The sequence below is a fragment of the Nonomuraea sp. NPDC004354 genome (assembly GCF_053602555.1).
Genome location: NZ_JBSGDV010000003.1, coordinates 1 through 55,536, shown reverse-complemented (window position 1 = coordinate 55,536; position 55,536 = coordinate 1). Strand labels below are relative to the sequence as shown.

The window sequence follows — 55,536 nt, the reverse complement described above, 5'->3', positions numbered from 1 at the left end:
GTGGCCGTGATCATCGCGCTCGGCCTGGCCGGGTGCGGTGGCGGTGGCGCGGTCAGCGACCTCGGCAAGGTCGTCGAGGGCGTCCCGGGCGCGACCACGCAGGTCCAGGTCGGCAAGGGGCAGCGCTTCTCGGTGGCGCTGCCGCACGGCGACTGGGAGCTGAAGCAGGTGCCCGACGCCAAGGTGGCCTCCTTCATCAGCGAGGAGCACGCCGACGACCGCTCCTACTTCGTCTTCAACGCCAAGCACCCCGGCAGCACGCGCGTCGAGATCACCGGCCAGGGAGCGGCGACGGTGGCGATCACCGTGCAGTAGGGTGCCGCGCATGAGCGATCTCCGGGAGTTCATGCGCGTACGGGCCAGCGCCGACGGGGCGGAGACGGTGACCTGGTGGACCGGCGACGTCTACGCCTATCTGCCCGACGACGGGCCCCGTCACCTGTTCGGCTTCGAGGGTGTCAACGTGGCGCGGGCGGTGGAGGGCGACGGCGGCTGGGAGCTGCTGACCAGGGAGGCGGCGGCCTACCTCGACCCCGTCTCGCGTGAGCCCCTCGACATCTGGGACAACCCCTTCACCGGCCGGTCCGTCGACGTCCAGCACGTCTACAACGATCCGGTCAACCAGCGGTTGCGCGGTTTCACCGTGCCCACCACCAGGCTCGGCGACACGGTCGTGTTCAACACCGACATCCTGCTGGCCTACCCGTCGCCGCTGAAGGTGGCCGACCATCCCGACAACTCCTTCAGCGACACCTACCGGGCCATGGAGCTGTTCCAGTTCTTCGCCCCCGCAGCCGATCTGGACGGCCAGGCCCCCTCGGTGCCGAGCACGCTGTCGTGGTGCCGGGTCTCGCCGTGGCTGCCGTGGATGGCGATGGCCCAGCGGCCGGGCGCGCTGGTCTACCACTGCAGGGGCGCCAAGGTCGACGAGGTGCCGGGCAACCTCGAGGCGTTCTTCGGCCCGATCAGCGCGCCCGTCGAGTGGAGCGCGCCCAACCAGACGAGCTGGACGACCTTCGTTGACCGAAGAAAGTTCTAGTCGTAGATTGCCCAGGTGACGGTGCACCAACCCGGCCTCGGCCGGTACTACGAGGACTTCGTCGTCGGCGACGTCTACCAGCATCCGCTGGGCCGCACGATCAGCGAGGCGGACAACACCTGGTTCACCCTGCTGACGATGAACACCAACCAGAACCACTTCAACGCGCACTTCGCCGCGGGCGCCCCGGCCGGGAAGATCATCGTGAACTCCGGCCTGTCCGTGGCGATCGTGCTCGGTCTGTCGGTGATCGACGTGAGCCAGAACGCCATGATGAACCTCGGCTGGGACGAGATCAGGCTCACCCATCCGGTGTTCGTCGGCGACACCCTGTACGCCGAGTCGAAGGTCCTCGACAAGCGCGAGTCGAGGTCGCGCCCCTACGCCGGCATCGTCACCTGCGCCACCCGCGGCCTCAACCAGGACGGCGACGAGGTCATGTCGTGGCGGCGGACCGTCATGGTCTACAAGCGGGACGCGCCGCACGACAAGGGCTACTTCCCGACCGCGAAGAACGGACCCATGTGATGGACTTCGAGCTCGACGAGGACCAGCAGCTGTTCCGCGCCACCCTGAGAGAGTTCGTCGACAAGGAGATCGTGCCCGTCGCCGGCGAATGGGAGCGGTCGGGCCGCTACCCGGCGGAGATCGTCGAGCGCTTCAAGGAGCTCGGCCTGTTCGGCATGACGATCCCGGCCCGCTACGGCGGCCTCGAGCTCGACCGCGTCTCCTACGCCCTGGTCTTCGAGGAGATCGCCCGCGGCTGGATGGGCGTGGCGGGCGTGCTCGGCTCCCACTCGCTGTCGGCGTGGATGATCGACCAGTACGGCACGCCCGAGCAGAAGGAGCGCTACCTGCCCGGCCTGGCCGCCGGCACCCGCCGTACCGGGATCGCGCTGACCGAGCCGGGGGCGGGCACCGACCTGCAGGGGATCACCACCCGCGCGGTCCGCGACGGCGACCACTACGTGATCAACGGCGCGAAGACCTGGATCACCAACGCCCGTCACGCCGACCCGATGCCCGTCCTGGTGAAGACCTCGATCGAGACGCCCGCCCACAAGGGCATGTCGATGCTGCTCGTCGAGGCCGGCACGCCCGGCTACACCATCAGCCGCGACCTGCCCAAGCTCGGCTACAAGGGCACCGAGACCTGCGAGATCACCCTCGAGGACGTGCGGGTGCACCGCGACCGGTTGCTCGGCGGCGTCGAGGGGCGGGGGATGCAGCAGGCGCTGTCGGCCCTCGAGCTCGGCAGGGTGAACATCGCCGCCCGCGCGGTCGGCGTCGCGCAGTGCGCCTTCGACGCCGCGCTCGCCTACGCGGGGCAGCGGGAGGCGTTCGGCAGGCCGATCGGCGACTTCCAGGCCATCCAGCTCAAGCTCGCCGACATGGCCACCGACATCCAGGCGGCCAGGCTGATGACCTACTGGGCGGCCTCCAGGTCGGCCAGGGCGGAGGCGGCCATGGCCAAGTACTTCGCCTCGGAGGTGGCCCTGCGCGTCACGATGGAGGCCATGCGCGTGCACGGCGGCTACGGCTACTCGCAGGAGTTCGTCCTCGAACGCCTCTACCGCGACGCGCCGCTGATGGCGATCGGCGAGGGCACCAACGACGTGCAGCGCCTGCTGATCGCCAGGGAACTGCTCAAGGGAACGGTGAGGGTCGGCTGGTGAGCTGTCCGTTCTGCGAGATCGTCGCGGGAGAGCGGGCCGCCTTCGTCGTCTCCTCCGACGAGGTGGCCGTCTCCTTCCTCGACGCCAGGCCCGTCTTCAAGGGGCACCTGCTGGTGGTGCCGCGGCAGCACGTCGAAACGCTGACCGACCTGCCCGAGGTGGGCCCCTTCTTCGAGCGGGTGCAGCAGCTGGCGGGCGCCGTGGAGAAGGGGCTGGAGGCGGCGGGCACGTTCGTGGCGATGAACAACCGCATCAGCCAGAGCGTCCCCCACCTGCACGTCCACATCGTGCCGCGCAACAGGAAGGACGGGCTGCGCGGCTTCTTCTGGCCGCGCGTGAAGTACGACTCCGACGAGGAGGCCGCGGCCTACGCCGCCGCCATCAGGGGGAGCGGCTGAGCGGGCGGCCCCCGCGCGCCCGCCGGGTCCGCCCTTCAGCACCGCGGGTCCGCCCTTCAGGACCGCGGGCCGCGCCCCGCGGCGGCGGGACGGCGGTAGGCTCCGGCCGTGGAACCCGTGGTCGTCGCCCTCCTCCTGGCTCTCCTCGTGGGCGGTCCCGCCCTCGTGCTGTGGCGGGTGCTGCGCGGGCGCCGCGAGCTCGGCTCGGGCCCGGCCGAGCGGGCCACGTTCGAGACCCTGCACACCGCCTCGCTGGCCGCGCCGCCGCTGCGCGCCGGCCTGTCGGAGGAGGGGGCGCAGCGGGCCTCCAAACACCTGCGCGAGCTGCTCGGCTCCCCGGCGATCGCCATCACCGACGGCGAGCGGCTGCTGGTCTACGACGGCGCGGGCGAGCACCACGCGGCCGAGGCGTTCGCCCACGCGGCGGGCACCCTGAAGGACGGCCGTACCCAGGTGCTCAACCTCGACTGCGAGCTGCTCGAGTGCCCGATCAGGCACGCCGTGGTGGTGCCGCTCACCACGGACGACAGGGTGGTCGGCTCGCTGGCCGCCTACGGCGAGCACAGCTCGGCCGGGCTGGTCCGCGCCGCCCAGGAGGTGGCCCGTTGGGTCGACTCGCAGCTCGAGCTGGCCGAGCTCGACCGCAGCCGCACCCTGCTGATGGAGGCCGAGGTGCGGGCGCTGCGCGCCCAGATCTCCCCGCACTTCATCTACAACTCCCTCACCACCATCGCCAGCTTCGTCCGCACCGACCCCGAGCGGGCCAGGGAGCTGCTGCTGGAGTTCGCCGACTTCACCCGCTACAGCTTCCGCAGGCACGGCGACTTCACCACGCTGGCCGAGGAGCTGCGCTCCATCGACCGTTACCTCATCCTCGAACGCGCCCGCTTCGGCGACCACCTGCGCGTCACGCTGCGGATCGCGCCCGAGGTGCTGCCCGTCGCCGTGCCGTTCCTGTGCCTGCAGCCCCTGGTCGAGAACGCCGTCCGGCACGGCCTGGAGTCCAAGGACGGCGTCGGCCGCATCACGATCATCGCCGAGGACGCGGGCGCCGAATGCCGCATCAGCGTCGAGGACGACGGCCTCGGCATGGATCCCGAACGTCTGCGCCGGATCCTGGCCGGCGACGTCCCGGCGGCCGGCGGCGTCGGCCTGGCCAACGTCGACGAGCGGCTGCGCCAGGTCTACGGCGACGAGTACGGCATCGTCGTCGAGACGGCGCAGGGGGCCGGCACGAAGGTCAACGTCAGGGTCCCCAAGTACCACCCCGGGGTGTCAGCCCGCTGATCTACTTTGTAAAGGCGCGGCCCTGGTAGCAGTGGCCGTACGGTCCTCCTCGCACACATGGCGGAGCCCGCGACGATTTCGCGAGCCTGTGATCGGGTCGTGACAGGCTTGACGCCTGATGTCTGTTTCATCACTCTCAAATGACCGGAGGGAGAGCCGTGAACGGGCTGCGGGTGCTGGCGGTGGACGATGAGCTCCCCGCGCTCGAGGACCTGGCGTACCTGCTGCGCGCCGATCCCCGGATCGGCGAGGTCGCCACGGCGCGCGACGGGGCGGCGGCGCTGCGGCTGCTCGACCGGGCCATGGCCGAGGGCAGGCCGATCGAGGCGGTCTTCCTCGACATCAGGATGCGCGGGCTGGACGGGGTGGTCCTGGGCAGGCTGCTGTCGCGCTTCGCCGACCCGCCCCGGGTGGTGTTCGTGACCGCCTACGAGGAGCACGCGGTCGACGCCTTCGAGATCAAGGCCGAGGACTACCTGCTCAAGCCGGTCCGCCCGGAACGGCTCGCCGAGGCGATCAGGCGGGTGTGCGTCTCGTCCGACGTTCCCGCCGAGAACGCCGAGTACGACACGATCCCCGTCGAGCTGGGCGGGGTGACCAGGTTCGTCTCCACCGCCGACGTGGTCTACGTGGAGGCGCACGGCGACTACGCCCGCCTGCACACCTCCGGCGGCAGCCATCTGGTGCGCATCCCGCTGGCCACGCTGGAGGAACGGTGGGCCTCCTCGGGCTTCGTCCGCGTGCACCGCAGCCACCTGGTCGCCGTCAAGCACATCGAGGAACTGCACATCGACTCGGGCCGGTGCACCGTCAGGGTGGGCGAGACCGAGATCCCCGTCAGCCGCCGCCACACGCGCGAGCTGCGCGACCTGCTGCTGCGGAAGGCGAAGCGATGAAGGGCCGCGTCACCGTCACCAGCCCGCGCACCGCCGCCGCCCGCCGTCCCCGCTACCCGGCCAGCAGGGAGATCGACGAGCAGACCCGCCTCGGCGAGGTCTACATGCGCTCGCTGCTGCGCACGCAGTTCAGGCTCGCCCTGTTCGTCTGCACGGTGCTGGCCTGCGTGGTGCTCGGCCTGCCGCTGCTGTTCCTGCTGGTGCCCGAGCTGCGCGCGGCCGAGCTGGCCGGCGTGCCGCTGCCGTGGGCGGTGCTGGCGGGGCTGATCTATCCGCTGTTCGTCGCGGGGGCCTGGCTCTACGTACGGCAGGCCGAACGCAACGAGCGCCACTTCGAAGACCTGGTCGAGCGGCAGTGAACGGCGCGTCCGCGGGGCGGGTGACGGTCGGGTGAGCCTCGCGGCCGTCGGCCTGGTGATGGCCGCGGCGATCCTCATCGGGGCGTTCGGGCTGCGGCTCTCGCGCACGACCTCCGACTTCTACGTCGCCTCCCGCACCGTGACCCCGCTGTGGAACGCCTCGGCCATCGGCGGGGAGTACCTGTCGGCCGCCTCCTTCCTCGGCATCGCGGGCCTCATCCTCACCCACGGCGCCGACATGCTGTGGCTGCCGGTCGGCTGGACCGGCGGATACCTGGTGCTGCTGGTCCTGGTCTCCGCGCCGCTGCGCCGCTCGGGCGCCTACACGCTGCCCGACTTCGCCGAGTCGAGGCTGGAGTCGATGGCCGTGCGCAGGACCGCCGGCGTGCTGGTGGTGCTGATCGGCTGGCTCTACCTGATGCCGCAGTTCCAGAGCGCGGGCATCGTGCTGCGGGCCATCACCGGCGCGCCGGGCTGGGTGGGCGGGCTGCTGGTCGCGGTGGTCGTGGCGGTGAACGTGCTGTCGGGCGGGATGCGGTCGATCACCTTCGTCCAGGCCTTCCAGTACTGGCTGAAGCTGACCGCGCTCGCGCTCCCGCTGGTGTTCCTGCTGCTGGCCTGGCGCTCGGGCGGCGCGCCAGGACTGCCGGCGCACGACGCGGCCCACTGGCAGCTGCCGCTGGCCGGCGCCAAGGAGTACGGGCTGTACTCCACCTACTCGCTGATCCTGGCGACGTTCCTCGGCACGATGGGGCTGCCGCACGTGCTGGTGCGCTTCTACACCAACCCTGACGGGCGGGCGGCGCGCCGTACGACGCTGGTGGTGCTGTCGCTGCTGGGCGCCTTCTACCTGCTGCCGGCGCTCTACGGGTGGCTGGGCCGGATCTACGCGCCCGACCTGGCCGGCACGGACGCGGTGGTGCTGACGCTGCCGTCGCGGATGATCGGCGGCACGCTCGGCGACCTGCTGACGGCGCTGGTCACCGCGGGCGCGTTCGCGGCGTTCCTGTCGACGTCGTCGGGGCTGACGGTGTCGGTGGCGGGCGTGATCGCGCAGGACCTGCTCGGCGGCGGCGCGGTGCGCGCCTTCCGCCTGGCGACGCTGCTGGCGGTGACGGTGCCGCTGGGCCTGGCGGTGTGGGCCAGGGCCCTGCCGGTGGCCGACGTGGTGGGGCTGGCCTTCGCCGTGGCGGCCTCCTCGTTCTGCCCCCTGCTGGTGCTGGGCATCTGGTGGCGCCGCCTGTCGTCGACGGGCGCGCTGGCGGGGCTGCTGGTGGGCGGCGGCCTGGCGTGCGCGGCGGTGATGGCGCAGATCACCGGCGGCCCCTTCGACGGTCTCGTGGGCGCGCTGCTGGCCCAGCCCGCGGCCTGGACGGTGCCGATCGCCTTCGTGGTGATGATCGCCGTGTCGTTCCTCACCCCGCACCACGTGCCCCCGGGCGTGGCCCGCACCATGGTGCGGCTGCACACGCCCGAGACCCTCAACCTGGACCGCGGTGACTGGCGTCCGCGCTCGTCCTGACGGGCAGCTCGCCCGAGCCGCGCACCACCAGCTCGACCGGCACCCGCACCTGCTGCGGTGGCCCGCCGCCCAGCAGCAGGTCCACGGCGGTACGGCCGAGCAGACCGGTGTCGTACCGCACCACGGTCACTCCGGGGTCGAAGACGTCGGCCAGGGCGAAGTCGTCGAACCCCACGAAGGCCGGCCTGTCGGGCCGCCGCCGCAGCGCCTGCAGGATGCCGATCGCCGCCCTGTTGTTGGTGGCGAAGAAGGCCGTGGGCGGGTCGGGCAGCGCCAGCAGCCGGTCCACCTCGCGCGCGGCCCGCCAGGGGTCGAACACGCCGCGCGTCACCAGCCGCTCGTCGAGCGTGCCGAGCGCCTCGCGGTAGCCGCGCGCCCGGTCGTGCACCGAGCTGACCGTCTCGTCGTCGGAGATGAGGGCGATCCTGCGGTGCCCGCGCGCCATCAAGTGCTCGGTGGCCAGGCGCCCGCCCGTGAAGTCGTCGAGCAGCACCGCGCCGGAGTGGGGGACGCCCGGCGGCAGCCGGTCGACGAACACCGCGCGCAGCCCGCCGGCGACCAGCTCGCCGAGCCAGTCGTGCCGGCCGGCCGACGGCACGAGGATGAGCGAGTCGACGCCGCGCGCGAACATCGACTCCACCAGCATCCGCTCGCGCTCGGGCCGTTCCTCGTAGGAGCCGAAGACCACCAGCGCCTCGTGCTCGGCCGCCGCGCTCTCCACCGCCGCGGCCAGGTGGGAGTAGAACTGGTTGGAGATGTTCTCCATCACCAGGCCGATCGTGAGCATCGCCGCGCCCCTGGCCAGGCGGCTGGCCGCCTCGTTACGGCGGAAGCCGAGCGCGTTGATGGCCTCCTGCACCCTGCGCTGGAGCGTGGCGCTGACGTGCGGCTCCTGGTTGACCACCCGGGAGACGGTCTTCAGGCTCACCCCCGCGTGCCGGGCCACGTCGGCCATGGTGGGCGGCTTGCGCCCCTCTGTCATAGTGTCCCCCATGAACGATGACTGGATCTGCGGCAGGCTGGGCGAGGACGCGCCGTGGACGCTCGGCGCCGTCAATCCCCCGATCTACGAGAACTCCCTGTTCACCTTCGAGACGGTCGGCGACCTGGCCGAGGCGATCAAGGACGAGGACGAGCGCTACGTCTACTGGCGGGGCACCAACCCGACCGTCGATCTCGCGCAGCGCAAGCTGGCCGCGCTGGAACGAGCCGAGCGGGCCAAGTGCTTCGGCTCGGGGATGGGCGCGATCTCGGCGACCATCTCGTCGCTGGTGTCGGCAGGCGACCACGTGCTGGTGCTCGGCGCGATCTACGGGCCGACCACGCAGTTCCTGCGCTACCTGGAGAAGTTCGGCGTCACGCACACACACGTCGGCGACCCCGCTGGTCTTGACAGCGCTATCAGAGAGAACACGCGAGTACTCTACTTCGAGTCGCCGTCCTACATGAGCTACCGGCTGGTGGACATCGCGGAGGTGACCCGGTGGGCCGCGGGCCACGGGCTGGTCTCCGTCATGGACAACACCTGGTCGACGCCGCTGTTCCAGAAGCCGCTGACCATGGGCGTCGACCTGGTGATCCACTCGTTGTCGAAGTACGTGGGCGGCCACAGCGACCTGGTCGGCGGGGTGGTGGCCGGCTCCGCCGAGCTGATCAGGCCGATCGCGCTGACGGAGTACCAGCTGTACGGCGCGGCCATGTCGCCGCACGACGCGGCCAAGGTGATCAAGGGGTTGCGCACGCTCCCCGTGCGGATGGCCGCCCACCAGGAGCGCGGCCTGGCCGTGGCGGCCTTCCTGGACAAGCACGAGGCGGTGCGGGCCGTCCACCATCCGGGCCTGCCCTCCCATCCCGACAACGAGCTGGCGGCGCGGCAGATGTCGGGCTTCTCCAGCGTCTTCGGCTTCGAGGTCGACAGCGACGACCGGCGGGCGGTGGCGGCCTTCCTGGACGGGCTCAGGGCCTTCAGGATCGGCGTGTCGTGGGGCGGGTTCGAGAGCCTGGTCATCGCGCCCGCGCTGACCATCGAGGAGTCGGTGCGCGCCACCATGGGCATCCCCGTCGGGCTGGTGCGCCTGTCGGTGGGTCTGGAGCCGGCCGACACACTCATCGAGGATCTGGCTCTAGCGCTGGAGGGGGTTGTGCCCCTAGCTTGAGTGACAGCGCTGTCACCCAGGAGGCACCCCATGAAATCCCCCCTCCTCGCGGCCCTGGCCGCCGCCACTCTGACGATCGCCGCGTGCGGTTCGGACTCCTCGTCCGATGGCGGCGGCACGGTCAGGCTCCGCATGATCGAGAGCCTGACCAGCCCCGACAGGACCAAGCTGATCAAGGGTCTGCTCGCCGAGTTCGAGAAGGCCAACCCCGGTGTGGAGGTGGAGCTTGTCTCGCCGCCCTTGGACAGTGCGGACCAGAAGATCACCCAGATCCTGCAGACCAAGAAGGACCTGGACGTGCTGGAAGTGCGCGACCACACGGTCAAGTCCTTCTCCAACAACGGCTGGCTGGCCGAACTGCCCACCACCCAGTGGGTGGGCTGGACCGACCTGACCGAGCTGGCCAGGAAGAAGGCCGTGGAGGTGGGCGGCAAGCCGTACCTCATCCCCTACGGCTTCTACCAGCGGGCGCTGTTCTACCGCACCGACTGGGGCATGACCAAGCCGCCGGCCACCTGGGAGGAGCTCTACCAGGAGGGCAGGAAGATGACCACCGGCGAGCGGTACGGCTACTCCTTCCGGGGCGGCAAGGGCGGCGCCGACTACGCCGTCCAGATGATCAGCGCCTATAACGGCGAGGCGCTGGACCCGCAGAAGTCCTTCTACCTGAAGGACAAGAAGACGATCTTCTCCACGCCCGAGGCCGCCCAGGCCATGGAACTGTTCGTGAAGATATTCAAGGAGGCCTCGCCGCCCGACTCGGTCGCCTGGGGCTACCCGGAGATGGTGCAGGGCTTCACCTCGGGCGTGACCGGCATGCTGATCCAGGACCCCGAGGTGATCAAGACGGTGGAGGAGAGCGGGCAGACGGCCTGGTCGACCGCGCCGATCCCCAAGGGCCCCACCGGCTACGCCTTCCAGCCCGTCGGCTACGCCGGATGGGGCGTCACCTCCTTCAGCGCCCATCGGGCCGAGGCGGTCAAGCTGGTGCAGTTCCTGTCGGAGGCCAAGCAGAGCATCGCCTTCGCCAAGGGCAACTCGCTGATCCCGATCTCGGTCTCCGCGCAGCAGGACCCGCAGTTCTCCCAGGGCGCCTGGAAGGCCTACCTGGAGGCGCAGCAGGACCCCAAGCAGGTGATCACGATCAGGCCGGTCGACTCGCCCGGATGGAGCCAGTTCCTCGTCGACTCCGACCGTGACGTGCAGGCGCTGCTGACCGGTAAGAAGAGCGTGGCCGACGTGCTGAAGGGCTGGGACGCGTTCTGGGCGGGTCAGGCTTCGTGAGCCGTCCCGCCTTCACCACCCGCAAGGCAGGGCTGATCGCGCTCTGCCTGCTGCCCGGAGTCGTCTTCGTCGCGCTCTTCACCTACTACCCGATGGTGCGCGGCAGCGTCATCGCCTTCCAGCGCTACAACCTGTTCGACCTGACCTCGACCCCGTTCGTCGGGCTGGACAACTTCAGGGCCGTGCTGGCCGAGGACAGGTTCTGGACGGCGCTGCGCAACACCGGCACGTGGGTCGCCGTCTCGCTGTTCTTCCAGTTCTTCCTCGGCTTCGCGCTGGCCCTCCTGCTGCGCCGCCAGTTCCGCGGCAGGGGGCTCTACCAGGCGTGGGTGTTCTTCCCCTGGGCGATGTCGGGGTTCCTGATCGGGCTGCTGTGGCGGTGGATGTTCAACGGCCAGTTCGGGGTGATCAACGACCTGCTGCTGCGGACCGGGATCATCGACACCCGCATCGGCTTCCTGTCCACGCCCGGCTGGGCCATGACGTCGGTGATCGTCGCCAACGTCTGGTACGGCGTGACGTTCTTCGCGATCATGATCATGGCGGCGCTCCAGTCGGTGCCGCGCGAGCTGTACGAGGCGGCCGCCGTGGACGGGGCCTCCAGGCTGCGGCAGTTCTGGCACGTGACGCTGACGCACATCCGCCCGACGCTGGCGCTGATCGTGCTGCTGCGGGTGATCTGGATCCTGAACTTCCCCGACCTCATCTACTCGATGACCGGCGGCGGCCCCGCGGGCTCGACGGACATCGTGACGACCTTCCTGATCCAGCAGGTCATGGGGGGCGACTACGGCAGGGCCGGCGCGGTCGGCTTCCTGGTCCTCGGCCTCCTGCTGGCTTTCAGCGTCTTCTACCTCAACGCCACCCGCTTCGAGAGGTCACGATGATCGCGCGGCGCGCCGCCAAGGCGATCGTGCTGGGAGCCTGGCTCCTGATCACGGTCTTCCCGCTCTACTGGGTCGTCGTCACCTCGCTCAAGCCCAAGAGCGAGATCTTCTCGATGCCGCTGCGGTACTGGCCGGGGGAGCCCACCCTGGAGCACTACGCCGAGCTGTTCTCCTTCGCCGACTTCGGCCGCTACCTGGCCAACAGCCTGGTGGTCGCGCTGGTGTCGGCGGCGGTGGTGACCGTCATCGGCGTGTTCGGCGGCTACGTGCTGGCCCGCTTCGACTTCCCCGGCAGGGGCGCGCTCATGCTGGCCTTCCTGGTCACGCAGATGATCCCGCTGTTCATCGCGCTGGGCCCGCTCTACCTCCTGATGTCGGACCTGGGGCTGCTCAACCGGCTGCCGGGGCTGATGGTCGTCTACGTCGCCATGCTGGTGCCGTTCTGCACGATCATCATGCGCGGCTTCCACGAGCGGGTGCCCGCGGCGCTGGAGGAGGCGGCGCAGGTGGACGGCGCGTCCAGGCTGCAGGCGATGGCGCGGGTGATCATCCCGGTGATACTGCCCGGCGTGGCGGCCACCTTCATCTTCGCCTTCGTCCAGGTGTGGAACGAGCTGTTCCTGGCGATCACGTTCATCGACAGCGAGGACGCCAAGACCGTCCCCGTCGCCATGAACTCCTTTATCACCCAGTACGACATCGACTGGGGTGCGATGGCGGCGGCCACCGTGGTGTCGGTGATCCCGACGCTGGTGCTGTTCGCCGCGATCCGCCGCTACATCGTCGAAGGGCTCACCGCGGGCGCGGTGAAGGGCTGACGGAGCGGGCACGCGACCGCTCAACCCGCAAATCAGACCTTTCACCGCAAGTGGCCGCCAGTTGGCCGCCGCGGCGGCGCGCCTCGCCGAACGGCCGGACTCGCCCCCTCCACGAACGGTAGCTTCCCCTCTTACCTTGTGCGTGATCCGCATCACACCCGGAGGGCGTCGAGCCGTGACTACCAGAGAACATGACACATCGGTCTACGAACAGATGCAGGCCAGCGGTGAGTTCCAGGAGCTGAGGCGGCGCTTCAGGGCGTGGACCTTCCCCATGACGGTGGCGTTCCTGGCGTGGTACCTGCTGTACGTGGTGCTGTCGGCCTGGGCGCGCGACTTCATGGGCATGAAGCTCTTCGGCAACGTCAACGTCGCGTTGATCTTCGGTCTGCTCCAGTTCGTCTCCACGTTCTGGATCGCGTGGGCCTACGCCAAGCATGCGGAGAGGAAGCTCGACCCCATCGCCGACAAGCTCCGCCACGAGGTCGAGGAGAAGATCCAGTGAACCTCTCCGCCATCCTGTTCCTCACCTTCGTCGTCGTCACGCTGGGCATCACCTTCTGGGCCAGCCGCCAGACCAAGACCGCCGCCGACTACTACGCCGGCGGCCGGTCCTTCAGCGGCTTCCAGAACGGCCTGGCCATCGGCGGCGACTACATGTCGGCCGCCTCCTTCCTCGGCATCGCGGGCATCATCGCCCTGTCGGGCTACGACGGCTTCCTCTACTCGATCGGCTTCCTGGTGGCGTGGCTGGTCGCGCTGCTGCTGGTGGCCGAGCTCATGCGCAACTCGGGCAAGTTCACCATGGCCGACGTGCTGGCCTTCAGGATGAGCCCTCGCCCGGTGCGCACCGCGGCGGGCGTGTCCACCATCGTGGTCAGCATCTTCTACCTGCTGGCCCAGATGGTGGGCGCGGGCGCGCTGGTCGGCCTGCTGCTCGACATCCACTCGCCCCAGGGCAAGGTCTGGACGATCATCGGCGTCGGCGTTCTGATGATCATCTACGTGGTGGTCGGCGGCATGAAGGGCACCACCTGGGTCCAGATCGTCAAGGCCGTCCTGCTCATGGGCGGCGCGGCCCTGGTCACGCTGCTGGTGCTCGGCAAGTTCGGCTTCAACCTGTCGGCGCTGCTCGGCGACGCGGCCGCGCAGAGCGGCAAGGGTGACGCCTTCCTGAACGGAGGTGGCAAGTACGCCACCGACGCCCAGGGCCTGGCCGGCAAGATCGACCTGATCAGCCTCGGCCTCGCACTCGTCCTGGGCACCGCGGGCCTGCCGCACATCCTCATCCGCTTCTACACCGTCCCGACCGCCAAGGACGCCCGCAAGTCGGTCCTGTGGGGCATCGGCATCATCGGCACCTTCTACCTGCTCACCCTCGTTCTCGGCTTCGGCGCCGCCGCCATCGTCGGCAGCAAGGCCATCGCGGCGGGCGACAAGGCGGGCAACACCGCCGCCCCGATGCTCGCCGAGCGGATCGGGCAGGCCATCTTCGGCCCCGTCGGCGGCACCATCCTGCTCGCCCTCATCGGCGCCGTGGCCTTCGCCACCATCCTCGCGGTGGTCGCGGGCCTGACGCTCGCCTCCTCCTCCAGCTTCGCCCACGACCTGTACGCCCACGTGTTCAAGCACGGCAAGGCGACCGAGCGTGAGGAGGTCGTGGTGGCCCGGCTGTCGGCGTTCGTCATCGGCGCCATCGCCATCGGCCTCGGCATCCTGGCCCAGGGACAGAACGTCGCCTTCCTGGTCGCCCTCGCCTTCGCGGTGGCCGCCTCGGGCAACCTGCCGGCGATCCTCTACAGCCTGTTCTGGAAGAGGTTCAACACGGCCGGCGCGGTCTCGGCCATCTACGGCGGCCTGATCTCCGCCCTCATCCTGGTGATCTTCTCGCCGGTGGTGTCGGGTTCGGCGACCGCGCTGTTCAAGGACGCGAACTTCGCCTGGTTCCCGCTGTCGAACCCGGGCATCATCTCGATCCCGCTCGGCTTCTTCTTCGGCTGGCTCGGCACCGTACTGAGCAAGGAGTACAACGCCGCCAAGTACGCCGAGATCGAGGTCCGCTCCCTGACCGGCGTCGGTGCCGAGAAGGCCGTCCAGCACTGACCCTCCCGCCGCCAGGGCCCGGCTCCTCAGGGAGCCGGGCCCTCCGTCATGCGGGCGGCCGCGGTACGGCCGGCGCGCTTCAGCGGGAGGCCGCGTCCAGCAGGGCCAGTTCCTCGCCGCTCAGCCGCAGTTCGACGGCGTCCAGCAGCGGCTTGAGCTGGGCCGCCTCCCGCACGCCTGCCAGCGGAGCGGCGACGGTCGGCTGCGCGAGCAGCCAGGCCAGCGCCACCGACGCCTGCTCGACGCCCCGGCCGGCGGCCACGGTGGCCAGCGCCTCCAGCACGCGCGGTCCCCGCTCGGTGTTCAGGTACTCCCCGGCCCTCTCGGCGCGCGGGCTGTCGACGACCGCCCCGGGCGTGTACTTGCCGGTCAGGAAGCCACGGGCCAGGCCCGCCCACGGCGTGCTCGACAGGCCCTCGCGCGCCACGACGTCGCGCAGCTCGCCCTCGTAGCCGCGCTCCACGAGGTTGTAGTGCTGCTGCAGCGCCACGTACCGGGCCAGCCCCTCCTCGTCGGAGACGCGCAGCGCCTCGGCCAGGCGGGGCGCCTCGTAGTTGGACGCGCCGAGGTAGCGCACCTTGCCCTCGCGCACCAGCGCGTCGAAGGCGGCCAGCGTGTCGGCCAGCGGGGTGTCACGGTCGTCGACGTGCGCCCAGTACAGGTCGATGCGGTCGGTGCGCAGGCGGCGCAGCGAGTTCTCGACGGCGGTGCGGACGGTGGCGGGCGACAGGCCCTGGAAACCGGCCAGCATGCCCACCTTCGTGGCCAGCACGATCGAGTCGCGGTTGCCGCGCTCGGCCATCCACTCGCCGATGATGATCTCCGACGTGGGCTCGCCCGTCGCCCAGCTCGGATACACGTCCGCGGTGTCGATGAAGTTGCCGCCCGCCGCCACGTAGGCGTCGAGGATCGCGAAGGACGCCTCCCGGTCGGCGGTCCAGCCGAAGGTGTTGGTGCCCAGGCAAAGAGGGAACACGGACAGGGCCGTGGTGCTGATCGTTCTCACCGGGCTATTATGCGCGGGTCTCATAAGGAGGCCGGATGGCGGGCCGGGTCATGGTGGCGGGCGGCCTGATCGTCCTTGCCGTCCTGACCGTCGTGGTCGCGGCGGGCGTGCTCCTCGGCGGTGCCCGGCGACCACCCGAACGGCCGCCGCCGAGAACGCCCGCCGTACCGGAGGCCTCCGCCGGGATCGGCAGGGTCACCGAGCAGCGGCTCGACGAGCGGCGCATGGAGCTGACGATCGAGTCCACGGCGCTGGAGGCCACCACCAGGGTCCGGCTGCTGCTGCCCGAGGGCTGGTCGCGCGACGCCGACCGCACCTGGCCGGCGCTGTGGCTGCTGCACGGCGGCCTCGACAGCTACACCTCGTGGACCGCCAGGACCGACGTCGACCGGCTGACCAGGGACACCGGCGTCATCGTGGTCATGCCCGACGGCGGCAGGTGCGGCAGCTACTCCGACTGGTGGAACGGCGGCGCGGGCGGCGCCCCCCGCTGGGCCACCTACCACCTGAAGGAGCTGCTGCCGTTGCTGGAGTCCCGCTACCGCGCGGGCAAGCAGCGCGCCATCGCCGGGTACTCGATGGGCGGGCAGGGCGCGATGCTGTACGCCGCCTCGGGCCACTTCCAGGCGGCGGCCTCCTTCAGCGGCGCCGTCCACATCCTGGAGCAGGGAGTGCCGCAGGCGGTGATGGCGGGCACCACGGTCGGCTGCTTCGGCACCGACTGGAAGCGGATCTGGGGCGACCCCGACGCCCAGCGCGACATCTGGCGCGCGCACAACCCCTACGACCAGGCCGGCAGGCTCAGGGGCGTGACGCTGTACGTCGCCTCGGGCACGGCGGAGTTCTGGCAGGACCCCGCCGAGCACCTGGCGGGCAAGGCGGCCAAGGCGTTCGCCGCCCGGCTCGACGAGCTCGGCATCCCCGCGCGGACGCACTTCTATCCGGGCAGGCACGATCACGCGCACTGGCAGCGGGAACTGCACCGTGCCTTCCCGCTGCTGATGCGCGCTATCGGCGCTCGCTGAGCCCCTGTCGCTCGCCGTGTCCCCGCCGGTCGCCGTGTCTGTGTCGCCTGCCGTGTCCCTGCCGCTCGGCGGGCCCCGGCTGCTCGCCGTCTCCTCACCGCTCGGCGGGCTCCTGCCGCCGGCCGGACTCCTGGGGACCCGGCTCGGCGTGGTCGGTGAGGGCGAGCGCGCGGGGCGTGAGCCACCACACCACGACCCCGGCCACCAGCATCAGCGCGGCTCCCGCGGCGCCCGTGACCGCGAGCGAGTCGGTGAAGGCGGCCTGCGCCTGGCGCGCCAGCGCCGCCCCCGCGGCGCCCGCCTCGCGCGCCACCTCCAGCGCGCCGCCCAGTGACTCCTGTACGGCATGCGCGGGCAGGCCGTCGGGCACCACCAGATGGGCCCGGTAGACGGCCGCCGCGACGCTGCCGAGCACGGCCACACCCAGCGCGGCGCCCAGCTCGTAGCTGGTCTCCTCGATCGCGGCGGCGCTGCCCGCCTTCTCCGGCGGCGCCCCCGCCATGATCACCGCCGAGGCGATGGCGAGCGACCCCATGCCCGCGCCCACCAGCAGCAGCGACAGCGCGACGGGGCCGTAGCCGAGCGGGCTCGGCGCCACGAAGAGAACCAGGAAGCCCACCCCGGCCACCAGCAGGCCGCCCGCCAGCACCGTCCGCGCGCCGATCCTGGCCGCCAGCGCGGGCGCCAGCGGCGACATCACGAACGCGCCGACGGCCGTCGGCAGCATGCGCACGCCGGTCTCCAACGGCGAGTAGCCCATGACGAGCTGCATCCACTGCGCGAGCAGCAGCATCATCGCGGCCATCGCGATCGAGGTGGTCAGCGCGGCCACCGTACCCGCGCCGAACGACGGGCTGCCGAACAACCGGATCTCCAGCAGCGGGTCCCTCCTGGTCAGGCAGCGTCGCACGAACCAGGCCAGCGTCACCGCGGACGCCGTGAGCGCGATCCATCCCACGGGCTGCCCGGCGTGCTTGATGCCGTAGACGAGCGCGACCATGCCGACGATCGACAGCAGCGTGCCCAGGGCGTCCCAGCGTCCGGGGCGCGGGTTGCGCGACTCGGGCAGCAGGATCAGCCCCGCCAGGATCGCCAGGGCCATCACCGGGACGTTCACCAGGAACGCCGCGTGCCAGCTGAACGCCTCCAGCAGCAGCCCGCCGAGGATGGGGCCGAGCGCGCCGCCCAGCGCCGCCATCGCCGACCAGACGCCGAGAGCGGTGGCCCGTTCCTTGGGGTCGGTGAAGACGGTGCGGATCATCGACAGCGTCGACGGCATGATCATCGCGCCGCCCACGCCGAGCAGGGCCCGGACCGCGATCAGCCCGGCGCCGCTGTCCACCAGCACCACCGCGACCGACGCCGTCCCGAACAGCGCGAACCCGCTGATCAGCATCCGCTTGCGGCCCCACCGGTCGCCGAGGGCGCTGACCGTGACCAGCAGCCCTGACACGGCCAGGGAGTAGGCGTCGACCATCCACAGCAGCTCGATCGCGCCGGGGCGCAGCTCCTCGGAGATGGCCGGCAGCGCCACGTTGAGGATCGTCAGGTCCATGACGACGAGCAACAGGCTCGCCGACAGGACGGCCAGCGCCGCCCAGCGGCGTTTGGTGGTCATCGGGCTGTTCCTTTCAGCCGGTCCGGTGGTCGCAGGGTCTCGCGTCGGCCGGGGGACAGGCCGTTGCCCGCCGGGGTCGTTGCCCGCCGGGGCGGTGGCCCGCCCGGGACCCGTTGCCCGCAGGTCCCGGGCGGAGCCGGTCCGCTGGCCGGCCGGTCCCGGGGAAGCCGGTCGCCCGACCCGGGGGAGCCGGTCCGCTGGCCGGCCGGTCCCGGGGAAGCCGGTCGCCCGACCCGGGGGAGCCGGTCAGCCGGCCCCGCGGAAGAAGGTCTCGACCAGCAGCGCCGGCATGTCCCTGCGGGCCACGTCGCCCCTGCGCAGGCTCTCCCGCGCGCCGACGAGCAGGCCGTACCAGGCGTTGCTGATCCAGCGCACCGGCAGCCCGGCGCGCAGGACGCCGGCCCGCTGGGCGGCGGCGAAGAGCGCGATCTCGCGATCCTCCAGCTCGTCGGCGCGGCGCAGCAGGCCGGGGTTGACGCTCATGGCGTGGTCGGTCAGCGCGAACCCGTGCTCGTCGGCCACGTCGACCAGCGCGGTGAGCAGGTCGCTCAGGGTGCCGCGCAGGCGGTCGGGGTCGCTCTCGGCCGCCGCGGCGGTGATGCCGACGGAGTCCTGCGCCGCCTCCCAGCACGCCAGTGCCCGGCTGCCCAGGGCGACCAGGAGGTCGTCACGGCTGGAGAAGTGCCGGTGCAGGGTCGCCCTGCTGACGCCCGCGGCCTCGGCCAGGTCGGCCATGGAGGCGGTGGGCCTGGTGTTGAGGTGGTGGATCGCCGCCGTGACGATCTGCTCCTCGGTCACCGCCATCGTACGCCTCCGTCTCGTTTGCGACACCAATGTCTCAAACGCTACACCATCTCGTCAAAAACGGTGATCTCCCCTTGGCGGCAGGGCTCGCGCGGCGGGGCCTTGGTTATGTTCGGGCTGTGCACGAGACCTCCTCGCCGCCTGACGCGGCACCCATCCACCAGGCCATCGACGCAAGCGACTCGAGGACGCGGATTCTGGACGCGGCGGAGGAACTGTTCGCGGGCGGCGGCTACGCGGCCACGCCGACCTCGTTGATCGCCAAGCTGGCGCAGGTGCCGAAGGGCCTGCTGTTCCACTACTTCCCGCGCAAGATCGACGTCCTGGTGGCGCTGGTGGACGAGCGGACGCTGGTGGAGGAGGTGAAGGAGGTCGACGCCGTCCCCGGCGATCCGGCCCGCACGCTGTCGAAGCTCGCCCGGCGGCTTCCGCTGCGCGCCTCACCGGCGATGCGCCGCATCCTGTTCAGGGAGGCAGACACGCACGGGTCGGTGCGCGAGCGGCTCGGGAGGCTGAACGGCGAGCTGATCGGCCGGGCCAGGTTCGCCCTGGAGCTGGCGCTTCCCGGCAGCCGAGGCGACAGGGCGCGGCTGGAGGTCGCGGCGGCGACGTTCGCGGCGGTGCTGCTCTACCAGGAGAACCTCTGCCAGCTGACCGGCCACCAGATCGATCCGGACGCCGTCGCCGAACTCATCGCCCACTCCCTGGTCTGAACCCCCGCCACCCCGTCCCTGCCCCGCCGTGCGGACACCGCCAGTGTGACTTTGTGGCGTTTTGTCCGAGATGATGGCGGTTCGGGCACGCGGACGCGCCCGGTCACACGAAACGGGGGCAGCACAGGTGGGACAGCGGATGACGCTGGTGGGCCGGCGGGCCGAGATCGCTCGGCTCGTCAACACGATCGACGCCGGGCGCAGCGCGGCCGCTGCCATGCTGCTGCTCGGCGAGGCAGGCACGGGCAAGACGGCGCTGCTGGAGGTAGCGGCCGAGCACGCGCGAGACGCCGGCACCCTCGTGCTCGCCGCACGGGGATGCGAGGCGGAGGCGGAGCAGTCGTTCGCCTCGCTGCACCAGCTGCTCGTGCCGCTGCTGCCCAGGGCAGGGGATCTGCCCGCGCACCAGCGGGAGGCGCTGGAGACCGCCTTCGGGATCGTCCCCGCCACCCGGCCGCACGACCCGATGGTGCTCAGGGTCGGCGTGCTGGGTCTCCTGGCCGGGGTGGCCCTAGAACGGCCGGTCCTGCTGGTCGTCGACGACGTCCAGCACTTCGACCGCGACTCCCTCGACGTCCTCGCCTTCGTGATGCGGCGGCTCGGTACCGAGCCCGTGACGGTGCTGCTCGGCGCGCGCGGGCACACCCGGCCGGACGGCCTGGCCGCCGACCTGCCCACTCTCGCGCTGGCGCCGCTGAGCCGCCAGGCGTCGGCGCGGCTGCTGGACGCCCAGCCGGAGCCGCCCACCGGACGGGGCCGCATCGACCTGCTCGACCAGGCCGCCGGCAACCCGCTGGCCATCATCGAGCTGTGCCACGCCGTACGGGCCGGGCACGCGTGGCCGGGCGGCGGGCTCCCGCAGTCGCAGCGCATCCAGGAGATGTTCGCCGCGCGGCTGCGCGCGCTGCCGGCGGCAACCCAGCGGCTCGTCCTCTACGCCGCCGCCTCCGAGCACGGCGACCTGGACACGATCATGGCGGCGGCCGGGTCCGGCCAGGACCTCGGACCGTGGGCGCCGGCCGAGGAGGCGGGGCTCATCGTCATCGCCGACGGCCGGGTCGCGTTCCGTCACCCGCTCGTGCGCGCGGGGTCCTACTACAGCGCCCCCGCGCATCAGCGGCAGCGGGTGCACACGGACCTCGCGGCCGTCCTGGGCGCCGATCCCGGGCGCCGCGCCTGGCACCTGGCCTTCGCGTGCCAGGGACACGACGAGTCCGTCGCGGCGGCGCTGGAGGACAGCGCGGAGCTCGCCGAGCGGCGCGGCGGCCTCTTCGCGGCCGCGCGGGCGCTGGAGCGCGCGGCCGAGTGCAGCCCAGCGACAGAGGACCGCGCGCGACGGTACGCCAAGGCGATCAGGGTCATGAACAACGCGGGCGACTCCTCGTGGGTCCGCGAGCTCTATGAGAAGGTCACGGCCCTGACGCGGGACCCCGACCTGCTCGGCATGGCCGCCGGTTGCGCCGGCATGGCGCTGTCGCTGCTGGGCCGCCAGCGGGAGGCGTTCCGGCTGCTGATGCAGCCGTTCGAGCGCGACCGGCCCACGGACGGCAGGACGGCGCTCGCCGTGGCGTCGGCGCTGGTGGCGGTCGCGTTCCAGTCCGGGCTGCCGGAGGTGCGGCGGGTGCTGGCGCACCTGCTCGACGGGGTCGAGGCCGGGCCGGACGAGTCGCCCTACGCGGAGCTGGCGGAGGCCGCGAGCTTCGACGCGGTGCGCGCCGTGGTCCAGGCCGCGGTCGACCCGGTCGCCATCGCCCCCGTCATGGCGCAGCGGCTCGGCCGGCGCAATCCGCCGCCGGCGTCGACGGGCGTGGTGGAGGCGACCCGGCTGCACGGGCTCGGGGGGATCAGCTACTGGGCCGACGAATCGGACATGTGCGTCGCGTCCTTCCGCCAGGCGTTCGCCATGTACCGCGCGTTCGGCGCCATGGGCGTGACCGCGCAGTCCCTCACGCCGATGGCCTCGGTACTGATCGACACCGGCCGCTGGGCGGAGGCCGACGAACTGCTCGCGGAGGCGGCGACGCTCGCGACCGTCCACAAGTGGCGGCACGTCGAGATCGACGTCGAGGCGCTGCGCGTCACGCTGCGCGCCCTGCGCGGCCGGCCCACCGGCGGCATGCCGGAGGACCCTGAGTGGACGGCCGTCGCCCTGGAGGAGAACCGCGCCACCCACGCCCGGCTGCTGCACGCCGCCGGGACGGCGGCCGCCGCGGCGGGCGACTTCGACGGCGCGTGCCGCCACTTCCGGCAGCTGTTCGGGACGGACGGCGCGCCGCTGCACTACTTCCTGTCGCCCCGCTCGATCACCGACCTCGCCGCCGCCGCCCAGCGGATCGGCCGCCAGGAGGAGGTGGCGCCGATCATCGACGTGGTGCGCGAGGCCGCCGGCCCCCAGCCGACCACCCGCATGACGCTGCTGCTGCACCACGCCGCGGCCCTCGCCGGTGACCCGGAGCAGGCCGAACGCGACTTCCGGCTGGCCGTCGTCAACCCCGCCGGTGACGAATGGCCGCTGGCCCGAGCCAGGGCCCGGCTGCACTACGCCCAGTGGCTGCGGCGCAAGCGGCGCCCCCTGGAGGCCCGCGGGCTGCTCACCGTGGCGCTGGAGGCGTTCACCCGGCTCGGCGCGTCCGGCCTCGCCGACGAGACGCGCGGAGAGCTGCGGGCCGCGGGCGCCGCCGCCACGCCCGCCGACCCCGATCCGCTGTCCGAGCTGACCGCCCAGCAGCAGCAGATCGTCCGGCTGGCCGCGCGCGGGCTGCGCAACCGGGAGATCGCCGAGCAGCTCATGCTGTCCCCGCGCACGATCAGCTCGCACCTGTACCAGGTGTATCCGAAACTGGGTGTGAGCAGCCGCCACCAGCTGCGCGACTTCTTCGACGACCTGTGATCGACCTTCGCAGCCGTGACGAACGAGAGGTGAGCCCGTGGGATCCGCTTCCGAGGATCGTCGCGTCGTCCTCGATCCGCTGGTGCAGCGGCTCGTGGACGCGTCGTCCGCGCCGCCGTACCTGCACCAGCTGGGGCCGGTGGACGGCCGGCAGGCGCTGCTGGAGAGCCAGGGACACCCGCGCGACGACTTCGGGGTGGAGGTCGAGTTCCGCGTCGCGCCGGTCGGGCCGTCCGGGCTCGTCGGCTTCTGGGTGTTCCGGCCGGTACGGCCGGCCGGGCACCTGCCGGCGGTCCTCTACGTCCACGGCGGCCGGTGGATGCTCGGTGACGCCCAGACGCACGCGCGGCTGATCTGCGAGCTGGCCGAGCGCAGCGAAGCGGCGTTCGTCGTGCCCGAGTACAGCCGCACCCCGGAGGCGCGATACCCGGTGGCCGTCGAGGAGTCCTACGCCCTGCTGACCTGGGTGGCCGAGCACGCCGGCGGCCTGGGGCTGGACGGGCGGAGGCTGGCGGTCGCCGGTGACTGCGCGGGCGCCACCATGGCGACGGCGCTGACGATGCTCGCCAAGCGACGCGGCGGGCCCCGGCTGCGGGCGCAGGTGCTGTACTACCCGCTCGTCGACCCGCGCGCGGACACCTCCTCGCGGCGGGTGTTCGCCTCCGGTTACCTGCTGACGCGGGAGGCGCTGGAGTGGTACTGGGAACAGTACCTGGACGATCCCCGGGACGCCGCCGAGCCCACCGCCTCGCCACTGCGGGCGAGCATCGAGGCGCTCGCGGGCCTGCCGCCGGCGTTGATCGTCACCGCCGAGGCCGACGTGGTGCGGGACGAGGGCGAGCTGTACGCGCGGCGGCTCCTGGCGGCCGGCGTACGGGTGACGGCGGTGCGCTACCAGGGAACGGTGCACGACTTCGTGTCGCTGAACGCCGTGCGGGACAGCCCGTCGGCGCGTACAGCGGTCCGGCAGGGCGGCACCTTCCTGCGGGAGGCCCTGGGGACGGGGCGCTGAGCCCTGGTGGAGCCGCTCGGCGGCCTCATCCGAAAAGGACAGTCAACATACTGATGCGTCCCGCATGAAGGATCGACAGGCTGAGCTTCATGCACGACATCAAGCCCGTCCTCGAGGACGCCGCGCAGGCGTTCGTCGAGGCGACCAAGAACCCGCCGTTCCTCTACGACCTCGGCCCGGTCGAGGGACGTAAGGCCGTGGACTCCGTCCAGGACGGCGACGTCCCCGTGCCGGACGCCGACATCGAGGACCTGACCATCCCCGGCGGGCCCTCGGGGGAGGTCTCGATCCGCGTTTTCCGCCCGGCCGGCGCCCAAGGCGTCCTCCCCGTGGTCCTCTACATCCACGGCGCGGGCTGGGTGTTCGGCAACGCCCACACCCACAACCGGCTCGTGCGGGAGCTCACCACCCGCGCGGGGGCCGCGACGGTGTTCGTCAACTACAGCCTCTCGCCCGAGGCGAAGTACCCCACCGCGATCGAGGAGATCTACGCCACGCTGGTGTGGATCGCCGAGCACGGCGCCGAGCACGACCTCGACCCCACCCGGATCGCGGTCGCGGGCGACTCGGTCGGTGGCAACATGACCGCGGCCACCACTCTCATGGCCAAGCGGCGCAACGGCCCCAGGTTGGCCGCGCAGCTGCTGTTCTACCCGGTCACCGACGCGAACTTCGACACCGGCTCCTACGAGCAGTTCCAGTCGGGATACTTCCTCAGCCGCGACGGCATGAAGTGGTTCTGGGACCAGTACACGACCTCGCCCGAGGAGCGCGCCGAGATCACCGCCTCGCCGCTGCGGGCCTCCCTGGAGGACCTGGCAGGGCTGCCGCCCGCGCTGGTGATCGTGGCCGAGGCCGACGTGCTGCGCGACGAGGGCGAGGCGTACGCCGCCAAGCTCCGCGCGGCGGGCGTGCCGGTGACGGCGGTGCGCTACCAGGGGATCATCCACGACTTCGTGATGGTCAACGCGATGCGCGACACGCACGCGGCGACGTCGGCGACCCGCCAGGCGGGCGAGTTCCTCCGCGACGCCCTGCACCCCTGACCTCTCCGCTTCGTACGGCTCGCGTCCGCGCGGGCCGTGCGCCCCTGACCTGTCCGCTTCGTACGGCTCGCGTCCGCGCGGGCCGTGCGCCCCTGAACGGCGTGCGACGCCGCACGCCGGCGCGTTCCTGACGGCCTGCGCCCCCCGTGCCGCACCGGCCTCGGCCGGCGCGCGGCTCCGCGTGCCGTACAGCACAGAAAGGAAACCTTCATGGCAAGCACCACCCCCACCGTCGTCCTCGTGCACGGCGCGTTCGCCGACTCCTCCAGCTGGTCGGGCGTGATCGCCGAGCTGCAGGCGCAGGGCGTCCCCGTCGTCGCCCCGCCCAACCCGCTGCGCGGGCTGGCCGCCGACGCCGCGTACATCGCCTCCGTGGCCGCCCAGATCGAGGGGCCGGTCATCCTGGTCGGCCACTCGTACGGCGGCGCGCTCATCACCGTCGCCGGCGTGACCGAGAACGTCGTCGGCCTCGTCTACATCGCCGCGTACGTCCTCGAAGAAGGCGAGAGCCTCGGCGAGCTGCAGGGCCGCTTCCCGGCCTCGCCGCTGGTCGCCAACCTGCGGCAGGCCACCTATCCGGTCGCGGGTGGCGACCCGGCGGTCGAGGTCACCATCACCCCGGAGGCCTTCCCCGAGATCTTCGCCGCCGACGTCCCGGCCGAGGCGACGAAGGTGCTCGCGGTGACCCAGCGCCCGCTGGCCGCCGGCGCCTTCGCCGAGACCGCCTCGGCGGCGGCGTGGAAGACCAAGCCCTCCTGGGCGCTGGTCGCCTCCGCCGACCAGGCGATCAACCCCGAGGTCGAGCGGTACGGCGCCAAGCGCGCGGGTGCGACGATCGTCGAGGTCGAGGGCGCGTCGCATGCCGTCGCGGTCTCCCGACCGCGAGAGGTGGCCGCCATCATCCTCGACGCCGTCCGCGGCACCTCGGCCTGACACGACCCAGGCCGGCCCCGCCTGCCCGACGGGAGCCTGGCCGGCCCGGCCCTGTCTGACGCGAATCCCGCCGGCCCGGCCCTGTCTGACGCGAATCCCGCCGGCCCGGCCCTGTCTGACGCGAATCCCGCCGGCCCGGCCCTGTCTGACGCGAACCCCGCCGGCCCCGGCCGGCCTGACGCGAACCCGGCCTCGCGCGGCGCCCCGCCGCGCGCTGGTTCGACCGTGACCTTCACGCGCCGCCGTACGGGGAGGCGGGTCGTGCCGCCGAGGTGACGGTCACACCGGGGCGAGGTCGCGGGTGAGCGCGGTGAGCTCGTCCATCGCCGTCCGCAGGTGGTGCATCAGCCGCCACGCGTCGTCCACCCGGTTCGGGCAGGCGACGACGCCGAAGTCGAGCGCCCCGTCGTAGGAGAAGCAGGTGATGTTGACCCCGCCGCTGACATCGGTCAGCACCGACACCGGGTAGTACGACAGGACCCGCCCTCCGCACAGGTACAGCGGGAACTGCGGCCCCGGCACGTTGCTGATGATCAGGTTGATCGGCGGGCGCGCCACCGAGGCGAGCTTGAACACCGTCGGCGTCAGGGCCGAGATCGGCGCGGGCAGCATCGCGCACAGCTCGTTCAGCCAGCTCGCCGGTGACATCGCGAACCTGCGCTTGGCCGTGCGCATGGTCTCGCCCGTCTCGAGCAGTCGCTCGCGCGGGTCGGCGACGTGGGTCGGCAGCGGCGTGATCATGGCGGAGATCTGGTTGCGCGCGCAGTCGCGCCCCGCCGTCCGCACGGCCACCGGCACCGCGGCGATCAACGGCTGGCCGGGCAGCGCGCCATGCTCGTCCAGCCACGCCCGCAGCGCCGAGGCGCAGATCGCCATCACCACGTCGTTGACGCTCAGGCCGAAGCTCTTGGCGACCTGCTTGACCTCCTTCAACGGCACCGAGCCGAAGGCGAAGTGGCGCTCGCCGCTGATGGGGCCGTTCAGCGGGGTGCGCGGCGCCGACAGCGACGGCAGTTCGGGGCGCGGCCGGTCGTCGCCCGTGACGAACCTGGCGGCCCTGGCGATCAGCCGGGAACCCGGCAGCGTCGCGACGACGGGGATCGCGTCGAGGTCGCCCGCGGCTCTGGCCAGCGAGCGCACCGCCTTGACCGGATGGGCGGCGGTCCGTACGGCGGCGCCCGCCAGCATGTCGAGCAGCCGTGGCGCCGGAGGTGGCGGGCACGAGGGCGGCTCGACCGTGCGCGGCTCGGGGGAGAGGTCGAGCAGCGCGGCCAGCGTCTCGGCGCCGGACACGCCGTCGATGGCGGCGTGGTGGACCTTGGTGTAGACGGCGACCCTGCCATCGGCCAGCCCGGTGATCAGGTGCATCTCCCACAGCGGATGCTCGCGGTCGAGATGGCGCATGTGGAGCGCGGCGACGGTCTCGGCCAGCTCGGCGTCGCCGCCCGGCGCGGGCAGCTCCACCTCGAACAGGTGGTTGTCGATGGAGAAGCCGGGGTCGGGCGCCCAGTAGGGCAGGTCCAGCCCGAACGGCACGCCGGTCACCCGCAGGCTCAGCGCCGGCGACAGGTGCAGCCGCTCCAGCAGCAGCTCCGCCAGGCCCGCACGAGTGATCGCACCCGACGGAGCGCAGCTGGGGTCGAGGATCGCCACCCCCGCCACGTGCGCGGCGGTCGTCGCGGACTCGGCACTCAGGAACTGCGCGTCGAGCGCGGTCAGCTGCGTCATCGGGCCTCCCTCTGCACGATGCGTCCATCGTGCCTCTTCAGGATTTCAGGAACGTTTCCGCAAAAGTCTTCCAGATGAATTCCATGACGCAGACCAGCGATTGTCCGGAGCTTTATGACCTCCCAGCTCAGGTAATGGAAGTGACATTTACCTATCCTCTGGTCACCAGAATAGGGTGCCGGACGACCGCGTCGAAGTGGTAGCCGAAGGGGTGCCAGGACCGCTGGAGGGGCTGGCAGGCGCCGCTGTCGTCGCGGGCTCTGGCGAGCAGGGCGTGCGGGCCCTCCTCTCGCGGCGTCCAGGCGATCCGCCAGGGCAGCCAGGCGTCGTCCTGCAGGCCGCGCCGCTCGGCGGCATGCCAGGTCAGGCCGTTGTCGGCGCTCACCTCGACATGCGTGACCCGGCCGGTGCCCGACCACGACCTGCCGTACAGGACGTGGCGCACGCCGGCCTTGAGTATGGCCGGCCACGGCAGCTCGAACGCGCTTTTCACGGTCATGGTCGTGACCCCTGGGTAAAAAAGAGTGTTCCACGGCGTGAACAACTCCTTGGTCGACACCTCCAGGTCGCCGAGCCATTTGACGGAGGCGATTCCGGCCCAGCCGGGAACGATGAGACGGGCGGGGAAACCGTGGTCGGGAGGGAGGGGCGCGCCGTTCATCTCGTAGGCCACGAGGACGTCGTCGAGCGCCTTTTCCACGGGCAGCGGGCGGCGCACGTGGCCGAGGTTCACGCCCTCGTGCACGAACGGCTGGTCGAGACCCGTCGCCAGCACGTCGACCGCGCCGGCGCGCAGGCCCGCCAGCTCCAGCAGGTGCCCGAGCGTCACGCCCTTCCACCGGGCGACGCCGACCGCGCCCAGGCCCCACTGCATGCCGGGGGCGGCCTGGCGCTGCTGGGTGCTGTAGAAGCGGCGGCCGTTGCCCGCGCACTCCAGCGCGATGTCCCTGGTGCGGGACGGCATGGCGCGCAGCTGGTCGTAGCCGATCAGCAGGTGGCGGCGCAGGCCGCCGCCGTGCAGGCGCAGCCGCCAGGAGGCGGCGTCCACGCGCGGCGTGGAGGTGTGGTTGCGGACGAAGAAGCGGTCGGTGGGGGTGTGGTAACCCTGGCCCGCCATCGCTTCCCAGCGCGTCTCGGCACTGCCATCGTGGAGGGTGAACAGGTGAGCCGGCAGGGGTTTGACGATGGTGTCGGTGGCTAGCCTCATGGTTCCACTAATTCCCTACCTATTAACCATCCAATCCTCCGTGCGCGCACCTCGTCAGGGTCAGCGGATCGCCACCAGGATGACGTCGCCCCCCATCCGCCACGCGCGGCTCAGCGGCCGAGGAACGCCAGCAGCCTGTCGATCGGCCACGTATTGATCACGTCGTCGGGCGTCAGCCACGCCCGCTGCGCGATGCCCACGCCGAAGCGCTGGTTGCCCAGGTGCGGGATGGCGTGGGAGTCGCTGTCGATGGAGAACTTCACCCCGTGGTACTTGGCCAGCCGTACCAGGTCGGCGGGCAGGTCGGAGCGGTCGGGGAAGGAGTCGATCTCCATGGCCGTGCCGGTGCGGGCCGCCGCGCGGAAGACCGCCTCCCAGTCGGCGTCGACGGGCTGCCGCTTGCCGATCTTGCGGGTGGTGGGGTGGCCGATGACGTCGACGTGGGGGTTCTCGCAGGCGGCGATGAAGCGCCTGGTCATCTCCTCGCGGCTCTGGGTGAAGTGGGAGTGGACCGAGGCCACGCACACGTCGAACTGGCTCAGCACCTCGCCCGGCCAGTCGACCGAGCCGTCGGGCGCGATGTTGAGCTCGGTGCCGTGCAGCAGCCGCATGCCGGGGTAGGCGTCCTGCAGCTTCCGCAGGGCGCCGCGCTGCTCGATCGCCTTGTCGAGCGTCATGCGCTGCATCGCCAGGTCGGGGGCGTGGTCGGTGACCGCGTAGTAGGCGTAGCCGAGCGCGTGGGCCGCCGCTACCATCTCCTCCAGCGAGGCGATGCCGTCGGTGAGGTCGGTGTGGGTGTGAAGGTCGCCCCGCAGATCCTCAAGGGTGACCAGCGCGGGCAGTTCGCCGCGCAGCGCCGCCCGCACCTCGCCGCCGTCCTCGCGCATCGTCGGCGGCACCCACTGCATGCCGAGCGCGGCGTAGATCTCCTCCTCGGTCTGCGCCGCGATCACCCGCTCGCCCTCGAACAGGCCGTACTCCGACAGCTTCCAGCCCTTCTTCACCGCCATCTCGCGGATGGCGACGTTGTGCTCCTTGGAGCCGGTGAAGTAGATCTGCGCGGCCCCCCACGACTCGGCCGGCACCCTGCGCAGGTCGATCTGGATGCCGCTGGTCGTGCGCACCGAGGTCTTTTTGTCGCCGGCGGCGATCACCTCGGCCACGTACGGCTGCGCCCGGAACTCCTCCATGATCGACTCGGGCGCCACGGCCAGGATGTCGATGTCGCCGATCGTGTCCTTCATCCGCCGCAGCGACCCCGCGTAGGCGATCCGCTCGGCGCTCAGGCTCGCGATGATGCTCTCGGCCAGCGACATCGCCACCCCGATGTGGACCCGCCGCCCCGCCTGCTCCAGCTGCTCGATGCCCTTGACCAGGTTGGCGAGCGTCTTGGGCCCCAGCCCCTTGACGCCGTCGAGCCGCCCCGCGCCGATCGCCTCGGCCAGCGCCGCCGGGGAGTCGATGCCGAACTCCTCGAACAGCATGATCGCGGTCTTGGGGCCGAGCGTCGGCACCCTGGTCAGGCTCCGCACCCCCGCGGGCACCCGCTCGCGCAGCGCGTCGAGCTGGCGGAAGCTGCCGCGCTGCAGGAACTCCTCCATCTTCAGCGCGATCGCCTCGCCCACGCCCGGCACCTTGCGCACGTCGACCTGCGCGATGTCGTCGGGGAACCCGGCGATCGCCTTGGCCGCCTTCTGGTAGCTGCGCACGCGGAAAGCGTCGCCACCGGTGAGCGCGAAGAGCTCCGAATACTCCTGAAGGGCGGCTGCCGCCTCGTCGTTAGCCCGTGCCATGCGCCCCAGCGTAGGGGAGCGCTCTGACACTTCCAGATCACGGATCGGCCTGAATTGAATGTCGCCCCTTGTGTCAGGTCAGGTGCGTTCAGTACGAACGGATCTGAACTATCTGGAGGAACTTCGTGCGCTTACGTGTTCTGATCCCTCTGCTGTCCGTTCTGCTGCTTCCCTCCGGTACGGCTGCCGCCGACCCCACGCCACCCGTCAGGGACTTCGGCAACGGGGCCGACCGCAACGAAGAAGCCGCCGGAGTGGGGCGGTCCGCAGCCGAGTCCGCCAAGACCCTGCGTGACGTCGCGCCCGAGCTGACCTGGCGCGCCGACCGCAGCCGCGGCTACCCCCGCACGAACACGCTGCCGATCCCGCCGGAGAACCCCGCCGACGCCTCCATCAAGCTCGGGCTCGTCCCGCACCACGCCATCGCCGCGAGGCTCAACCGGCTCCAGGCCGTCGGCGACAGGGTCAGCGCCGAGGTCGTGGGCCGTTCGGCGGGCGGGCGCGAGATGTACCTGGTCACGGTCACCGCCCCCGAGAGCGCCGCCGAGACGCGCAGGCAGGAGCGGCTGCGCCGGCAGATCGCCGAGGGCAGGCAGGTCGACGCCAGGCGGTACAAGGCGCCGGTCTTCGTCAACGGCAACATCCACGGCAACGAGTGGGAGGGGACCGACGCCAACCTGCGCGTCATCGAGGAGCTGGCCACCAGCACCGAGCCCCGGATCAAGGACCTGCTCGAGCGCACCCGCCTGTACTTCAACATCACCGCCAACCCCGACGGCCGCGTGCTCGGCCAGCGGCCCAACGCCGACGGCTTCGACCTCAATCGCGACTTCGTCACCGCCTCCCAGCCGGAGACGCGGGCGATGCGCCAGATCATGATCGACAACCAGCCGGTCGTCATGATCGACCTGCACGGCTACGTCAACGGCACCCTGGTGGAGCCGACCACCCCGCCGCACGGCGCCAACTACGAGTACGACCTGTTCATCAAGAACGCCTACGCCAACGCGCTGGGCATCGAGCAGGCCATCCTCGCGCTCGGCTACACCCCTGAGAAGGACGGCACGTTCCCGCCGCAGATCCCCTTCCGCGACTCCGCCGAGGGCTGGGACGACTGGCCGCCGATCTTCACACCGCAGTACGCCCCCTTCCACGGCGCGGTCGCCTCGCACACCATCGAGTTCCCCATGCGGGTCAACGGCAGCGAGTACACCAACCAGCCCGTGGCCGAGCTGCAGCGCCGCAGCCGCATCAACGTCGACATCGCCGCCGCCGCGATCAGGGCCACCTACACCTTCGTCCAGAACAACAGGGAGAAGCTGGTCGCCGACCAGATCGAGGTGTTCAGGCGGGGCGCGGCGGGCGAGCCGTCCAGGCAGGTGCCGCTCGGCATCGTGCCGGGCTTCGGCCCCGAGGACGTCTACAACACCACCTACCCGCGCGCCTACGCCATCCCCGCCTCGGGCCCGTCGGCCGCGCGCCTGGTCGACCACCTCATCGCCAACGACGTGCGGGTCGACAGGGCGCTGCTGTCCTTCCGCGCAGGCGGCAGGACCTACCCGGCCGGCACGTACGTCGTGGACCTGCGCCAGCCCAAGCGCGGCCTGGCCAACGTCATGCTGGAGGCGGGCGCCGACATCAGCGGGCGGGTCGACGCGATGTACGACATCTCCGGCTGGAGCCACGGCCTGCTGTGGGGCGCGACCGCCGACCCGGTCGCCGACCGGCGCTTCCACGTGGCGTCCGTGCCGGTCAAGGTCGCCTCTCCCACCGGCGACGTGCCGCGCGGCGGCGGGCCGCTCGCGCTGAAACTGGACGACGCCAAGGCGGTGCGCGCGCTCAACGACCTGCTCGGCCAGGGCGTGGCCGTCACCCTCGCGGCCGACGGCAGCGCGATCGTGCCGGCCTCGGCGCGCCAGGCCGCCACCACCGCCGCCGACCGGTACGGCGTGCCGTTCACCAGGGCCGCGCAGACCACGGGCACCCCGCTGTCCAGCGTGCGGATCACCGCGGCCGCCTCCGCCGACGAGCTGTTCACGCTGCGCGAGATGGGCTTCGCCGTCACCCCCGTCTCGACCACCGTGCTGAACGCGGGCTTCGACTGGAGCGGCACCGACGTGCTGTACGTCTCCAGCGGCCTGTCGTTCCCGGCGCTCAACCCCCAGGCCAGGGCGGCGCTCGAGGCATTCCTCGCCAAGGGCGGCGTCGTCACCCGGGGCAGCACGGGCGCGAACTTCAACGCCGCGGCCGGGCTGCTGACCGTGACCGCCGTGGCGGGCCGCGGCGACGCCAACGGCGTGGTCAGGATGAACGCCGCGGGCTCCACCGGTCCTGGCGCCGTCGGCGCGGGCTCGCCCGCGCACTCCTTCGTCTACTCGCCACGCTGGTTCACCGCGCTCGGCCCCGAAGTGAAGGTCGAGCAGTCCTATGCCGCCGACGGGCCGCTGGTGTCGGGCCACTGGCGGGCCAACCCCGACGGCAGCGGCGGTCCCGAGGCCGCGCGCGGCCAGGCGGCGGTGGTCAGCGGCAGGGACGAGCGGGGCGCGGCCGTGGTGCTCTTCGGTACCGAGCCGATGTTCCGAAACCACCCCAAGGGCCTGTTCCCGCAGGTGGCCAGGGCGCTGTTCTGGACCTCCGCGTCGGCGAAGGTCCTGACCCCGTAGACGGGCTGCGTGGGCGTCCCCCCTCGCCCACGCCGCACACCGCGAGAGCCGGGCCGTACCCCCCTGACGGCCCGGCTCCCGCCTGTCCGGGGGCACCCGGCATGACGGCGTCCCGCATGCCATCCGCCCCGTGAGCCCGACGCCGGGAGGGCTGACGTGAGTGCGGCGGCAGGGTCAGGGCAAGCCGATCCACGCGGTGAGGACCGCTGGAGGATCCCCGCCGCGTGGGCCGGTCAGAGGCGCACCTCGCGCGGCCGGTAGGGCTCGGCCAGGAAGGCCGGCTCCTTGTCCGTCAGCTCCACCGCCACCGCCGCCACCGCGTCGTCGACGTGCCTGTCCTTGGTGGCGCCGATATCGACAGCCGTGCGCCACCCTGCGCATCGCCTGTTGTCTTCGATCACACGAGCCCTGGTTTTGGTGCTTCACATCGCCTTTGACTTGTTATCGCCTTCCACTGTGGTGATCCGGGCGTAGGAATAATGTGCTGCTCGAGTACACCTGGAATGCGGACGATGCCGAGGAGTGATGCATGGGGGTGTCCGAGGGGCTGCAGGCGGAAGATCCGCGGCAGGTGGGCCCGTACCGGATCGTGGCCCGGCTGGGCGCGGGCGGAATGGGCCGAGTCTACCTGGGGCGCTCAAAAAGCGGCCGGGCGGTGGCGGTGAAGGTGGTCCGGCCCGATCTGGCCGAGGATCGCGAATTCCGGCGCCGGTTCGCCCGTGAAGTGGCTGTGGCCCGTACGGTGAACGGCTTCTTCACCGCGGGCGTGGTCGCTGCCGACCCTCATGATTCACCGCCCTGGCTGGCCACGGCATTCGTGCCGGGGATGTCACTGGATGAGGCGGTAGCCGACCATGGGCCATGGCCGGAGGCGTCGGTGTTGGCGTTGGGAGCGGGGCTGGCCGAAGCGCTGGAGTCGATCCACGCCGCCGGCGTCGTTCACCGGGACTTGAAGCCGTCGAACGTGTTGCTGGCCGCCGACGGGCCCCGGGTCATTGACTTCGGGATCTCGGTAGCGGCCGAGGACAGCAGTCTGACTCAGACGGGCGTGGCCGTGGGAACTCTCGGGTTCATGTCTCCGGAGCAGTTGACCGGCGCCCCGGTGGGACCGGCCAGCGATGTGTTCTGCCTTGGGGCGGTGCTGGCGTTCACCGCCATGGGAAAGGGACCCTTCGGGACCGGCTCGTGGCAGATGCTGCTCTACCGTACCGTGTACCGGGAACCCGACCTTGCGGCGCTTACGCCCACGCTGCGGTCGGTGGTGGCGAGGTGCCTCGCCAAGCAGCCTGAACAGCGGCCAAGCGCGCCAGCCCTTCTGGATGAGCTGGCCGAGAACATCACCGGCGCATCCACCATCGTCGAGTTCTTCACCGAGTCCGCCTGGCTGCCCGACAATGTGGCACGGGTCGTACAGACCCACGTCGCCACACCGCCGCCCGCCACACCACCGCCACTTACGCCCTTCGGCCCGCACCGAACACTGCCGCTCACGGACACGCCTGGGGCTTCTGAAGCACAGGCCAAGCCGATCGTACAGCGGGCGGCGCAGCTCCCTGACAGTAACGCGCAGGCACATCAAGCCGCCAATCGCCCAACCGAGGGACTCGGCAGCCGTGGTCTGTCACGCCCCTCCAACGAAGGCAACCCCCGCCGAGAAGCAGCCGCAGACGGCCCGGCGGATGGCCGCACAGGGATATCACGCCGGACGGCCCTGCTCGGGCTTGCGGGCATTGGCGCCGCAGCGGCCGGCGTCATCGGCTCGCGACTCCATGATCAGCGCCCCTCCCTCGGTGCGCAGCAGTGGGCCTTCAGTACAGGCGGCAGGGTGCGCTCGTCTCCCACGATCGCCGACGGGGTGGTCTACATCGGCGACGAAGCCAACAAGCTGTACGCCGTCGACGCCACCACCGGACGCGAGCGCTGGTCCTTCGCCACCGGCGGCTCGGTGCACTCGTCTCCCGCGGTCGCCGGCGGGATGGTCTACGTCGGCAGCTACGATCACAAGCTGTACGCCGTCGACGCCACCACCGGACGCGAGCGCTGGTCCTTCACCACCAGCGACATGGTGTCCTCGTCTCCCGCGGTCGCCGGCGGGGTGGTCTACGTCGGCAACGAAGCCAACAAGCTGTACGCCGTCGACGCCACCACCGGAGGCAAACGCTGGTTCTTCACCACTGGCGACTCGGTGCGCTCGTCTCCCGTGGTCGCCGATGGGGTGGTCTACGTCGGTAGCTGGGACGACAAGCTGTACGCCGTCGACGCCACCACCGGAGGCAAACGCTGGTCCTTCGCCACCGGCTATTTGGTGCTCTCGTCTCCTGTGGTCGCCGGCGGGGTGGTCTACGTCGGCAGCCAGGATCACAAGCTGTACGCCGTCGACGCCACCACCGGACGCGAGCGCTGGTCCTTCACCACTGGCGACTCGGTGCACTCGTCTCCCGTGGTCGCCGGCGGGGTGGTCTACGTCGGCAGCTACGATCACAAGCTGTACGCCGTCGACGCCACCACCGGACGCGAGCGCTGGTCCTTCGCCACCGGCGGCTCGGTGCACTCGTCTCCCGCGGTCGCCGACGGAGTGGTCTACGTCGGCAGCAACGACAACAAGCTGTACGCCATCACCGCGTGATTCCGTGCCGGCCGAAGAATTTCGCGTCCGCGTCTTATCTGGCGACGGAGCGGCCGAAAGGACGCGTTCCCGTTCATCGGCCGATCGGAGCGACGCGCGTTTCCCGCTGGGATCCGGACGATTTCGGCCGGATCCCGGCGCACTTCATCGGAGTGTGGACATTATGATTTCTTACCCTTGTCCAGCTGCGGGCGTCGCGAATTTCGCCTCGTCGGCCACGAAGTTCAAGCAGGCGAGCGCCGAACTGCTCGTCTCGCTGAGGCCGCGCTTCGTATTCACCTCAACCCAGTTGCCCCGCTGGTTGTAGAGGTCTATTTCTTTCTGGAGTTCCTTGGCCTGGTTCTGCAGGGCAACCTTGATCGGATCGGGGATGTTCGGCTGCTTCAGGTCCTCCTCGGTCAGGTCCTTCATCTTCGTGAGCAGCGGCACCACTGCGGTGCTGCCGCTGTAGCCGGAAGACCTGAAGGGGTTCTCCGAGGCCAGTTGGGTATCGATGTGCTGGAACTCTGTGACGTGCTGGCAGCCGGCGACGTTCCTGATGTTGCACATGCCGGAAGCTGGGTTCCAACCCCCCTCGGCACCGTCCGTGCAGTAGGCCGGTATGTTCGCCGCCGACTTCCCGACGCCACTGCTGTTCACTGTCGACGTCCCGTCGCCACTGCCGAGAGCCGCCCACGCTCCTACCCCGATCGCCGCCGCGACCGCCACGCCGTAAGCGATCAGGACGAACTTGTTCTGCCGTGCCATGTCCACCCCTGTATATTCGTATGGTTGAGAAAAGCAGGACAATGAATGAAACGGCTGCTGAAGCCAGGTTCCGTTTCATCGGATTGATGGTCTGATCGGATTCCCGCGCCGGGCGCTCCTCACTCCCAGCAGAGTGAACCCAGATCCTTCGCGTCCTCGCTCAGCTGTCTCATGGCGAGCCTGGTGGCGTTGGTGTCGGGGGTACGTCCGGCCTCGATGTCGGAGAGTTGAGCGTCGAACGCGTCGGCCTGAGCGGTCAGGTCTCCGGCCATGTTGTGGATTTTCGCCTTGACCGCCGGTATCGTGGCGCGGCCGGCGAGATACGAGATCTGCCTGACACCATCACGCAGAGCCGCACTGGTAGCGTTCGCCTTGTCGGCCCGACCGCGATTGGAGTCGCCCAGTGCGATGGCAGACAGTCGCAGGGCGTTGCCAGCCGTCTGGACCGCAGCCGTGCACAAGCTCGCGTCCGGTCCGGGGCTGCGGCTGATGGTCGGTTCGGCAGTGGACGACGAACTGTCACCGCCGCTTCTGCTCGGCGTGATGTCCGCCGATTCCGCCCCTGTGTAGGGTGTCTCGGCGGCCTTCCCGCGGAACTGGGAAGCGACAGCGAAAGACAGCAGCCCGGCCATCCCGACGCCGAGCAGTGACAGTATGGGCCGCACCCAGGTACGCCTTGGACCGGTCTCTGTCAGCGGCGGCAGTGTTGCCGTCAGCGTGGGCGGCGGTGTGCCGTCCAGCATCCGTAGTACCGAGTCGACGCCGGGCCGGGTTTTCGGATCCTTGTCCAGCAGCGCGATGATCACCGGTGCCAGGTGCCCGGCACGGACCGGATCGTCCGGTTGCTCGTGGGCGATGGCGTGCATCGTGGGCAACATTGCGCCCCGCTCGAACGGGGAGACGCCGGTGGCCGCGTGGTACAAGGTCACCCCAAGCGACCATAGATCCCCGGGCGGACCTTCTACTCCATCCAACCGCTCGGGGGCGATGTAAGCGACCGTGCCGATGACGGCTCCGGTCTTGGTGATCTGGGTGTCGGCGTAGTGCTTGGCGATCCCGAAATCCGTGACCAGAACGTCGCCGCCGTCGGTGACCATGATGTTCGGCGGTTTGATGTCCCGGTGGATGATGCCGATGCCGTGTGCTGCCCCGAGCGCGGCAAGGACGCCCTGGGCGATCCGGTTGATCAGCGCGATGGGAAGACCGTCGGGCTCGGCCTCCAGTAACTCGGCAACCGACCGTCCACGGACGAGGCGCATCACCGTCCACGGCAGCCCGGCATGCTCGACGACATCGTGAACTGCCACGATGTTCGGATGCTCGCGTAGCGAGGCGGCGTGCTGTGCCTCTTTGCGGGCGTATGCGAGGACGGCCGGGCGGGTGGTGCTCGGGGTGTCCAATCGGACGGACTTGACCGCCACGTCGACGTTCAGGCTCAGGTCCCGGGCCTCCCATACCTCACCCATGCCCCCACTGCCCAGGCGCTTGATCAGTTCGTACCGGCCAGCGATGAGCGTGCCCGGTGAAGTCTCGCTCACCAAATCCGCGGCCCCGCCATGAGACTCGATATTGACTCCTGTCCGAGAGCGTAGCGTAAGGGCGAAGTCAGGTGTTTGAAAACGGTTCTGCTGACAATCCTTGCTCGACGTCGATTTGTCGGCGGGTTTCGGTCGCCGATCGACACAGGTCACCTTTGCCCTCTTAAAGGGCGTTTTGTTGCGAAAAGTGGTGAAAGGTGCCTTCATTCAACGGCTTCACCTTGGGCGACCGGTCCGGCATATCACTGATGGGTGACCGACGGAGAGATGGCCACCGTCTGTCGCAGCCTTCTCCGACGCGCCACCAAGGAGGGCCGAGGGTGCAGAGGGACGGAGCCTCATGCGTTCCCTTCTCTCCGCTCTGCCCCGGCGAGCTGGATCACGTCGTCCTGGTGGCGGTGGTTTCCGATCGTCTGGTGGTCTGTCTCGGTGATTGGGAGCGCGCGGGCGGCGCCGGCCGGGACCAGCCGAAGAGCCGCGGCCCGGCCGGCCGGCCGACGCGCGCCCCTGATCGTGCAATGAAAGTCCACGCCGGATCGGCGCTTGCGCGATGATCGTCAGATCTTCGGCCGGTGGGTGAGGTGGTGTGCCCTGGAGCGGATCGGCAGCTCAACGGGGCTTCCTCGACCAGGGTGACGCCGGCCTCCGCCGCCCGCCGGACGATCGGTTCGGCCTGCTCCTCGGCGAGCACCCACTCCCGCGCCGCGGGATCGCCGTAGCTCATCACGCCGAGGCGGATCCTGGAGACCTTGAGACCACTGGTGCCAAGACGTGCGTATTCCATGTTTGCCACCTTATGGGGAATGGTGCGCGGAAAAAGGATCAGAACTAGTCAGGAGAAATGCACATCTAACCCGGCAACGACTCGGGGGCATACACAGGTGAGGTGTCGATGGTCTCGGTCAAGCGCAAGGCAGCCAGGCTCCTTTTCGGATCCCGCTACGAGAAGGTGCCATGGGGACAGCGGGTCTACGTCCGTCCTGGTGAGAGGCTGATCCGCGAAGCGCAGTGGCGTATCAAGATCGCACGGGCGCGGACCGTGTCACTGGACGAATACCGGCGTGAGGTGCCGCTCGGCGAGATCGAGGAGTTCCTCTCCTGCATGATGTGCGGCGAGTCACGCCAGCAGCCGATGTACGAGCCGACCGGCGGGAACGGCTGGCGCTACCGCGTCGTGCGCTGCCCGTCGTGCGGCTTCCTCTACCGCAACCCCAACGTCAGGCCCGAACGGCTCGGCGACCTGTACGCCAACGCCTACAGCAGCTTCCTGACCGGCAAGTACGCCGAGAACAGGCAGCGCCGCTACACCCTCACCATGGACGCCTTCTCCCCGGTGTTCGACGACGGGAAGGGCAGGCGGCTGCTCGACTTCGGCTGCGGCGCGGGGCTGTTCCTCGAACTGGCCGAGCGGCGCGGCTTCGACGCCGTCGGGGTCGACCTGTCGCCCGACTCGGTCGAGCAGGCCAACGCGAGGCTGTCACGCGCCAAGGCCTACTTCGGCTCGCCCCAGGACGTGCCCGAGATCGCCAGGGGCGGGTTCGACGTCATCACGCTGTGGTCGGTGCTGGCGCACCTGCCCAGGCCGCTGGAGGACTTCGAGCGGTTCAGGGGCCTGCTGGCGCCGGGCGGGGTGCTGCTCATCCTCACGGTCAACGCCGGATCGCTGCTACTGAAGGCCTACGAGTCGGCGTGGAGCGGGTTCACCAAGAACCACCTGATGTTCTACTCCTCGCGGACGCTGCCGACGCTGCTGCGCCGTACCGGCTTCGCCGGGGTGTCCTACGCGCCGCACTACGGCGACACGATCGAGGCGGGCACCACGCAGCTGCCGGAGGCGATGCGCGCCCGGCTCAGGCACGCCGTGGACACCAGCGACGGCGGCAACATGATGCGCGCCCTCGCCTTCGCCGACGACAAGGCGGTCGAGACGTGGGGCGGCAGGCTGCCGATCCGCCGGATCAGGGCGTGATCATCGTCACGCCCGGCACCGACCCGATCGAGGCCAGCGCCTTGCCCGCGTCGGCGAGCCCGATCGTGCGGGTGACGAGCTGGTCGGGGTGGAGCGTCCCCGCCCTGATCAGCTCCAGCATCGGCCCGTAGGCGTGGGCCGCCATGCCGTGGCTGCCGAGCAGGCGCAGTTCGTGGGCGATCACCCGGCCCATCGGCAACGGCGTGCGCTCGCCGGGCAGCAGGCCCACCTGCACGTGGCGGCCCCTGCGGCGCAGGCTCTCGATGGAGGCGGCGGCCGCCGACGCGCTGCCGAGCGCGTCGATGGACAGGTGGGCGCCGCCCCTGGTCAGCTCCATGACCTGGGCGGCGGCGTCGCCCGACGAGGCGTTGACGAAGTGGGTGGCGCCCGCGAGCTCGGCCAGGTGAAGCGCCTCGGTGCTGATGTCGACGGCCACGACCCTGGCCCCCGCCGCCGTGGCGATCATGATGGCGGACAGGCCCACGCCGCCGCAGCCGTGCACGGCCACCCACTCGCCCGGCTTGGCCGCGCCGACGTGCGCGACGGCTCGGAAGGCGGTGGCGAAGCGGCAGCCCAGGGCGGCCGCGGTGGTGAAGGCCATCTCCTCCGGCAGCGCGATGAGGTTGACGTCGGCGTGGTCGATGGCGACGTAGTCGGCGAAGGAGCCCCAGTGGGTGAAGCCCGGCTGCGTCTGGCGCTCGCACACCTGCTGCTCGCCCGCCGCGCAGGACCCGCACGAGCCGCAGGCGCAGATGAACGGGACCGTGACCCTGTCGCCCTCGCGCCACTCGCGTACCTCCGCCCCGACCGCGGCGACCACGCCGGCCAGCTCGTGACCCGGTACGTGGGGGAGCGTGGTGATGTCGGGGTCGTGGCCCTGCCAGCCGTGCCAGTCGCTTCTGCACAGCCCCGTCGCGGCCACCTGGATCACCACGCCATGAGGGCCGGGGGAGGGGTCGGGCGCCTCCCGCAGGTCGAGATCGCCGCCGAACAGGTCGAACATCACCGCGCGCATCTCATGAGCTTAGAGTGAGCTCCCGCGATGCGCGCAAGGGCAGCTCCGGCGCCGGGCCGCCCGGAGCCGGGATCCGCCGCTCACCCGGGGCCGCCGCGGCGCGACGGGCCGCCCTCCGCGGTGAGGTGTGGAGCCTGGTCGCTCGGACAGTAGGGGGGCATGGGACAAGAGGTTGACAAGGAGCGGTTCTCCGAGGCCGAATACACGCGCTTCGCGGAACGCCTCAACGACCAGCTGGCCGAGCTGCGCCGGCTGCTCGATAGACCTGGTTTCGGTGCGGGCCCCACCACCATCGGTGCCGAGCTCGAACTCTTCCTGGTCGACGGGCGCGGACGGCCGCTGCCGCGCAACGCCGAGGTGCTGGAGCGGCTCGGCGACGACCGGCTGACCGTGGAGCTGGGCCGCTACAACGTGGAAGCCAACCTGACGCCGCTGCCGCTGGCGGGCCGCCCCTTCGAGCGGCTGGCCGACGAGATGCAGGAGCTGATCAGAGCCGTCGACGGCGCGGTCGGCGAACTGGCCGGCGGCGGGGCGGTGCCGATCGGCATCCTGCCCACGCTCGGCACCGGCGACTTCACGCAGTTGGCCATCAGCGACGAGGCCCGGTACCGGGCGCTGGCCCGAGGGATGCGGCGGCTGCGGCTCGAGCCGTTCATCGTCAGGATCGACGATCTCGAGCTGGAGGTGCAGGACGTCATCCTGGAGGCGGCCAACACCTCGTGGCAGGTCCACCTGCGCACGCCGGCCGCCGACTTCGCCAGGACCTACAACGGCGCCCAGCTCGCCATCGGGCCGGTGCTGGCCGCGTGCGGCAACTCGCCGTTCTTCCTGGGCAGGACCTTGTGGGAGGAGACCAGGATCGCGCTGTTCGAGGAGGCGGCCGACGACAGGGACATCGGCCGCCGCTTCCGCAGGGACGGCCGCGCCACCTTCGGCTCCGACTGGGTGCGCGAAGGGGCCTACGAGCTGTTCGAGCGGTACGCGCGCGACTACGAGCCGGTGATCCCCGCCCTCGACCAGGGCGGCGAGCTGGCCGAGCTCAGGCTGCACAGCGGGACGGTGTGGCAGTGGAACAGGCCCGTCTACGACCCCGTCGACGGCGGTCATCTGCGCATCGAGTTCCGGGCCCTGCCGGCCGGGCCGACCTGCGCCGACATGGCCGCCAACACCGCCTTCCTGCTGGGGCTGACGCTCGCGCTGGCCGAGCGGGACCTGACCGGGCAGCCGTTCGGCACCGCCTACCAGAACTTCTACCGCGCGGCCATGAACGGGCTGCACGCCAAGCTGACCTGGGAGGGCCGCGAGGTGCTCGCCGCCGACCTGGTGCTGTCGCTGCTGCCGGAGGCCAGGGCGGCGCTGCTCAGGGCCGGCGTCCAGCCGTCCGAGGCCGACCTGGAGATCATCGCCCAGCGGGTACGGCTCGGCCGTACCGGAGCGGTGTGGCAGCGCGAGGCCATGGCCGAGCTGGGCGGCGACAGCGAGGCGATGGTGCGGCGCTACTACGAGAACGCGCTAAGCGGCCAGCCGGTGCACATGTGGCGGTAACCGAACCAGAAGCCACTCTCGTCCGTCAAACTATCCCAAGGGAGAGTAAAGCGAGGGGACGATGGCTTCCAAGGGGATGGTTCCGGCCGAGAAGGCGCCTTTCGCGCTCCGGAGGGTGACGGGGACCCTGCGGGACGGCGCCGCCAAGCTGGCCGCCGACATCGGGGCGAGCGCGGTGGAGGCCGTGCTCGCGCAGGCCAACAGGAAGGCGGTGCGCAAGGGCGCGGCCGCGGCGCTCGGCACGATGCAGCCCAGGCCGGCCGACTGGTACGCCTTCGACGAGAAGGACAACGACACGCCCGACTGGTACCCGCAGGGCCTGACCTGCGGTGAGGACTCCGGTGCCGCGGGCGTGCCGGTGTTCGTGGCCGGCTGGTACTTCAAGCCGGTGCCGCCGGTGGCCGAGCGCGGCGTCAGGGTCACCTTCCTGAGCCCGTCGACGCTGCGCTACCAGCACGCGCTGCTCGTGGAGGCCAAGCCCGACGGGTCGTACGGGCCGATCAACATCCACGCCGGCGGCATCGCGTGGTACGGCGACCAGCTCTACGTCGCCGACACCACGCGGGGCCTGCGGGTGTTCGACATGAACAACCTCCTCGACCTGCGGACGGCGCAGAACGACCTCGGCGACCCCACCCGCATCGGGCGATCCGGCGAGAGGTTCCACGCCTTCGGCTACCGGTACGTGATCCCGCAGACCGACTTCTGGCGCGTGGCGACGCCCGGGGCGCTCTTCTCCTTCGTCGCGGTCGACCGCAGCACGACGCCGCACACGCTGGTGGCGGGAGAGTACGTCCAGGACGCGCCCACCGGCAGGGTGGCCAGGTGGGAGCTGCCCCTCGGCGACGGGGTGCCGCGGGAAGCCTTCACGATGCCGCACGCGAAGATCCAGGGGGCGGTGTCGTCCGGCGGGGCCTGGTACCTCAGCCAGGCGGCCGACGCGCGCACCAACGGGAGGCTCGTCGTGGACCGGGGCGGGGAGGTGACGGTCCGGCCGTTCCCCGTCGGGCCCGAGGACCTGACGGTGTCGGGCGGGAAGCTGTGGAGCGTCACCGAGTTCAGGAACCGCCGGGTGATCTTCGGCGTCCCGCTCTGAGGTCGCCGGGGACGCGCCGAACCGCCCGGCCGGCGAACCTCGCGCTCCCGATGAGGCCCGACGCCGGCCGGGCGGCGGTCACGCCTCGAGGTGCCGGTGCAGCGCCTTCCGGTAGCCGCGGTCGAAGTCGTCGTAGCGCGCCCGCAGCTCCGCACCCGGCCACCCCTCGGGCAGCAGCTCCGGCGGCAACAGCGGGTCGGCCAGCAGGTGGCGCAGCACGGCCGCCGACACCAGGAACCCCTCCGCCAGCCCCTCGGCCCGGTCGAGCGCCGTCAGCAGCCGCCGCGCCTCGGCCGCCCACCCCGCCAGGTCCCACAGCAGCGCCGTCGGGTCCTCCCGCGGCGTGCCGTCGATGAGCGTGCACTGCGCCGTGACGATCTCCGGCCACCGCCTGATGAGGTTCGCCGGGCGCAGCCAGGTGCCCTCGCGCAGCTCGGCCAGGCGCAGCGTGGTCATCGTGTGCCGCAGCGCCGCCCGGTCGGCGGGCGCGCGCCGTTCCGCGGTGACGACGGCGATCTCCCACGTGCCGTCCCACGCCCTGGTGTGCGGGGACCGGCTCTCGTCCTGCCTGGCCTGCCGTTCGCGCAGCCGCTCGGACAGCGCGTAGCGCCCGTCGTCCTGCACCAGGTCGCCGGCCGCGACCATCCGCGACAGGGCCACCCGCACGGTGCCCTCCGCGATGCCGAACACCTCGCCGATGCGCACCAGCGCCCGGCTCGGCAGCCGGGGCGGGTGGCTGCCGAGCAGCGCGCTCAGCACGGCCGAGCGGGCGGTCAGAGTATTACGGTCTTCCATCGCGTGTCGATTATATGTAACACTCCGAGCATGGCGAGCTATCTGATCGAACCCGTCGACGGCCCCAGCGGCCGCTACGACACCGCGCGCTACCAGGGCGCGGCCGGACGCGACTGGTGGTCCTGCGACCCCTCGCTCCAGCTGCTGATGCGCCGCCACCTGGGCGAGGGGTACGACTGGGCCGCACCCCACCTGTCCCGCCTGGGCGCGCTCATGGGCGGGCCGATCGCCGCGCACGCGGAGGAGACCGACCGCAACCCGCCCCGCCTGGAGAAGTACGACAAGTGGGGGCGTGACATCAGCCAGGTCGTCATGCCGCCGTCGTTCGTCGCGGCGCGCGAGGCGCTGATGGCCGACAACTTCACCTCGCCCGCGTTCGCCGAGACCGCCAGACAGCACGGAGCCGACCCCGCCGCGCTGGCCGCGGCCTGGACCTACCTGCTCGACCAGGCCGACATCGGCATGGGCTGCGCCCTCGGCACCGGCGGCGACATGGTGGTGTCACTGGCCGAGAAGCACGCGCCCGCCGACGTCCGCGACCGGGTCCGCTCGATCTTCGCCGACGGGTTCTACTCCGGCGAGGCCGCGCAGATGTTCACCGAGCGGACGGGCGGCTCCGACCTCGCGGCCCTGGAGGCGAGCGCGGAGCCCGACGGGGAGGCCTGGCGCCTGACCGGCCTGAAGTGGTTCGCCTCCAACGCCAACGGCTCCGCGTTCGTGGTGCTGGGCAGGCTGCCCACGGGTGAGGTGGCGCCCTTCCTGGTGCTGTGGGAGCGGCGCGACGGGTCCCGCAACGCCGTACGGATCAGGAGGCTCAAGGACAAGCTCGGCACCCGCTCGGTCGCCTCCGCCGAGGTGGAGTTCACCGGCGCCGAGGCGTTCCTGCTGGCGGGCTCAGGATCAGGCTCGGGGTTCGGCACGATGATGAAGCTCACCAACGCCTCACGGCTCGGCGTCGCCATGATGGGCGCCGGCGTCGCCCGCCGCGCCCTCGTCGAGTCGATCTGCTACGCCTCCGCCCGCGAGGCCTTCGGCCGCCGCCTCATCGACCAGCCGCTCATGCGGCGCAAGCTCGCCGAGCTCATCGTCGAGGTCGAAGCGGCGCAGGCGCTGGTCTTCGACGGCCACCTCGGCCCGCGGCTGCGCCTGGCGCCCGCCCTCGTCAAGCTGCGCGCCGCCCGGCTCGGCGTCACCGCGGCCGGCGACGCCATCGAGATCCACGGCGGCAACGGCTACATCGAGCAGTGGCCGGTCGCCCGCCTCCTGCGCGACGCCCAGGTCAACCCGATCTGGGAGGGCGGCGACAACATCCTGTGCCTCGACGTACGGCGGGCGATGCTCCGCGAGAACGCCCACGAGCCCTTCCTCGACCGCCTGACCGCCGCCGCCGACCAGGCCCCGTCCGGCGACTCCGCGACCGTCGACCTGGTCCGCGGGCGCATCGACGACCTCCGCAAGGCGATCACCGTGTGGTCCTCGCTCGACCCGGTCGTGGCCGAGGCCCGGCTGTTCCCGCTGGCCCAGCTCATGGCGGACGTCTACGCGGCCGCCCTGCTGCTGGAGCAGGCGGGCTGGGAGCAGCGCGCGGGCTTCGGCGACCGCAAGGCCCTGGTGGCCCGGCTCCACGCCGAGGCGCACCTCGCGGACCAGGGGCCGCTGCGCGGCATCGACCGCCCGGCGGAGGATCTGGAGCGCTTCGACGAGCTCGTCGCCGGGGCGCTCACCCTCTGATCCCGTCAGGCGGTCACCAGGCACCCATCACGCCACGGCCGCCGACGACCAGGGAGGAGCCCGATCCCGACGTCCACCGGAGGACCGGATGACCGTGCGAACCGAGCGGGAAGGCCCCGTCACCACCGTGGTGCTCTCCAGGCCCGAAGCCCGCAACGCCGTCGACCGCGAGACCGCCGACGCGCTGGTCGCGGCCTTCACCGCGTTCGAGGCGTCGGACGCGGCCGTCGCCGTGCTGTGGGGCGAGGGCGGCACCTTCTGCGCGGGGGCCGACCTCAAACGCCTCGACAACCATGTCGAGGAGGAGGGCGACGGCCCCATGGGTCCCACCAGGATGCGGCTGAGCAAGCCCGTCATCGCCGCCGTCGCCGGCCACGCGGTCGCCGGCGGCCTCGAGCTCGCCCTCTGGTGCGACCTGCGCGTGGCCGAGCAGGACGCGGTGTTCGGGGTCTTCTGCCGGCGCTGGGGCGTCCCGCTCATCGACGGTGGCACGGTACGGCTGCCGAGCCTGATCGGTCTCTCCCACGCCATGGACCTGATCCTCACCGGCCGTCCCGTAGCGGCCGAGGAGGCGCTGCGCATGGGGCTGGCCAACAGGGTCGTCCCCGCCGGGCAGTCACGCCAGGCCGCCGAGCGCCTGGCCCACGACCTGGCCCGCTTCCCCCAGACCTGCCTGCGCGGCGACCGCATGTCGGCGCTGGAGCAGGCGGCGCTGCCCGAGCAGGAGGCGATGCGCAACGAACTCCGCCACGGCATCGCCGCCCTGGGCGAGGCGGCCGACGGCGCCGCCAGGTTCGCCGCGGGAGCGGGCCGCCACGGCGACTTCTCCACCCCCTGACCACCCGGCCCCGCCCCTTCGGGAGGACCGCCCGCCGGGGTCCTGGTGACCATGATCCCGGGCCTGGGCTTGACCGGCCGGGCCTCCCGCCGGCGCGGCGTGTGCGCGCCGGGATCTTGTCGGTGCGCTCACGTATGGTGAGACCATGCCGGACATCGACGGTGTGACGATCACCAGCCCGGACAAGGTGGTCTTCCCGCAGGGCGGGCGGACCAAGCTCGACCTGGTCCGCTTCTACCAGGCGGTCGCCGAGGGCGCCCTGCGCGGCGTCTCGGGGCGGCCGATGATCCTCAAACGGTTCGTGCACGGCATCGAGCAGGAGGCGTTCTTCCAGAAGCGCGCCCCGGCCAAGCGCCCACCCTGGATCGAGGTCGCCGAGCTGCGCTACCGGTCGGGGCGGAGCGCCGAGGAGGTCGTCGTCACCGACGCCCGCCAGCTGCTGTGGGTGGTCAACCTGGGCTGCGTCGACCTCAACCCGCACCCCGTGCGGGCCGCCGACCTCGCCCATCCCGACGAGCTGCGCATCGACCTCGACCCGGTGCCGGGCGTGCCGTGGGGCCAGGTGCTGGAGACCGCGCAGGTGGCGCGCGAGGTGCTCGCCGACCACGGGCTGGTGGCGTGGCCGAAGACCTCCGGTTCACGCGGCTTCCATGTCTATGCCCGCATCACCCCCGACTGGAGCTTCTCGCAGGTACGGCAGGCGGCCGAGGCCGTCGCCCGCGAGGTGGAGCGAAGGGCGCCCGATCTGGCGACCAGCCGGTGGTGGAAGGAGGAGCGGCAGGGCGTCTTCGTCGACTACAACCAGAACGCCTACGACCGCACCGTGGCCTCCGCCTACTCCGTCAGGCCGGTGCAGGACGCCCGCGTGTCCACGCCGCTGGCGTGGGACGAGGTGCCGGGGTGCCGCCCGGAGGAGTTCACGATCGACACGGTGCCCAAGCGGTTCGCCGCGCTCGGTGACCCGTGGGAGGACATGGACCTGCACGCCGGCTCGCTCACCCCGCTGCTGGAGCTGGCCGAGGCGCAGGGCCCGCCGCCCGAGCGCACCGAGCTGCCGCTGATCGAGATCGCCAGGGCCCAGCACAAGGACGAGGCACTGGCGGGCCTCGAGGCGTGGAAGGCCCGCCATCCCGACGTGGTGGGGTTCCTCGAGCCGGCCGATGTGCTGGTGGACGGGATGCGCGGGCGCAGCAGCGTGTGGTACCGGATCAGGGTCAACCTGCAGCACGTGCCGGAGGGCCTGCGCCCGGAGCAGGAGCCGCTGGAGGTCGACTACAACCCCTGGCCCGCCGACTGGCGCCCACCCGAGCCCTGACTCCAGGCCCGCCGGCGCCCCGACCGCTACCGGCGACCGCCCGTGCCCCCTGCGATCCCGGGTGCCCGCGGCCGATCCGCCCCGCAGGACGGGCCGCCGGGGTCAGCGGCCGTCCTCCAGGACGCGTTCGAGCTCGGCGATCACCGAGGTGACGGGCGTGCACGCCGGCAGGCGGGGCGTGGCGAAGTAGCCGGGTTTGTGCGCTCGCAGCAGCGCCTCGCCGTCCAGCTGCCAGGTGAAGCCGTGCCGTCCGAGCAGCCTGGCGAACACCTCCCCGGCCGGCCGGGGGTCGCGCGCCGCCAGGCGCCTGATCGGCACGGGGGAGACCGCGTCGCCCCGCAGGTACCGGCTGACGGCGTCGCGGTAGCGGCTCCTGGTGACCAGGGACGGGTCGGCGAAGGCCGCCTCGACCGCGGCGAAGTCGGTGTAGTAGCCCAGCCCGTCGCGTTCGTCGAAGATGAGGGCGACGCTCTCCTCCTCGGCGAGATGGCCGGGGAACTCCAGCGAGGCGAACTCGCCCATCCGCTCGGCCACCTCGGCGCCGCGTATGACGACCAGGTCGGAGCCGAAGTGCTCGACGAACTGCCGCCGCTGTGCCGCCTGGATCTGCCACGCCTCGGCCAGCAGGGCCGGGTTGCGGAACACCCGTGCCGGATGGCGCAGCGCGGCCTCGGCCGCCGCGCGCACCAGCAGCGGCCGTGCCTCGCTCGTGTGGACGGCGGGGGTGGCGCTGATCAGCCAGGCGTCGAGGGTGACGGGGATGAGCCGTCCCACCAGGAACATCCCTGGGTCGAGCACGTCGAAGGCGCCCTCACCCAGATCGGAGTGGGCGGTGTAGGTCAGCTCGTCGATCAGGTTGAACAGGATGATCGCCGGGCCCGCGACGGTGCGGACCTCGAAGACGCCCTCCACCACGTCCTTCCAGCCGAGCACCATGGCGCGCTCGGCCTCGGGGAGCTCGGGACGTTCGGCCACGAACCTGTCGATCAGCAGGTCGCCTCCCGGAAGGCGGTACTCCAGCGCGAAGTGGTCGAGCGCGAGCGCCGAGGTCGCCTCGTCGGTGACCACCCCGTCGGGGAAGAAACGGCCGTACACCAGGCCGAGCTCCCGGGTGAACCGCCCTGACACCGCGAACTCCAGCAGCTCCGGCTTGAGCTCCGCGGCACGCGCGAGTAGATCCATGGGGCGACCTTAGCCGCGGGCGTTCCCGGCTTGCGGTGATTTTCGGTAACCGGGCAGGGACATTCTGTCACTCGGACGGCTGTCCGATGTCCTCGTTCCACACCTCGGGCCAGCGCTCGACGAAGGCCGCCATCAGCGCCCGGCACTCGGCCGAGTCGACCACCACGACCTCGACCCCGTGGGCGATCAGGAGGTCCTCCCTGCCCATGAAGGTGCGGTTCTCGCCGATCACCACGCGCGGGATCTCGTAGAGCAGGATCGCCCCGGTGCACATCGCGCACGGCGACAGCGTCGTGTACATGGTCGAGCGCCGGTAGACGTGCGCGCTCCGTCGTCCGGCCCGCTCCAGCGCGTCCGTCTCGCCGTGGCGGATCACGCTGCCCTCCTGCACCCTGCGGTTACGGCCGGCGCCGAGCACCTCGCCGTCGGCCACCAGCACCGCCCCGACGGGCACCCCGCCCTCGGCCAGCCCCGTGCGGGCCTGCTCGACGGCGATCTCCAGGAAGTCCATGGGCCCACCCTAGGCCGCTGCAACCGGGGTGCAAGGACCGCACCCTACCGTCGGGGCATGTCAAGTCGATGGCTGCTCGGAGTGGCCGCCGCCGCGGCGGCCACCCTCACGCTCCCCACCGCCGCCACGGCGGCCACCACCCGCACCCTCCCCTCGGCCACCCTCCCCTCGGCCACCCTCTCTTCGGCCTCCCTCTCCTCCGCCGCGGTAGCACAGGCCGCCGCCCGTCCTGCCACCCCGCGTGCCACCCCCGGGCCCGCCGCGCCGGCGAGCACGCCCGCCTCCGCCGCGGCCGCGAACGCCCCCACCCTCGAGACGCCGGCCCTCGCCGCCGCTCCCAAGCCCGCGACCACGGCCAACCGGCTGTTCCGCGCCTGGTTGCGCGACGACAGGACCGCCGCCGCCAAGGTCGCCACGCCCGCCGCCGTCACGACGCTGTTCGCCTATCCCTTCCGCGCGCCCGACGGGCTGGCCGGCTGCGCGGGCGGCGCCTGCGCGTTCAGGCACACCAGCGTGCGGGTGCCGGGCGAGCTCAACGGCATCCTGATGATCGTCTCCGGCGGCAAGGTGACGCGCGTGTATGAGTCGCGCCACTACTCCAAGGAGAAAGCGGCCACGCACCTGATGGACGCCTGGCGCAAGGGCGACCGCAGGCAGGGCGCCGAGGTCGCCGCCACACCGGCGCTGAAGACGCTGTTCAAGGTCACCTGGGATCCCCACGGCGTGCCGTACACCTTCCAGGGGTGCGAGAAGAAGACCTGCGCCTGGTCGTACGAGGGCGGCGCGCTGCTGATGCACGTCGCCGGCTCCAAGGCCCGCGGGTACGAGGTCTCGTCGATCAGTTACATCGCCGACTGACCGACCCACCTGTCGGCCCATGCCATCAGCGGCCGCATGGCCTCGACCAGCGCCGCGCCGCTCTCGGTGAGCGAGTAGCGGATCTGTACCGGCGTGGTCGGCCGCACCTCGCGCGCCACCACGCCCGACGACTCCAGCTCGCGCAGCCGCTGCGCGAGCAGGCGTTCCGACAGGCCGGGGACCGCGTCGCGCAGCTCGCCGTACCGCGTCGCGCCCCTGGCCAGCGCGAGCAGGATGACGCCGTTCCACCTGCGGCCCACCAGCTCGATCGCGGTCTGGAAGTGCGGGCAGTGCCGCATGAGCGCCTCGGGAGAGGACATCACTTACCTTCCGTAAGCCGGTTATGTAATGTAAGACCTATGACGGATTTTAGGCATGACCTGTGGTTCGGTGCCTTCCTTACCCCCGCCGCCAAGGACGTGCACCCGCTGACGCGCCAGGCCATGCTCGCCGAGGACGCCGGGCTGGACATCATCGGCGTGCAGGATCATCCCTACCAGCCTTCCTTCCTCGATACGTGGACGTTGCTGTCGGTGCTGGCGGCGCGCACCCAGCACATCAGGTTCTTCCCCGACGTGGCCAACCTGCCGCTGCGTCCGCCGGCCGTCCTGGCCAGGGCCGCGGCCAGCCTCGACATCCTGAGCGGCGGCAGGGTGGAGCTCGGTGTCGGCTCCGGCGCCTTCCGGGACGGCGTCGCCGCGATGGGCGGGCCCCGCCGTACCCCTGCCGAGGCCGTCGCCGCCCTCGAGGAGGCCATCGAGGTGATGCGCGCGCTGTGGACGCCCGGCGGCCCCGCCAGCTTCGACGGCGCCCACTACCGGCTGGACGGCGCCGCGCCGGGGCCGTTCCCGCCGCACCGCATCGGCGTGTGGGTCGGCGCCTACCGGCGGCGCATGCTGGAGCTGACCGGGCGCACCGCGGACGGCTGGGTGCCGTCCTCCGCCTACGCCCCACCGGCCGAGCTGGCAGCGATGAGCGCGATCGTCGACCGCGCGGCGGCGGACGCGGGCCGCGATCCCGCCCTGATCCGCCGCGTCTACAACATCAACGGCCGCTTCTCGCGGCTGCCCGGCACCGGCTTCCTCGACGGGCCGCCCGCGCTGTGGGCCGAGCAGCTCACCGAGCTCGTCCACCGGTACGGCATGAGCGTCTTCGTCCTGGCCCCCGCCGACGAGCGCGACCTCAAGATCTTCGCCGAGGAGGTCGCGCCCGCCGTGAGGCAGGCCGTCGGCCGCGAGCAGCAGCGAACCGCCGAGCCGAAGCCGTCCCCCGGCCCGCTCGACGACTCGACCAGGCCCAGGCTGCCCAAGCGCGACCTGGCCGAGCTCTCGCCCGCCCAGCGCCAGCGCGGCCTGCACCTGGTCAAGGTGCACGACGACCTGCGCGACGAGCTGGCCGGGATCCGCGAGGCGCTGGAGCAGGTCGCCGAGGGAAGGGGCGAGGTCGCCGCGCTCCGATCGATGATCAACCAGCTCACGATGCGGCAGAACTACTGGACGCTCGGCAGCTTCTGCGCCTCCTACTGCCGGATCGTCACCACCCATCACACCATCGAGGACGAGCACCTGTTCCCCACGCTGCGGTCCGCGCAGGCCTCGCTGGCACCGGTCATCGACCGGCTCCAGGAGGAGCACGAGGTCATCGCCGGCCTGCTGACCCGCCTCGACGACGCGCTGGTCGCCATGGTGCAGGACGGCGACGCCATCGACGGCGTCCGCGACCGGCTCGACGAACTGGCCGCGGCCCTGCTGTCGCACCTGGAGTACGAGGAGCAGGAACTCGTGGAGCCCATCGCCCGGCTCGACCTGGACCTGTGATCCCGACCCCCGCCGGCTTCATCGCCCGGTGGGACCTGTGCCCGATCCCGCCCGGCGGGACCTGTGACCATGAGATCCCGATCCCGGCCCGTGTCGCCGCCCGGCGGGACCTGTGACCGTGACTTCCGCCGGCTTCAAAGCCCGGCTCGGCCTGGACCTGGACCCCGACCGGCGAACGCTCGCCGGCACGCTGCGGGCGCTGTCGGCCGAGCTCGAGAACCTCATGGCGGGCCGCGTCCCCGCGCCGGCCGCCGCCGACCGGCCGCCGCCCGACAGCGCGCTCCTGCTCGGCCAGGGCCGCCGGCCCGTGCTGGCCACGCTGAGCGTCGGCGCGTCGCTGTTCGACCGCAGGTACGGCCTGGCCGCCGCCAAACCGGTGGAGCTGGTCCCGATGGGCGTGCTGGCCAACGACGTCCTCGATCCCGCCCGCACTCACGGCGACCTGCTGCTGGTGCAGGGCGACCACCCCGACGTGTGCGTGCACGCCCTGCGCCGGGCCGTCAGGGCGACCAGGGGCGGCCTCGCGCCGGCCTGGTCGCAGGACGGCTTCGCCCGGCCGGACGCCGTCGCGCGTCCGGGCACGACCGGCATGCGCAACCTGCTCGGTTCAAGGACGGCACGGGCAATCCCGACGCGGGAAACGCCGCCGTGATGGACACGGCCGTGTGGGTGGGGCCCGGCGACGGCGAGCCCGCGTGGGCCGTGGGCGGCAGCTACGTCGCTGTCCGCCTGGTCCGGCTGTTCGTCGACAGGTGGGACGACACCCCGCTGGCCGAGCAGGAGCGGGTCATGGGCAGGCGCAAGGAGTCGGGCGCGCTATCCCGAGGGCGGGTTCGTCCCGCTGCCCGCCTACCGCTGGCAGCGGCGGCGCTTCTGGCCCGACTCGGCGAAAAGCGCGCAGCCGCCCGAGCCCGCCGCCTCGGGCCCTTCCCGGCCCGACCTCGCGGCGCTCACCGAGGCGGAACTGGCCGCCTCCGTCGCCCGCCTGGCCGCGCAGGTCCTGGCGGTGCCCGGCCACGAGGTGGCCGTCGACACGCCGCTCACCCACCTCGGCCTCGACTCGGTGCTGGCCATGAGGTTCAGGGACAGGATGCGCCGTGACCTGGGCGTGGACGTGCCGCTGCGCAACCTGCTCGGGCCCGCCACGCTGCGCGAGCTCGCCACCGAGCTGCGCGCGTCGCTCTGACCGCCCCGCCGCCCCCGGGACGCCCTGCCCCGGGTGGCGGTGGCCGTTGGTCGCGGTTGGTGACCCCGGTGGCGGTGGCCTGGGTGGCAGTGGCACTGCCAGTATCAAGCGGCTCTGGGACATGCGCGCCGCAGGCCGGAGGATGGGTGCCATGGTGATCGCCGTGATGACCGCGCTGGCCGGCGGCGCGCTGGTGGCAGCGGTCTGGGCGAACGTCCTGCTCACGGTCTTCACGCCCAGGGGCAGGCCGTCCAGGCTGGTCCGCGGCACCCTGCGCACGCACGCCTCCGTCCTCGTCGCGGTCGGCGGGCGGCTGCCGCGCCGGGTCCGCTCGACCTGTGCGCGCCGCTGGCCGTCCTCACGGTGGCCGCGATCTGGCTCGGCGTGTCGTCGGCGGGCTTCGCGCTGCTGGACGCCACGCCGCTGCGGGAGGCCGAGTGGGCCTCCCACGGCCTGCTGCTCGCCGCCGTGACCGCCTACCTGCTCCGTTTCCTGCACGCCTACGGCAGGCGCGAGCGCCTCGTGGCCAGGCTGGCGGCCAGCGTGTGCAACCCGCGGGACGCCGACGCGCTGCTGGCCGCCTACCTCAGGACCGGTTCCCGTGACCACCTCGACGGCCTGTTCGCCGAGTAGACGGGCTGGATGACCGAGGTGGAGAGCACCCACATCGCCCCTCCCACCCTGGCCTTCCGCCGGCCCGCCGGCGACCTGGACTGGCTGAAGGCCGCGGTCATCGTGCTCGACGTGGCCGCGCTCACCGAGGCGCTGGCTCCCAGCTGGGCCCCCGCCCACACCCGCGCCCTGCTCGACACCGGAACCCGCTGCATGCAGCGCCTGGCCGCCGAGCTGTGCATCAGGCTGCCGGCCGTGCCCGTCAGCCTGCAGGGCCGCGAGGAGAGCAACTTCTCCGACACCCTGTGCGTCGCCCACGAAGCCGGCCTGCCCGCCGAGCGCGACGCGCAGGCCGCGTGGGTCGTCTTCCAGCACCGGCGCATGGGATACGCGCCGCACGCCTACGCCATCGAGGCGCGCCTGCACTACGAGCTGGACTGATCGGGCTCCTTCCACGTCCACAGCGGGACGTCGCGCAGGGGGTGGAGCTCGTCGTCGGTGGCGGCGCGGGAGTTCTGCTGCGCGACGCGCGAGCCGAACTCCAGGTGCTCGCGCACCGCCTCGCGGAACGGCTCGTCGGCCGGCAGGCCCGCCTCGTCGAAGGACTCCATGTACAGCGCCACGAAACGCTCTCGCTGCTCGTCGGTGATGTCGAGGTGGCGGTGCACCTGGATGAGATGGTCGAAGCCGAGCTCGCGGGTGAAGCGGTCGGGCCCGCCGAAGGACTCGGCCGTGAACCAGGTCAGGTGATCGACGTGGGTGGCGCGACGCTCTCGGAACAGCTGCTTGAGCAGGGGATCCTCGAGGACCTTCGCGTAGAAGATCTCCTCGAGCCTGTGCAGCGCCTCGTCGCCGCCTGCGTGCGAGTACAGACTGGTCATGCACCCACCTTCATGGTCACCCGGGAGGATGTCCAGCGCTTTCGCCTGTCGAGGAAACGCGTCGAGCTGCGTCAAGTCAGCCTGTCCGCCGCGCGCGAGCCGTCCTTACGTTGGTCCTCCGGATCGCAGGCGGAGGAGGAGACCGGGGCGCAGCCGTGGTCACACAACTGAACTCACCATGGGAATTCCAGGAGCTGCCAGACCCCGTGGCGGGGCCGGGCCAGGTCGTCGTCCGCATCCACGCATGCGGCATGTGCTTCAGCGACGTCCTCGTCCACCGCGGGCACTGGCCCGTCCAGCTGCCCATCGTGCGCGTCCGCCTAGGAGCTGTTTCTTAGATCTCCTGACGGTGAGCGCTGGTCTTGTCACTCTTGGCATATGGGTCGTGGTGATCTGACGAACGCCGAGTGG

General features: G+C 71.5%; 52 protein-coding genes and 1 pseudogene (1 of these 53 only partly in view). 36 read left to right on the top strand and 17 right to left on the bottom strand.

The window, feature by feature from the left end; translation table 11 throughout:
- The 9 genes from ACWENQ_RS10990 to ACWENQ_RS10950 all read left to right on the top strand — a co-directional run.
- On the top strand, positions 1 to 315 hold the 3' portion of the coding sequence (locus ACWENQ_RS10990) for a hypothetical protein (RefSeq protein ID WP_449927509.1). The gene continues 18 nt to the left of window position 1, outside the view; only the last 315 of its 333 coding nucleotides appear in the window; its start codon lies off the left edge, out of view; it ends in the stop codon at positions 313 to 315.
- A gap of 10 nt (positions 316 to 325) precedes the next feature.
- Positions 326 to 1,039, top strand: a complete 714-nt coding sequence (locus tag ACWENQ_RS10985; RefSeq protein ID WP_449927512.1) for a DUF1838 family protein — start codon at positions 326 to 328, stop codon at positions 1,037 to 1,039.
- 15 nt (positions 1,040 to 1,054) lie between these two features.
- Positions 1,055 to 1,567, top strand: coding sequence for a MaoC family dehydratase (locus ACWENQ_RS10980; protein ID WP_449927515.1), 513 nt, complete (start codon positions 1,055 to 1,057; stop codon positions 1,565 to 1,567).
- Positions 1,567 to 2,715 carry an acyl-CoA dehydrogenase family protein gene (locus ACWENQ_RS10975; RefSeq protein WP_449927517.1) on the top strand — a complete coding sequence of 383 codons (1,149 nt, stop codon included), beginning with the start codon at positions 1,567 to 1,569 and terminating at the stop codon, positions 2,713 to 2,715. The genes ACWENQ_RS10980 and ACWENQ_RS10975 overlap by 1 nt, the downstream gene beginning before the upstream one ends.
- Entirely contained in the window at positions 2,712 to 3,113 is a 402-nt protein-coding gene (locus ACWENQ_RS10970; RefSeq protein WP_354907256.1) for an HIT family protein, read from the top strand. The genes ACWENQ_RS10975 and ACWENQ_RS10970 overlap by 4 nt, the downstream gene beginning before the upstream one ends.
- A gap of 108 nt (positions 3,114 to 3,221) precedes the next feature.
- Positions 3,222 to 4,400 carry a sensor histidine kinase gene (locus ACWENQ_RS10965; protein ID WP_354907254.1) on the top strand — a complete coding sequence of 393 codons (1,179 nt, stop codon included), beginning with the start codon at positions 3,222 to 3,224 and terminating at the stop codon, positions 4,398 to 4,400.
- A 158-nt stretch (positions 4,401 to 4,558) separates the two neighbouring features.
- Entirely contained in the window at positions 4,559 to 5,296 is a 738-nt protein-coding gene (locus tag ACWENQ_RS10960) for a LytR/AlgR family response regulator transcription factor (protein ID WP_354907502.1), read from the top strand.
- Positions 5,293 to 5,655, top strand: coding sequence for a hypothetical protein (locus ACWENQ_RS10955; RefSeq protein WP_354907253.1), 363 nt, complete (start codon positions 5,293 to 5,295; stop codon positions 5,653 to 5,655). The genes ACWENQ_RS10960 and ACWENQ_RS10955 overlap by 4 nt, the downstream gene beginning before the upstream one ends.
- A gap of 31 nt (positions 5,656 to 5,686) precedes the next feature.
- Entirely contained in the window at positions 5,687 to 7,177 is a 1,491-nt protein-coding gene (locus ACWENQ_RS10950) for a sodium/solute symporter (RefSeq protein WP_452413866.1), read from the top strand.
- Here the strand turns inward: ACWENQ_RS10950 and ACWENQ_RS10945 are convergent.
- Complete coding sequence (locus ACWENQ_RS10945; RefSeq protein ID WP_449927529.1) at positions 7,137 to 8,159, bottom strand: LacI family DNA-binding transcriptional regulator; 1,023 nt, start codon at positions 8,157 to 8,159, stop codon at positions 7,137 to 7,139. The two genes, ACWENQ_RS10950 and ACWENQ_RS10945, sit on opposite strands and share 41 nt — an antisense overlap.
- Positions 8,160 to 8,169: 10 nt before the next feature.
- Here ACWENQ_RS10945 and ACWENQ_RS10940 point away from each other — a divergent pair, with 10 nt between their 5' ends.
- The 6 genes from ACWENQ_RS10940 (at position 8,170) to ACWENQ_RS10915 (ending at position 14,425) form a co-directional block, all read left to right on the top strand.
- A complete protein-coding gene (locus tag ACWENQ_RS10940; protein ID WP_452413864.1) occupies positions 8,170 to 9,333 on the top strand; it encodes a trans-sulfuration enzyme family protein in 1,164 nt (387 codons plus the stop codon).
- 30 nt (positions 9,334 to 9,363) lie between these two features.
- Positions 9,364 to 10,617, top strand: coding sequence for an ABC transporter substrate-binding protein (locus ACWENQ_RS10935; protein ID WP_452413862.1), 1,254 nt, complete (start codon positions 9,364 to 9,366; stop codon positions 10,615 to 10,617).
- Complete coding sequence (locus ACWENQ_RS10930; RefSeq protein WP_449927538.1) at positions 10,614 to 11,504, top strand: carbohydrate ABC transporter permease; 891 nt, start codon at positions 10,614 to 10,616, stop codon at positions 11,502 to 11,504. The genes ACWENQ_RS10935 and ACWENQ_RS10930 overlap by 4 nt, the downstream gene beginning before the upstream one ends.
- Positions 11,501 to 12,322 (top strand): carbohydrate ABC transporter permease, encoded by an 822-nt coding sequence (locus ACWENQ_RS10925; RefSeq protein ID WP_449927541.1) that lies wholly within the window; start codon positions 11,501 to 11,503, stop codon positions 12,320 to 12,322. The genes ACWENQ_RS10930 and ACWENQ_RS10925 overlap by 4 nt, the downstream gene beginning before the upstream one ends.
- Before the next feature lie 175 nt (positions 12,323 to 12,497).
- Positions 12,498 to 12,827, top strand: coding sequence for a DUF485 domain-containing protein (locus ACWENQ_RS10920; RefSeq protein WP_449927544.1), 330 nt, complete (start codon positions 12,498 to 12,500; stop codon positions 12,825 to 12,827).
- Positions 12,824 to 14,425, top strand: coding sequence for a solute symporter family protein (locus tag ACWENQ_RS10915; protein WP_452413861.1), 1,602 nt, complete (start codon positions 12,824 to 12,826; stop codon positions 14,423 to 14,425). Before ACWENQ_RS10920 ends, ACWENQ_RS10915 begins: the two co-directional genes overlap by 4 nt.
- Positions 14,426 to 14,504: 79 nt before the next feature.
- Here ACWENQ_RS10915 and ACWENQ_RS10910 read toward each other — a convergent pair whose 3' ends face one another.
- Entirely contained in the window at positions 14,505 to 15,431 is a 927-nt protein-coding gene (locus tag ACWENQ_RS10910) for an aldo/keto reductase (protein ID WP_354907244.1), read from the bottom strand.
- A gap of 35 nt (positions 15,432 to 15,466) precedes the next feature.
- Between ACWENQ_RS10910 and ACWENQ_RS10905 the strand changes: the two genes are divergently transcribed.
- On the top strand, positions 15,467 to 16,456 hold the full coding sequence (locus ACWENQ_RS10905) for an alpha/beta hydrolase (protein ID WP_452413859.1): 990 nt from the start codon (positions 15,467 to 15,469) through the stop codon (positions 16,454 to 16,456).
- Positions 16,457 to 16,550: 94 nt separating this feature from the next.
- Here the strand turns inward: ACWENQ_RS10905 and ACWENQ_RS10900 are convergent, their stop codons facing one another.
- Both ACWENQ_RS10900 and ACWENQ_RS10895 read right to left on the bottom strand, forming a co-directional pair.
- Positions 16,551 to 18,074: an MFS transporter gene (locus ACWENQ_RS10900; protein ID WP_452413857.1), complete on the bottom strand. Its 1,524-nt coding sequence runs from the start codon at positions 18,072 to 18,074 to the stop codon at positions 16,551 to 16,553.
- Positions 18,075 to 18,320: 246 nt separating this feature from the next.
- Complete coding sequence (locus tag ACWENQ_RS10895; protein ID WP_449927556.1) at positions 18,321 to 18,878, bottom strand: TetR/AcrR family transcriptional regulator; 558 nt, start codon at positions 18,876 to 18,878, stop codon at positions 18,321 to 18,323.
- Between the two features lie 119 nt (positions 18,879 to 18,997).
- Between ACWENQ_RS10895 and ACWENQ_RS10890 the strand changes: the two genes are divergently transcribed.
- From ACWENQ_RS10890 to ACWENQ_RS10870, 5 genes are all read left to right on the top strand, one after another.
- A complete protein-coding gene (locus ACWENQ_RS10890; protein WP_354907239.1) occupies positions 18,998 to 19,591 on the top strand; it encodes a TetR/AcrR family transcriptional regulator in 594 nt (197 codons plus the stop codon).
- A 139-nt stretch (positions 19,592 to 19,730) separates the two neighbouring features.
- Positions 19,731 to 22,481 carry an AAA family ATPase gene (locus ACWENQ_RS10885; RefSeq protein ID WP_452413855.1) on the top strand — a complete coding sequence of 917 codons (2,751 nt, stop codon included), beginning with the start codon at positions 19,731 to 19,733 and terminating at the stop codon, positions 22,479 to 22,481.
- A 37-nt stretch (positions 22,482 to 22,518) separates the two neighbouring features.
- Complete coding sequence (locus tag ACWENQ_RS10880; RefSeq protein ID WP_452413854.1) at positions 22,519 to 23,493, top strand: alpha/beta hydrolase; 975 nt, start codon at positions 22,519 to 22,521, stop codon at positions 23,491 to 23,493.
- Positions 23,494 to 23,582: 89 nt separating this feature from the next.
- Positions 23,583 to 24,539 (top strand): alpha/beta hydrolase, encoded by a 957-nt coding sequence (locus tag ACWENQ_RS10875; RefSeq protein ID WP_452413852.1) that lies wholly within the window; start codon positions 23,583 to 23,585, stop codon positions 24,537 to 24,539.
- Between the two features lie 210 nt (positions 24,540 to 24,749).
- Entirely contained in the window at positions 24,750 to 25,472 is a 723-nt protein-coding gene (locus ACWENQ_RS10870; protein ID WP_449927569.1) for an alpha/beta fold hydrolase, read from the top strand.
- 279 nt (positions 25,473 to 25,751) lie between these two features.
- Here the strand turns inward: ACWENQ_RS10870 and ACWENQ_RS10865 are convergent, their stop codons facing one another.
- The 3 genes from ACWENQ_RS10865 to polX all read right to left on the bottom strand — a co-directional run bounded on the left by ACWENQ_RS10865 (position 25,752) and on the right by polX (position 30,200).
- Positions 25,752 to 27,200: a WS/DGAT/MGAT family O-acyltransferase gene (locus ACWENQ_RS10865; RefSeq protein ID WP_452413850.1), complete on the bottom strand. Its 1,449-nt coding sequence runs from the start codon at positions 27,198 to 27,200 to the stop codon at positions 25,752 to 25,754.
- A gap of 151 nt (positions 27,201 to 27,351) precedes the next feature.
- Positions 27,352 to 28,407, bottom strand: a complete 1,056-nt coding sequence (locus ACWENQ_RS10860) for a sulfite oxidase (protein WP_452413848.1) — start codon at positions 28,405 to 28,407, stop codon at positions 27,352 to 27,354.
- Between the two features lie 110 nt (positions 28,408 to 28,517).
- Complete coding sequence (gene polX, locus ACWENQ_RS10855; protein ID WP_452413847.1) at positions 28,518 to 30,200, bottom strand: DNA polymerase/3'-5' exonuclease PolX; 1,683 nt, start codon at positions 30,198 to 30,200, stop codon at positions 28,518 to 28,520.
- A 125-nt stretch (positions 30,201 to 30,325) separates the two neighbouring features.
- Between polX and ACWENQ_RS10850 the strand changes: the two genes are divergently transcribed.
- Positions 30,326 to 32,863 (top strand): M14 family zinc carboxypeptidase, encoded by a 2,538-nt coding sequence (locus ACWENQ_RS10850; protein ID WP_452413845.1) that lies wholly within the window; start codon positions 30,326 to 30,328, stop codon positions 32,861 to 32,863.
- Between the two features lie 233 nt (positions 32,864 to 33,096).
- Here the strand turns inward: ACWENQ_RS10850 and ACWENQ_RS10845 are convergent, their stop codons facing one another.
- Positions 33,097 to 33,264: a hypothetical protein gene (locus ACWENQ_RS10845; protein ID WP_452413844.1), complete on the bottom strand. Its 168-nt coding sequence runs from the start codon at positions 33,262 to 33,264 to the stop codon at positions 33,097 to 33,099.
- Between the two features lie 128 nt (positions 33,265 to 33,392).
- On the opposite strand from ACWENQ_RS10845, the gene ACWENQ_RS10840 reads away from it, so the two are divergent.
- Positions 33,393 to 35,489 (top strand): outer membrane protein assembly factor BamB family protein, encoded by a 2,097-nt coding sequence (locus ACWENQ_RS10840; protein WP_452413842.1) that lies wholly within the window; start codon positions 33,393 to 33,395, stop codon positions 35,487 to 35,489.
- A 171-nt stretch (positions 35,490 to 35,660) separates the two neighbouring features.
- Here the strand turns inward: ACWENQ_RS10840 and ACWENQ_RS10835 are convergent, their stop codons facing one another.
- From ACWENQ_RS10835 to ACWENQ_RS10825, 3 genes are all read right to left on the bottom strand, one after another.
- Positions 35,661 to 36,236, bottom strand: coding sequence for a hypothetical protein (locus ACWENQ_RS10835; RefSeq protein WP_452413840.1), 576 nt, complete (start codon positions 36,234 to 36,236; stop codon positions 35,661 to 35,663).
- A gap of 119 nt (positions 36,237 to 36,355) precedes the next feature.
- Entirely contained in the window at positions 36,356 to 37,981 is a 1,626-nt protein-coding gene (locus tag ACWENQ_RS10830; RefSeq protein WP_449927593.1) for a serine/threonine-protein kinase, read from the bottom strand.
- A 172-nt stretch (positions 37,982 to 38,153) separates the two neighbouring features.
- The gene (locus ACWENQ_RS10825; protein WP_452413839.1) at positions 38,154 to 38,558 is read right to left on the bottom strand and encodes a hypothetical protein; all 405 of its coding nucleotides are present in this window, start codon (positions 38,556 to 38,558) and stop codon (positions 38,154 to 38,156) included.
- A 108-nt stretch (positions 38,559 to 38,666) separates the two neighbouring features.
- Here ACWENQ_RS10825 and ACWENQ_RS10820 point away from each other — a divergent pair, with 108 nt between their 5' ends.
- Positions 38,667 to 39,743: a class I SAM-dependent methyltransferase gene (locus tag ACWENQ_RS10820; protein ID WP_449927743.1), complete on the top strand. Its 1,077-nt coding sequence runs from the start codon at positions 38,667 to 38,669 to the stop codon at positions 39,741 to 39,743.
- Here the strand turns inward: ACWENQ_RS10820 and ACWENQ_RS10815 are convergent.
- Complete coding sequence (locus ACWENQ_RS10815; RefSeq protein WP_449927599.1) at positions 39,733 to 40,758, bottom strand: zinc-dependent alcohol dehydrogenase family protein; 1,026 nt, start codon at positions 40,756 to 40,758, stop codon at positions 39,733 to 39,735. The genes ACWENQ_RS10820 and ACWENQ_RS10815 overlap by 11 nt on opposite strands.
- Before the next feature lie 159 nt (positions 40,759 to 40,917).
- Here ACWENQ_RS10815 and ACWENQ_RS10810 point away from each other — a divergent pair, with 159 nt between their 5' ends.
- A complete protein-coding gene (locus ACWENQ_RS10810; protein ID WP_452413837.1) occupies positions 40,918 to 42,303 on the top strand; it encodes a glutamate--cysteine ligase in 1,386 nt (461 codons plus the stop codon).
- Positions 42,304 to 42,364: 61 nt separating this feature from the next.
- Complete coding sequence (locus ACWENQ_RS10805; RefSeq protein ID WP_449927605.1) at positions 42,365 to 43,399, top strand: hypothetical protein; 1,035 nt, start codon at positions 42,365 to 42,367, stop codon at positions 43,397 to 43,399.
- Positions 43,400 to 43,477: 78 nt separating this feature from the next.
- Here the strand turns inward: ACWENQ_RS10805 and ACWENQ_RS10800 are convergent, their stop codons facing one another.
- Positions 43,478 to 44,194 carry a PaaX family transcriptional regulator C-terminal domain-containing protein gene (locus tag ACWENQ_RS10800; RefSeq protein WP_354907221.1) on the bottom strand — a complete coding sequence of 239 codons (717 nt, stop codon included), beginning with the start codon at positions 44,192 to 44,194 and terminating at the stop codon, positions 43,478 to 43,480.
- A gap of 30 nt (positions 44,195 to 44,224) precedes the next feature.
- Between ACWENQ_RS10800 and ACWENQ_RS10795 the strand changes: the two genes are divergently transcribed.
- From ACWENQ_RS10795 to ligD, 3 genes are all read left to right on the top strand, one after another.
- Positions 44,225 to 45,925, top strand: a complete 1,701-nt coding sequence (locus tag ACWENQ_RS10795) for an acyl-CoA dehydrogenase family protein (RefSeq protein ID WP_452413835.1) — start codon at positions 44,225 to 44,227, stop codon at positions 45,923 to 45,925.
- An 88-nt stretch (positions 45,926 to 46,013) separates the two neighbouring features.
- A complete protein-coding gene (locus ACWENQ_RS10790; protein WP_452413833.1) occupies positions 46,014 to 46,763 on the top strand; it encodes a crotonase/enoyl-CoA hydratase family protein in 750 nt (249 codons plus the stop codon).
- Between the two features lie 145 nt (positions 46,764 to 46,908).
- The gene (ligD, locus tag ACWENQ_RS10785) at positions 46,909 to 48,078 is read left to right on the top strand and encodes a non-homologous end-joining DNA ligase (RefSeq protein ID WP_452413831.1); all 1,170 of its coding nucleotides are present in this window, start codon (positions 46,909 to 46,911) and stop codon (positions 48,076 to 48,078) included.
- 102 nt (positions 48,079 to 48,180) lie between these two features.
- On the opposite strand, the gene ACWENQ_RS10780 is transcribed toward ligD, so the two are convergent.
- Positions 48,181 to 49,260 (bottom strand): hypothetical protein, encoded by a 1,080-nt coding sequence (locus tag ACWENQ_RS10780; RefSeq protein WP_452413829.1) that lies wholly within the window; start codon positions 49,258 to 49,260, stop codon positions 48,181 to 48,183.
- A gap of 67 nt (positions 49,261 to 49,327) precedes the next feature.
- The gene (locus ACWENQ_RS10775; RefSeq protein ID WP_452413827.1) at positions 49,328 to 49,771 is read right to left on the bottom strand and encodes a nucleoside deaminase; all 444 of its coding nucleotides are present in this window, start codon (positions 49,769 to 49,771) and stop codon (positions 49,328 to 49,330) included.
- A gap of 57 nt (positions 49,772 to 49,828) precedes the next feature.
- Here ACWENQ_RS10775 and ACWENQ_RS10770 point away from each other — a divergent pair, with 57 nt between their 5' ends.
- Positions 49,829 to 50,629: a hypothetical protein gene (locus ACWENQ_RS10770; RefSeq protein ID WP_452413825.1), complete on the top strand. Its 801-nt coding sequence runs from the start codon at positions 49,829 to 49,831 to the stop codon at positions 50,627 to 50,629.
- Here the strand turns inward: ACWENQ_RS10770 and ACWENQ_RS10765 are convergent.
- The gene (locus tag ACWENQ_RS10765) at positions 50,614 to 50,949 is read right to left on the bottom strand and encodes a winged helix-turn-helix transcriptional regulator (RefSeq protein WP_354907214.1); all 336 of its coding nucleotides are present in this window, start codon (positions 50,947 to 50,949) and stop codon (positions 50,614 to 50,616) included. The two genes, ACWENQ_RS10770 and ACWENQ_RS10765, sit on opposite strands and share 16 nt — an antisense overlap.
- 39 nt (positions 50,950 to 50,988) lie before the next feature.
- Here ACWENQ_RS10765 and ACWENQ_RS10760 point away from each other — a divergent pair, with 39 nt between their 5' ends.
- The 6 genes and pseudogenes from ACWENQ_RS10760 (at position 50,989) to ACWENQ_RS10735 (ending at position 54,685) form a co-directional block, all read left to right on the top strand.
- Positions 50,989 to 52,446 carry an LLM class flavin-dependent oxidoreductase gene (locus ACWENQ_RS10760; protein ID WP_452413824.1) on the top strand — a complete coding sequence of 486 codons (1,458 nt, stop codon included), beginning with the start codon at positions 50,989 to 50,991 and terminating at the stop codon, positions 52,444 to 52,446.
- 112 nt (positions 52,447 to 52,558) lie between these two features.
- Positions 52,559 to 53,098, top strand: a complete 540-nt coding sequence (locus tag ACWENQ_RS10755; protein WP_452413822.1) for a Dyp-type peroxidase domain-containing protein — start codon at positions 52,559 to 52,561, stop codon at positions 53,096 to 53,098.
- A pseudogene (locus ACWENQ_RS10750) lies at positions 53,098 to 53,202 on the top strand (hypothetical protein); the annotation flags it as partial. The gene ACWENQ_RS10755 and the pseudogene ACWENQ_RS10750, both read left to right, overlap by 1 nt.
- Entirely contained in the window at positions 53,168 to 53,632 is a 465-nt protein-coding gene (locus tag ACWENQ_RS10745) for an acyl carrier protein (RefSeq protein ID WP_452414515.1), read from the top strand. The pseudogene ACWENQ_RS10750 and the gene ACWENQ_RS10745, both read left to right, overlap by 35 nt.
- 363 nt (positions 53,633 to 53,995) lie before the next feature.
- Complete coding sequence (locus tag ACWENQ_RS10740; RefSeq protein ID WP_452413820.1) at positions 53,996 to 54,265, top strand: hypothetical protein; 270 nt, start codon at positions 53,996 to 53,998, stop codon at positions 54,263 to 54,265.
- A 9-nt stretch (positions 54,266 to 54,274) separates the two neighbouring features.
- Positions 54,275 to 54,685: a hypothetical protein gene (locus ACWENQ_RS10735; protein ID WP_452413818.1), complete on the top strand. Its 411-nt coding sequence runs from the start codon at positions 54,275 to 54,277 to the stop codon at positions 54,683 to 54,685.
- Here the strand turns inward: ACWENQ_RS10735 and ACWENQ_RS10730 are convergent.
- Positions 54,670 to 55,125, bottom strand: a complete 456-nt coding sequence (locus ACWENQ_RS10730) for a group II truncated hemoglobin (protein ID WP_354907207.1) — start codon at positions 55,123 to 55,125, stop codon at positions 54,670 to 54,672. The two genes, ACWENQ_RS10735 and ACWENQ_RS10730, sit on opposite strands and share 16 nt — an antisense overlap.
- Between the last annotated feature and the right edge of the window lie 411 nt (positions 55,126 to 55,536).

Excerpts from the sequence above, each read along its gene's own strand:
- ACWENQ_RS10985 (WP_449927512.1), top strand. The coding sequence starts at position 326 with ATGAGCGATCTCCGGGAGTTCATGCGCGTACGGGCCAGCGCCGACGGG.
- ACWENQ_RS10975 (WP_449927517.1), top strand. The coding sequence starts at position 1,567 with ATGGACTTCGAGCTCGACGAGGACCAGCAGCTGTTCCGCGCCACCCTG.
- ACWENQ_RS10955 (WP_354907253.1), top strand. The coding sequence starts at position 5,293 with ATGAAGGGCCGCGTCACCGTCACCAGCCCGCGCACCGCCGCCGCCCGC.
- ACWENQ_RS10945 (WP_449927529.1), bottom strand. The coding sequence starts at position 8,159 with ATGACAGAGGGGCGCAAGCCGCCCACCATGGCCGACGTGGCCCGGCAC.
- ACWENQ_RS10940 (WP_452413864.1), top strand. The coding sequence starts at position 8,170 with ATGAACGATGACTGGATCTGCGGCAGGCTGGGCGAGGACGCGCCGTGG.
- ACWENQ_RS10935 (WP_452413862.1), top strand. The coding sequence starts at position 9,364 with ATGAAATCCCCCCTCCTCGCGGCCCTGGCCGCCGCCACTCTGACGATC.
- ACWENQ_RS10925 (WP_449927541.1), top strand. The coding sequence starts at position 11,501 with ATGATCGCGCGGCGCGCCGCCAAGGCGATCGTGCTGGGAGCCTGGCTC.
- ACWENQ_RS10905 (WP_452413859.1), top strand. The coding sequence starts at position 15,467 with ATGGCGGGCCGGGTCATGGTGGCGGGCGGCCTGATCGTCCTTGCCGTC.
- ACWENQ_RS10900 (WP_452413857.1), bottom strand. The coding sequence starts at position 18,074 with ATGACCACCAAACGCCGCTGGGCGGCGCTGGCCGTCCTGTCGGCGAGC.
- ACWENQ_RS10895 (WP_449927556.1), bottom strand. The coding sequence starts at position 18,878 with ATGGCGGTGACCGAGGAGCAGATCGTCACGGCGGCGATCCACCACCTC.
- ACWENQ_RS10885 (WP_452413855.1), top strand. The coding sequence starts at position 19,731 with ATGACGCTGGTGGGCCGGCGGGCCGAGATCGCTCGGCTCGTCAACACG.
- ACWENQ_RS10875 (WP_452413852.1), top strand. The coding sequence starts at position 23,583 with ATGCACGACATCAAGCCCGTCCTCGAGGACGCCGCGCAGGCGTTCGTC.
- ACWENQ_RS10870 (WP_449927569.1), top strand. The coding sequence starts at position 24,750 with ATGGCAAGCACCACCCCCACCGTCGTCCTCGTGCACGGCGCGTTCGCC.
- ACWENQ_RS10865 (WP_452413850.1), bottom strand. The coding sequence starts at position 27,200 with ATGACGCAGCTGACCGCGCTCGACGCGCAGTTCCTGAGTGCCGAGTCC.
- ACWENQ_RS10860 (WP_452413848.1), bottom strand. The coding sequence starts at position 28,407 with ATGAGGCTAGCCACCGACACCATCGTCAAACCCCTGCCGGCTCACCTG.
- polX (WP_452413847.1), bottom strand. The coding sequence starts at position 30,200 with ATGGCACGGGCTAACGACGAGGCGGCAGCCGCCCTTCAGGAGTATTCG.
- ACWENQ_RS10840 (WP_452413842.1), top strand. The coding sequence starts at position 33,393 with ATGGGGGTGTCCGAGGGGCTGCAGGCGGAAGATCCGCGGCAGGTGGGC.
- ACWENQ_RS10835 (WP_452413840.1), bottom strand. The coding sequence starts at position 36,236 with ATGGCACGGCAGAACAAGTTCGTCCTGATCGCTTACGGCGTGGCGGTC.
- ACWENQ_RS10830 (WP_449927593.1), bottom strand. The coding sequence starts at position 37,981 with ATGAAGGCACCTTTCACCACTTTTCGCAACAAAACGCCCTTTAAGAGG.
- ACWENQ_RS10825 (WP_452413839.1), bottom strand. The coding sequence starts at position 38,558 with ATGGAATACGCACGTCTTGGCACCAGTGGTCTCAAGGTCTCCAGGATC.
- ACWENQ_RS10820 (WP_449927743.1), top strand. The coding sequence starts at position 38,667 with ATGGTCTCGGTCAAGCGCAAGGCAGCCAGGCTCCTTTTCGGATCCCGC.
- ACWENQ_RS10815 (WP_449927599.1), bottom strand. The coding sequence starts at position 40,758 with ATGCGCGCGGTGATGTTCGACCTGTTCGGCGGCGATCTCGACCTGCGG.
- ACWENQ_RS10810 (WP_452413837.1), top strand. The coding sequence starts at position 40,918 with ATGGGACAAGAGGTTGACAAGGAGCGGTTCTCCGAGGCCGAATACACG.
- ACWENQ_RS10805 (WP_449927605.1), top strand. The coding sequence starts at position 42,365 with ATGGCTTCCAAGGGGATGGTTCCGGCCGAGAAGGCGCCTTTCGCGCTC.
- ACWENQ_RS10800 (WP_354907221.1), bottom strand. The coding sequence starts at position 44,194 with ATGGAAGACCGTAATACTCTGACCGCCCGCTCGGCCGTGCTGAGCGCG.
- ACWENQ_RS10795 (WP_452413835.1), top strand. The coding sequence starts at position 44,225 with ATGGCGAGCTATCTGATCGAACCCGTCGACGGCCCCAGCGGCCGCTAC.
- ACWENQ_RS10790 (WP_452413833.1), top strand. The coding sequence starts at position 46,014 with ATGACCGTGCGAACCGAGCGGGAAGGCCCCGTCACCACCGTGGTGCTC.
- ligD (WP_452413831.1), top strand. The coding sequence starts at position 46,909 with ATGCCGGACATCGACGGTGTGACGATCACCAGCCCGGACAAGGTGGTC.
- ACWENQ_RS10780 (WP_452413829.1), bottom strand. The coding sequence starts at position 49,260 with ATGGATCTACTCGCGCGTGCCGCGGAGCTCAAGCCGGAGCTGCTGGAG.
- ACWENQ_RS10775 (WP_452413827.1), bottom strand. The coding sequence starts at position 49,771 with ATGGACTTCCTGGAGATCGCCGTCGAGCAGGCCCGCACGGGGCTGGCC.
- ACWENQ_RS10770 (WP_452413825.1), top strand. The coding sequence starts at position 49,829 with ATGTCAAGTCGATGGCTGCTCGGAGTGGCCGCCGCCGCGGCGGCCACC.
- ACWENQ_RS10765 (WP_354907214.1), bottom strand. The coding sequence starts at position 50,949 with ATGTCCTCTCCCGAGGCGCTCATGCGGCACTGCCCGCACTTCCAGACC.
- ACWENQ_RS10760 (WP_452413824.1), top strand. The coding sequence starts at position 50,989 with ATGACGGATTTTAGGCATGACCTGTGGTTCGGTGCCTTCCTTACCCCC.
- ACWENQ_RS10735 (WP_452413818.1), top strand. The coding sequence starts at position 54,275 with ATGACCGAGGTGGAGAGCACCCACATCGCCCCTCCCACCCTGGCCTTC.
- ACWENQ_RS10730 (WP_354907207.1), bottom strand. The coding sequence starts at position 55,125 with ATGACCAGTCTGTACTCGCACGCAGGCGGCGACGAGGCGCTGCACAGG.